Source organism: Streptomyces sp. NPDC104096, assembly GCF_055584385.1.
Genome location: NZ_JBVJMD010000014.1, coordinates 57,275 through 113,114, shown reverse-complemented (window position 1 = coordinate 113,114; position 55,840 = coordinate 57,275). Strand labels below are relative to the sequence as shown.

General features: G+C 72.7%; 49 protein-coding genes (1 of these 49 only partly in view). 27 read left to right on the top strand and 22 right to left on the bottom strand.

Going from position 1 to position 55,840, the window contains the following annotated elements; translation table 11 throughout:
* Positions 1 to 1,165, bottom strand: the 5' portion of a protein-coding gene (locus ACZ60B_RS17500; RefSeq protein WP_469387825.1) for an RNA-guided endonuclease InsQ/TnpB family protein. 59 nt of this gene lie to the left of the window's left edge; the window shows 1,165 of its 1,224 coding nt (coding positions 1-1,165); the start codon lies at positions 1,163 to 1,165; its stop codon lies beyond the left edge, outside the window.
* Positions 1,166 to 1,455: 290 nt separating this feature from the next.
* Here ACZ60B_RS17500 and ACZ60B_RS17495 point away from each other — a divergent pair, with 290 nt between their 5' ends.
* Together ACZ60B_RS17495 and ACZ60B_RS17490 are read left to right on the top strand one after the other, a co-directional pair.
* Positions 1,456 to 2,490, top strand: coding sequence for a phosphotransferase family protein (locus ACZ60B_RS17495; RefSeq protein ID WP_469387823.1), 1,035 nt, complete (start codon positions 1,456 to 1,458; stop codon positions 2,488 to 2,490).
* Between the two features lie 6 nt (positions 2,491 to 2,496).
* A complete protein-coding gene (locus ACZ60B_RS17490; RefSeq protein ID WP_469387821.1) occupies positions 2,497 to 3,711 on the top strand; it encodes an acyl-CoA dehydrogenase in 1,215 nt (404 codons plus the stop codon).
* 76 nt (positions 3,712 to 3,787) lie between these two features.
* Here the strand turns inward: ACZ60B_RS17490 and ACZ60B_RS17485 are convergent, their stop codons facing one another.
* The 3 genes from ACZ60B_RS17485 to ACZ60B_RS17475 form a co-directional block, all read right to left on the bottom strand.
* On the bottom strand, positions 3,788 to 4,381 hold the full coding sequence (locus tag ACZ60B_RS17485) for a TetR/AcrR family transcriptional regulator (protein ID WP_450664289.1): 594 nt from the start codon (positions 4,379 to 4,381) through the stop codon (positions 3,788 to 3,790).
* Positions 4,382 to 4,468: 87 nt separating this feature from the next.
* A complete protein-coding gene (locus ACZ60B_RS17480) occupies positions 4,469 to 6,139 on the bottom strand; it encodes a class I adenylate-forming enzyme family protein (protein ID WP_469387819.1) in 1,671 nt (556 codons plus the stop codon).
* Positions 6,136 to 6,900 (bottom strand): SDR family oxidoreductase, encoded by a 765-nt coding sequence (locus ACZ60B_RS17475; RefSeq protein ID WP_469387817.1) that lies wholly within the window; start codon positions 6,898 to 6,900, stop codon positions 6,136 to 6,138. The genes ACZ60B_RS17480 and ACZ60B_RS17475 overlap by 4 nt, the downstream gene beginning before the upstream one ends.
* Positions 6,901 to 7,094: 194 nt before the next feature.
* On the opposite strand from ACZ60B_RS17475, the gene ACZ60B_RS17470 reads away from it, so the two are divergent.
* Both ACZ60B_RS17470 and ACZ60B_RS17465 read left to right on the top strand, forming a co-directional pair.
* Positions 7,095 to 8,348 (top strand): exo-beta-N-acetylmuramidase NamZ family protein, encoded by a 1,254-nt coding sequence (locus ACZ60B_RS17470; protein WP_469387815.1) that lies wholly within the window; start codon positions 7,095 to 7,097, stop codon positions 8,346 to 8,348.
* Between the two features lie 81 nt (positions 8,349 to 8,429).
* Positions 8,430 to 9,749, top strand: a complete 1,320-nt coding sequence (locus tag ACZ60B_RS17465; protein WP_469387813.1) for a serine-threonine protein kinase — start codon at positions 8,430 to 8,432, stop codon at positions 9,747 to 9,749.
* A 48-nt stretch (positions 9,750 to 9,797) separates the two neighbouring features.
* Here the strand turns inward: ACZ60B_RS17465 and ACZ60B_RS17460 are convergent, their stop codons facing one another.
* Positions 9,798 to 12,584 (bottom strand): penicillin acylase family protein, encoded by a 2,787-nt coding sequence (locus ACZ60B_RS17460; protein WP_469387811.1) that lies wholly within the window; start codon positions 12,582 to 12,584, stop codon positions 9,798 to 9,800.
* A gap of 220 nt (positions 12,585 to 12,804) precedes the next feature.
* Here ACZ60B_RS17460 and ACZ60B_RS17455 point away from each other — a divergent pair, with 220 nt between their 5' ends.
* On the top strand, positions 12,805 to 13,410 hold the full coding sequence (locus tag ACZ60B_RS17455; RefSeq protein ID WP_469387809.1) for a hypothetical protein: 606 nt from the start codon (positions 12,805 to 12,807) through the stop codon (positions 13,408 to 13,410).
* A 60-nt stretch (positions 13,411 to 13,470) separates the two neighbouring features.
* On the opposite strand, the gene soxR is transcribed toward ACZ60B_RS17455, so the two are convergent.
* Positions 13,471 to 13,968 carry a redox-sensitive transcriptional activator SoxR gene (gene soxR, locus ACZ60B_RS17450; protein ID WP_469387807.1) on the bottom strand — a complete coding sequence of 166 codons (498 nt, stop codon included), beginning with the start codon at positions 13,966 to 13,968 and terminating at the stop codon, positions 13,471 to 13,473.
* A 133-nt stretch (positions 13,969 to 14,101) separates the two neighbouring features.
* On the opposite strand from soxR, the gene ACZ60B_RS17445 reads away from it, so the two are divergent.
* Entirely contained in the window at positions 14,102 to 14,563 is a 462-nt protein-coding gene (locus ACZ60B_RS17445) for a MaoC family dehydratase (protein ID WP_469387805.1), read from the top strand.
* On the opposite strand, the gene ACZ60B_RS17440 is transcribed toward ACZ60B_RS17445, so the two are convergent.
* From ACZ60B_RS17440 to ACZ60B_RS17430, 3 genes are all read right to left on the bottom strand, one after another.
* A complete protein-coding gene (locus ACZ60B_RS17440; protein ID WP_469387803.1) occupies positions 14,554 to 15,195 on the bottom strand; it encodes a TetR/AcrR family transcriptional regulator in 642 nt (213 codons plus the stop codon). The genes ACZ60B_RS17445 and ACZ60B_RS17440 overlap by 10 nt on opposite strands.
* Positions 15,196 to 15,291: 96 nt before the next feature.
* The gene (locus ACZ60B_RS17435) at positions 15,292 to 15,537 is read right to left on the bottom strand and encodes a YiaA/YiaB family inner membrane protein (protein ID WP_384721937.1); all 246 of its coding nucleotides are present in this window, start codon (positions 15,535 to 15,537) and stop codon (positions 15,292 to 15,294) included.
* Positions 15,538 to 15,606: 69 nt separating this feature from the next.
* Positions 15,607 to 16,758, bottom strand: coding sequence for an acyl-CoA dehydrogenase family protein (locus ACZ60B_RS17430; RefSeq protein ID WP_469387801.1), 1,152 nt, complete (start codon positions 16,756 to 16,758; stop codon positions 15,607 to 15,609).
* 73 nt (positions 16,759 to 16,831) lie between these two features.
* Here ACZ60B_RS17430 and ACZ60B_RS17425 point away from each other — a divergent pair, with 73 nt between their 5' ends.
* The 3 genes from ACZ60B_RS17425 to ACZ60B_RS17415 all read left to right on the top strand — a co-directional run bounded on the left by ACZ60B_RS17425 (position 16,832) and on the right by ACZ60B_RS17415 (position 19,312).
* On the top strand, positions 16,832 to 17,473 hold the full coding sequence (locus ACZ60B_RS17425; protein ID WP_469387799.1) for a TetR/AcrR family transcriptional regulator: 642 nt from the start codon (positions 16,832 to 16,834) through the stop codon (positions 17,471 to 17,473).
* Positions 17,474 to 17,542: 69 nt separating this feature from the next.
* Complete coding sequence (locus ACZ60B_RS17420; RefSeq protein ID WP_469387797.1) at positions 17,543 to 18,265, top strand: ArsR/SmtB family transcription factor; 723 nt, start codon at positions 17,543 to 17,545, stop codon at positions 18,263 to 18,265.
* Positions 18,266 to 18,340: 75 nt separating this feature from the next.
* A complete protein-coding gene (locus tag ACZ60B_RS17415) occupies positions 18,341 to 19,312 on the top strand; it encodes a DMT family transporter (protein ID WP_469387796.1) in 972 nt (323 codons plus the stop codon).
* A 10-nt stretch (positions 19,313 to 19,322) separates the two neighbouring features.
* Here ACZ60B_RS17415 and ACZ60B_RS17410 read toward each other — a convergent pair whose 3' ends face one another.
* The 5 genes from ACZ60B_RS17410 to ACZ60B_RS17390 form a co-directional block, all read right to left on the bottom strand.
* A complete protein-coding gene (locus ACZ60B_RS17410) occupies positions 19,323 to 20,405 on the bottom strand; it encodes a Zn-dependent alcohol dehydrogenase (RefSeq protein WP_469387794.1) in 1,083 nt (360 codons plus the stop codon).
* Positions 20,406 to 20,419: 14 nt separating this feature from the next.
* Positions 20,420 to 21,808, bottom strand: coding sequence for an aldehyde dehydrogenase family protein (locus ACZ60B_RS17405; protein WP_469387793.1), 1,389 nt, complete (start codon positions 21,806 to 21,808; stop codon positions 20,420 to 20,422).
* 107 nt (positions 21,809 to 21,915) lie between these two features.
* Positions 21,916 to 23,298, bottom strand: coding sequence for an ABC transporter ATP-binding protein (locus tag ACZ60B_RS17400; protein ID WP_469387791.1), 1,383 nt, complete (start codon positions 23,296 to 23,298; stop codon positions 21,916 to 21,918).
* A gap of 278 nt (positions 23,299 to 23,576) precedes the next feature.
* The gene (locus ACZ60B_RS17395) at positions 23,577 to 25,805 is read right to left on the bottom strand and encodes a molybdopterin oxidoreductase family protein (protein ID WP_469387790.1); all 2,229 of its coding nucleotides are present in this window, start codon (positions 25,803 to 25,805) and stop codon (positions 23,577 to 23,579) included.
* A gap of 190 nt (positions 25,806 to 25,995) precedes the next feature.
* Entirely contained in the window at positions 25,996 to 26,613 is a 618-nt protein-coding gene (locus tag ACZ60B_RS17390) for a TetR/AcrR family transcriptional regulator (protein ID WP_469387789.1), read from the bottom strand.
* 359 nt (positions 26,614 to 26,972) lie between these two features.
* On the opposite strand from ACZ60B_RS17390, the gene hmgA reads away from it, so the two are divergent.
* From hmgA to ACZ60B_RS17370, 4 genes are all read left to right on the top strand, one after another.
* Complete coding sequence (gene hmgA, locus ACZ60B_RS17385) at positions 26,973 to 28,289, top strand: homogentisate 1,2-dioxygenase (protein ID WP_469387787.1); 1,317 nt, start codon at positions 26,973 to 26,975, stop codon at positions 28,287 to 28,289.
* A 26-nt stretch (positions 28,290 to 28,315) separates the two neighbouring features.
* Positions 28,316 to 29,065: a GntR family transcriptional regulator gene (locus tag ACZ60B_RS17380; RefSeq protein ID WP_469387785.1), complete on the top strand. Its 750-nt coding sequence runs from the start codon at positions 28,316 to 28,318 to the stop codon at positions 29,063 to 29,065.
* 26 nt (positions 29,066 to 29,091) lie between these two features.
* The gene (locus tag ACZ60B_RS17375) at positions 29,092 to 30,249 is read left to right on the top strand and encodes a type ISP restriction/modification enzyme (protein WP_469387782.1); all 1,158 of its coding nucleotides are present in this window, start codon (positions 29,092 to 29,094) and stop codon (positions 30,247 to 30,249) included.
* Between the two features lie 105 nt (positions 30,250 to 30,354).
* The gene (locus tag ACZ60B_RS17370; protein ID WP_469387777.1) at positions 30,355 to 31,563 is read left to right on the top strand and encodes a CaiB/BaiF CoA transferase family protein; all 1,209 of its coding nucleotides are present in this window, start codon (positions 30,355 to 30,357) and stop codon (positions 31,561 to 31,563) included.
* 9 nt (positions 31,564 to 31,572) lie between these two features.
* On the opposite strand, the gene ACZ60B_RS17365 is transcribed toward ACZ60B_RS17370, so the two are convergent.
* The 3 genes from ACZ60B_RS17365 to ACZ60B_RS17355 all read right to left on the bottom strand — a co-directional run bounded on the left by ACZ60B_RS17365 (position 31,573) and on the right by ACZ60B_RS17355 (position 33,312).
* A complete protein-coding gene (locus ACZ60B_RS17365; RefSeq protein WP_469387776.1) occupies positions 31,573 to 31,842 on the bottom strand; it encodes a hypothetical protein in 270 nt (89 codons plus the stop codon).
* A 115-nt stretch (positions 31,843 to 31,957) separates the two neighbouring features.
* On the bottom strand, positions 31,958 to 32,773 hold the full coding sequence (locus ACZ60B_RS17360; protein ID WP_469387774.1) for an anti-sigma factor: 816 nt from the start codon (positions 32,771 to 32,773) through the stop codon (positions 31,958 to 31,960).
* Positions 32,770 to 33,312, bottom strand: a complete 543-nt coding sequence (locus ACZ60B_RS17355; protein ID WP_469387772.1) for a sigma-70 family RNA polymerase sigma factor — start codon at positions 33,310 to 33,312, stop codon at positions 32,770 to 32,772. Before ACZ60B_RS17355 ends, ACZ60B_RS17360 begins: the two co-directional genes overlap by 4 nt.
* Before the next feature lie 205 nt (positions 33,313 to 33,517).
* Here ACZ60B_RS17355 and ACZ60B_RS17350 point away from each other — a divergent pair, with 205 nt between their 5' ends.
* The 4 genes from ACZ60B_RS17350 (at position 33,518) to ACZ60B_RS17335 (ending at position 40,126) form a co-directional block, all read left to right on the top strand.
* Positions 33,518 to 35,053, top strand: coding sequence for a DUF4331 domain-containing protein (locus tag ACZ60B_RS17350; RefSeq protein ID WP_469387770.1), 1,536 nt, complete (start codon positions 33,518 to 33,520; stop codon positions 35,051 to 35,053).
* Between the two features lie 91 nt (positions 35,054 to 35,144).
* Positions 35,145 to 36,755: a tetratricopeptide repeat protein gene (locus ACZ60B_RS17345; protein WP_469387769.1), complete on the top strand. Its 1,611-nt coding sequence runs from the start codon at positions 35,145 to 35,147 to the stop codon at positions 36,753 to 36,755.
* Complete coding sequence (locus tag ACZ60B_RS17340) at positions 36,752 to 38,476, top strand: urease accessory protein UreH domain-containing protein (protein WP_469387767.1); 1,725 nt, start codon at positions 36,752 to 36,754, stop codon at positions 38,474 to 38,476. Before ACZ60B_RS17345 ends, ACZ60B_RS17340 begins: the two co-directional genes overlap by 4 nt.
* A gap of 45 nt (positions 38,477 to 38,521) precedes the next feature.
* Positions 38,522 to 40,126 carry a serine/threonine-protein kinase gene (locus tag ACZ60B_RS17335; RefSeq protein ID WP_469387765.1) on the top strand — a complete coding sequence of 535 codons (1,605 nt, stop codon included), beginning with the start codon at positions 38,522 to 38,524 and terminating at the stop codon, positions 40,124 to 40,126.
* Between the two features lie 4 nt (positions 40,127 to 40,130).
* Here ACZ60B_RS17335 and ACZ60B_RS17330 read toward each other — a convergent pair whose 3' ends face one another.
* Positions 40,131 to 40,937 (bottom strand): SGNH/GDSL hydrolase family protein, encoded by an 807-nt coding sequence (locus ACZ60B_RS17330; protein WP_469387763.1) that lies wholly within the window; start codon positions 40,935 to 40,937, stop codon positions 40,131 to 40,133.
* A 239-nt stretch (positions 40,938 to 41,176) separates the two neighbouring features.
* On the opposite strand from ACZ60B_RS17330, the gene ACZ60B_RS17325 reads away from it, so the two are divergent.
* The 6 genes from ACZ60B_RS17325 (at position 41,177) to ACZ60B_RS17300 (ending at position 49,524) form a co-directional block, all read left to right on the top strand.
* Positions 41,177 to 41,635 (top strand): hypothetical protein, encoded by a 459-nt coding sequence (locus ACZ60B_RS17325; RefSeq protein WP_469387761.1) that lies wholly within the window; start codon positions 41,177 to 41,179, stop codon positions 41,633 to 41,635.
* Position 41,636: 1 nt separating this feature from the next.
* Positions 41,637 to 42,731 (top strand): GNAT family N-acetyltransferase, encoded by a 1,095-nt coding sequence (locus ACZ60B_RS17320; protein ID WP_469387758.1) that lies wholly within the window; start codon positions 41,637 to 41,639, stop codon positions 42,729 to 42,731.
* A 390-nt stretch (positions 42,732 to 43,121) separates the two neighbouring features.
* A complete protein-coding gene (locus ACZ60B_RS17315) occupies positions 43,122 to 43,943 on the top strand; it encodes a glycosyltransferase family 2 protein (RefSeq protein WP_469387757.1) in 822 nt (273 codons plus the stop codon).
* Positions 43,940 to 45,043, top strand: coding sequence for a glycosyltransferase family 2 protein (locus ACZ60B_RS17310; protein ID WP_469387755.1), 1,104 nt, complete (start codon positions 43,940 to 43,942; stop codon positions 45,041 to 45,043). The genes ACZ60B_RS17315 and ACZ60B_RS17310 overlap by 4 nt, the downstream gene beginning before the upstream one ends.
* On the top strand, positions 45,036 to 45,836 hold the full coding sequence (locus ACZ60B_RS17305) for a polysaccharide deacetylase family protein (protein WP_469387753.1): 801 nt from the start codon (positions 45,036 to 45,038) through the stop codon (positions 45,834 to 45,836). Before ACZ60B_RS17310 ends, ACZ60B_RS17305 begins: the two co-directional genes overlap by 8 nt.
* On the top strand, positions 45,829 to 49,524 hold the full coding sequence (locus tag ACZ60B_RS17300) for a lipopolysaccharide biosynthesis protein (RefSeq protein ID WP_469387751.1): 3,696 nt from the start codon (positions 45,829 to 45,831) through the stop codon (positions 49,522 to 49,524). The genes ACZ60B_RS17305 and ACZ60B_RS17300 overlap by 8 nt, the downstream gene beginning before the upstream one ends.
* A gap of 70 nt (positions 49,525 to 49,594) precedes the next feature.
* On the opposite strand, the gene ACZ60B_RS17295 is transcribed toward ACZ60B_RS17300, so the two are convergent.
* Positions 49,595 to 51,016 (bottom strand): GH39 family glycosyl hydrolase, encoded by a 1,422-nt coding sequence (locus ACZ60B_RS17295; RefSeq protein ID WP_469387749.1) that lies wholly within the window; start codon positions 51,014 to 51,016, stop codon positions 49,595 to 49,597.
* Between the two features lie 250 nt (positions 51,017 to 51,266).
* On the opposite strand from ACZ60B_RS17295, the gene ACZ60B_RS17290 reads away from it, so the two are divergent.
* Positions 51,267 to 52,361, top strand: a complete 1,095-nt coding sequence (locus tag ACZ60B_RS17290; RefSeq protein ID WP_469387747.1) for a DUF5925 domain-containing protein — start codon at positions 51,267 to 51,269, stop codon at positions 52,359 to 52,361.
* A 15-nt stretch (positions 52,362 to 52,376) separates the two neighbouring features.
* Here the strand turns inward: ACZ60B_RS17290 and ACZ60B_RS17285 are convergent, their stop codons facing one another.
* The gene (locus ACZ60B_RS17285) at positions 52,377 to 52,745 is read right to left on the bottom strand and encodes a GntR family transcriptional regulator (protein WP_469387745.1); all 369 of its coding nucleotides are present in this window, start codon (positions 52,743 to 52,745) and stop codon (positions 52,377 to 52,379) included.
* Positions 52,746 to 52,827: 82 nt separating this feature from the next.
* Here ACZ60B_RS17285 and ACZ60B_RS17280 point away from each other — a divergent pair, with 82 nt between their 5' ends.
* Both ACZ60B_RS17280 and ACZ60B_RS17275 read left to right on the top strand, forming a co-directional pair.
* The gene (locus tag ACZ60B_RS17280; protein ID WP_469387743.1) at positions 52,828 to 53,757 is read left to right on the top strand and encodes a GNAT family N-acetyltransferase; all 930 of its coding nucleotides are present in this window, start codon (positions 52,828 to 52,830) and stop codon (positions 53,755 to 53,757) included.
* Entirely contained in the window at positions 53,738 to 54,265 is a 528-nt protein-coding gene (locus tag ACZ60B_RS17275; protein ID WP_469387741.1) for a ribonuclease FAU-1 family protein, read from the top strand. The genes ACZ60B_RS17280 and ACZ60B_RS17275 overlap by 20 nt, the downstream gene beginning before the upstream one ends.
* 28 nt (positions 54,266 to 54,293) lie before the next feature.
* On the opposite strand, the gene ACZ60B_RS17270 is transcribed toward ACZ60B_RS17275, so the two are convergent.
* A complete protein-coding gene (locus tag ACZ60B_RS17270; RefSeq protein ID WP_469387739.1) occupies positions 54,294 to 54,971 on the bottom strand; it encodes a class I SAM-dependent methyltransferase in 678 nt (225 codons plus the stop codon).
* 139 nt (positions 54,972 to 55,110) lie between these two features.
* Here ACZ60B_RS17270 and ACZ60B_RS17265 point away from each other — a divergent pair, with 139 nt between their 5' ends.
* A complete protein-coding gene (locus ACZ60B_RS17265; RefSeq protein ID WP_351608694.1) occupies positions 55,111 to 55,245 on the top strand; it encodes a hypothetical protein in 135 nt (44 codons plus the stop codon).
* A 22-nt stretch (positions 55,246 to 55,267) separates the two neighbouring features.
* On the opposite strand, the gene ACZ60B_RS17260 is transcribed toward ACZ60B_RS17265, so the two are convergent.
* Positions 55,268 to 55,738 (bottom strand): GNAT family N-acetyltransferase, encoded by a 471-nt coding sequence (locus tag ACZ60B_RS17260; RefSeq protein ID WP_469387737.1) that lies wholly within the window; start codon positions 55,736 to 55,738, stop codon positions 55,268 to 55,270.
* Positions 55,739 to 55,840 lie beyond the last annotated feature (102 nt).

Sequence of the window (55,840 nt, the reverse complement as noted above, 5' to 3'; positions counted from 1 at the left end):
GGACGAGTCCTGGTCTTACCGGCGCTCCGCAGGCTGATGCCGCCAGTCCGGCGGCCGTTTTGATGTTGATCGCGGCGTTGTGGTCCCGGTCGTGGACCGTGCCGCAGGCGGTGCAGGTCCACTCCCCGATGTTCAGGGGTTTGGGGCCGTCTTCGACGCCGCAGGTGGAGCAGGTCCGGGAGGTCGGTTCGAACCTGCCGATCTTGACCAGGGTGCGCCCGTACCTGACCGCCTTGTACTCCAGCATGGCCACGAACTGTGCCCAGCCCGCGTCATGCACGCTCTTGCCCAGCCTGGTACGCGCCAGCCCCTTGACCGCCAGGTCCTCCACACCGATCGCTTGGTTCTCGCGGATCAGTCTCGTGGAGAGCCGGTGATGGAACTCGCGGCGCGCATCGGCCACCTTCGCGTGGACGCGGGCGACCTTCGTACGGGCCTTCTCCCGGTTCCTCGATCCCTTCTGCTTGCGCGACAGCTCCCGCTGGGCCTTCTTCAGCTTCTTCTCCGCCCGGCGCAGGAACCGAGGCGAGTCGATCTTCGTACCGTCCGAGAGGACCGCGAAGTGGGTCAGGCCCAGGTCGATGCCGACCGTCTGCTCGGTGTCGGGCATCCGGGCGGCGTCCTCGGCAGAGTCGGTGTCGACGACGAAGGAGGCGAAGTACCGCCCGGCCGCGTCCTTGATCACGGTGACCGAGGAGGGCCGTGCGGGCAGGGCGCGGGACCACTTCACCTTCACCGCGCCGATCTTCGGCAGACTCAGACGGCCGCCACCGGTGATCGACCAGCGGGCATTGGCCGTGAACCGGATCGCCTGACGGCTGTCCTTGCGGGACTTGAACCGGGGCGCACCGGTCTTCGCGCCCCTGCGCTTGCCTTTGAGGGAAGCGAAAAAGTTCCGGTACGCGGATTCCGCGTCGCGCAGGGACTGCTGGAGGACGACCGCGGAGACGTCGCCCAGCCAGGACCGCCCCGGTGTCCGCTTGGCCTCGGTGATCAGTTTCCGGGACAGCTCAGCGGCCGTCGGGAACGGCTCGCCCGCCGCACGGGCGCCCTCGCGGGCGCGCACGGCATCGTTGTACACGACCCGGGCACACCCGAACGCCCGGGCCAGCGCGAGGCATTGGCCCGGCTCCGGGTACAGGCGGAAGGCATACCGGAGCTGCATGCGACGATCGTACGAACGAGCGCCCGTCAGCCGCCAGGCAGAACATACGCACGACCGGTAACCCCTGGGGCCGGGAAGTGAAACGGGCCGAACGGGACAAGCGCTGCCCGACTTCTCCGGATGGGCCCCGGCGGCGGCCGAAAAGCCACCCCCGGCGGCTCCCCGTGGTTCGCCCGGGAAGCCGTCCGGCCTAGGGTGGCCCAGATCACCTTCGGCTCACCCACTGGACGACATACCGACCGGTCGGCATCATAAGTCGGGTCCCGTTCACGCGCCCGTAGGAGCGATGTATGAGCCCCGACCACCCGCCCGGACTCGATCTCGACCGGCTGCGCGACCTGCTCGACCGCGAGCGGCCCGGCCTGGTGCGCGGCCCCCTGACCGGCCGGCTGATCGAGGGCGGTCGGTCGAACCTGACGTACGAGGTCGCGGACGGCGACTCGAAGTGGGTCGTACGGCGTCCCCCGCTCGGCCACGTCCTGGCCACCGCGCACGACATGCGACGCGAGCACCGCGTGATCAGCGCGCTGCACCCGACCGCCGTGCCGGTGCCGCGTCCGGTGCTGCTGTGCGAGGACGAGGACGTGCTCGGGTCGCCCTTCTACGTCATGGAGTTCGTGACGGGCACCCCGTACCGCACCGCCGACCAGCTCGCCCCGCTCGGCGCCGAGCGCACCCGCAACGCCGTGCTGTCGCTGGTCGACACCCTCGTCGAGCTGCACGCGGTCGACCCGGCCGAGGTGGGCCTGGCGGACTTCGGCCGCCCCGAGGGCTTCCTGGACCGGCAGCTGCGGCGCTGGAGCAAGCAGCTCGACGCCTCCCGCAGCCGCGACCTGGCGGGCATCGACGAGCTGCACGCGGCGCTCGGCCGTGAGCTGCCGGTCTCCCCCGCGCCGGCCGTCGTGCACGGCGACTACCGGCTCGACAACGTCCTGATCGGCGAGGACGACACGATCAAGGCGATTCTCGACTGGGAGATGTCGACGCTGGGCGACCCGCTGACCGACCTGGGCCTGCTGGTGATGTACAGCATGCGGCTCGGTCTGCCGCACTCGCCGGTCTCCACCACCGCCGAGGCCGCGGGCCACCCGGCGCCCGCCGAGCTGATCGAGCGGTACGCCGCCCGCTCGGGCCGGGACGTCTCGGCCGTCTCCTGGTACACCGCGTTCGCCTGGTTCAAGCTCGCGGTGATCCTGGAGGGCATCCACTACCGCTACACGCTGGGCCAGACCGTCGGCCGCGGCTTCGACCGCATCGGCGAACTCGTCCCCGTCTTCATCGAGCACGGCCTGACCACGCTGCACGACGGTCTCCAGGAGGGCTGATCCATCATGGACTTCGCGTTCGACGCACGTACCGAGGAACTGCGCGCCAGGCTCCTGGCCTTCATGGACGAGCACGTCTACCCGGCCGAGGCCGTCGCCGAGGAGCAGCGGGCCGAGCTCGCCTCGCCGTGGGACACCCCGGCCGTGGTGGAGGAGCTGAAGGCCGAGGCGCGCAGGCAGGGGCTGTGGAACCTGTTCCTGCCCGACGCCGAGTACGGCGCCGGGCTGACCAACCTCCAGTACGCGCCGCTCGCCGAGATCACCGGCCGCTCCCCGCACCTGGCGCCGACCGCGCTGAACTGCGCCGCGCCGGACACCGGCAACATGGAGGTGCTGGCCCAGTTCGGCGACGAGCGGCAGAAGAAGCAGTGGCTGGAGCCGCTGCTGGCCGGTGAGATCCGCTCGGCGTTCGCGATGACCGAGCCGGAGGTGGCCTCCTCGGACGCCACCAACATCACCACGCACATCGAGCGGGACGGCGACGAGTACGTCGTCACCGGCCGCAAGTGGTACATCTCCGGGGCGATGAACCCGGACTGCAAGATCTTCATCGTGATGGGCAAGACCGACCCGGACGGCGCCGACATCCGCCGCCAGCAGTCCATGGTGCTGGTGCCGCGCGACACCCCGGGCGTCACCGTGAAGCGCGCCATGCAGGTCTTCGGCTACGAGGACCACTCGCACGGCGGCCACGCCGAGGTGGTCTTCGACCACGCGCGGGTGCCGGTGTCGAACCTGGTCGGCGAGGAGGGCGGCGGTTTCGCGATCGCGCAGGCGCGGCTGGGCCCCGGCCGGATCCACCACTGCATGCGGCTGATCGGCATGGCGGAGCGGGCGATCGAGCTGATGTGCCGCCGGGCCGTCGAGCGCACCGCGTTCGGCAAGGCGCTGGCCCAGCAGGGTGTCGTCCAGAACTGGATCGCCGACGCCCGGGTCACCGTGGAGCAGCTGCGGCTGCTGGTGCTGAAGACGGCCTGGCTGATGGACACCGTCGGCAACAAGGGCGCCCACACGGAGATCCAGTCCATCAAGATCGCCACCCCGCGCGCGGTGGTCGGCATCCTGGACCGGGCCATCCAGCTGCACGGCGCGGGCGGTGTGAGCCAGGACTTCCCGCTGGCCGAGCTGTACGCGAGTGCCCGCACCCTGATGCTGGCCGACGGCCCGGACGAGGTGCACCAGCGGTCGCTGGCCCGTCGGGAGCTGAAGAAGTACCTGTGACGGCGCGGGTGGGCGCGGTGACGTGAGGAGGGCCCCGGCGCTGTCGCCGGGGCCCTCCTCGTGGGCGTCACGTCCGTCAGGGGCGCAGTGCCCGCAGCAGCAGGTCGGCCAGGTGGTCGGCGAGCTCCTGGGGGCTCATCGGGCCGTCGGGCCGGTACCAGGTCGACAGGTGGTGGATCGAGCCGAAGTGGTAGTCCACGACCAGGTCGGCCGGGGTCGCCGTGGAGAACACCCCGGCCGCCTGGCCCTCCTCGACGAGCGCGCGGAAGCGTTCGTGGTACCGCCGCCGCTCGGCGCGCACCTGCTTGTTCTTCTCGGGGCTGAGGTGGTGCATCGAGCGGAAGAAGATCGACGCGTCGTCGAGGTTCTCGATCGTCGTGACGACGACGTCCGCCGCGGCGCCCCGCAGCCGCTTCTCGATCGGCTCGTCGGCGTCGGCGAAGGCGTCGAGCCGCTCCTGCTGGACCCGCAGCACGCGCGCGTACACCTCGTGCAGCAGGTCGTCCTTGGAGCCGAAGTAGTGGTACAGCGCCCCCTTGGTGACGCCGGCCGCCTCGACGATCTCCTGCACGGAGGTACGGTCGTACCCCTGCTCGGCGAAGAGCCGGGTGGCGGCGGCGAGCAGCCGCTGCGGTACGGGGGGCCCGTCGCCGTCCGTCGTCCTGGGCACTGCCGCCACCTGCCTTTCTCCATGCCTTGTCGGCCGTGCCTCGTCGGCGGGCCTCACCGGCTGTCGTCCACTGACTGTCGTGCGCGTCTACTGGCTGTCGTGCGCGTCGTGGGAACGAAGTTCCCGACGGAGGATCTTCCCACTCGCCGTCTTGGGCAGCTCGGGCAGGATCTCCACCTGGCGCGGATACTTGTAGGCCGCCAGTCTGTCCTTGCAGTAGGCGGTGAGCGTATCCGCATCCGCGTCGGCACCCGGCCGCAGGCTGATGTAGGCCTTCACCGTCTCCCCGCGGTAGCCGTCCGGCACCCCGACGACGGCCGCCTCGCGCACCGCCGGGTGCGTGTACAGGACGTCCTCGACCTCGCGCGGCCACACCTTGAAGCCGGACGCGTTGATCATGTCCTTCTTGCGGTCGACGACGTACAGCCAGCCCTGTTCGTCCATGAAACCGATGTCGCCGGTGCGCAGTTCGCCGTCGGGGAAGGTCTCGGCGGTGGCCTCGGGGCGCCGCCAGTAGCCGGGCACGACCTGGGGACCGCGCACGACGATCTCGCCCTGCTCGCCGAAGGGCACCTCGGCGCCGGTGTCGTCGAGGATCCGTACGACCGTGTCGGGGCCCGGCACGCCGACGGCCAGCGTCCCGGAGGCCGGGTCTACGGGCGCCTCCAGGCCGGGCGGCACGGACGCGCAGGGCGCGGTGCACTCGGTGAGGCCGTAGCCGTTGCGGATGTACGGTCCGAAGCCGGCCCGGAACTTCTCCACCAGGGCGGGCGGCAGCGGGGCGCCGCCGGAGGAGATGTGCGCGAAGGAGGAGAAGTGGTCCGGGGTGGCGGCCGGGTGGGCGGCCAGCGCCATGAAGGCGGTCGAGGGGCCCACGGTGTAGTGCGGCCGGTGCTCGGCGAACGCGTCCAGGACGACGCCCGACTCGAAGCGGTAGGTGAGCACCAGGGTGCCCGCGCTGTCGAGGCAGGCGCCGAGCTGGCAGACCATCCCGGTGATGTGGAACAGGGGGGCCAGCGCGTAGTAGACGGGCACCCCGGGCAGGTCCAGGCCGGTGCGCTGGCGCTCGGCGTTGTACATGATGTTGCCGTGCGTGTTGGTGGCGCCCTTGGGGGTGCCGCTGGTGCCCGAGGTGTAGCTGATCAGCGCGATGTCGTCGGGGCCGGGGTCGCGGCCTTCGGGGGCCTTGTGGCCCTGCCGGGCGACGGTGGTGAGGTCGTCGGCGTCCGGGGCCTGGGCCGCCCGCTCGAAGGTCAGCACGCGCGTGTCGCCGCGGGTCTGGAAGTCCAGTTCGCAGCCGGTGAGCACGATCCGCACCGGCGAGCCGGCGGCCGTCTCGCGCAGGTACGCCTCCCAGGCGCGGTCGGCACAGATCAGCGCCGTCACCTCGGCGTCCCGCAGGACGTGCGCGACCTCGCCCGACTTGTACATGGGGTTGACGGGGACGACGGTCGCGCCGGCCTTCCACGCGCCGAGCAGCGCGATCACGAACTGCGGGGAGTTCTGGAGCAGGACGGCCACCCGGTCGCCGCGTTCCAGGCCGCGGGCGGCCAGATGGCCGGCGACGGAGTCGCTGAGCTCGTCGGCCTCGCGGTAGGTCAGCCGGCCGTCGAAGTAGGCGAGGAAGTCGCGCTCGGGCGTCTCGTCGACGGCCCGGCGCAGGGCGTGCACCAGGGAGTCGGCCGGGTGGACGGGGGCGCGCTGGGCGTCGTTGAGGAGGGCGACCCAGGGCTTGTCGGCGTAGCGGGAGGCGGTCACTGTCCGGCCTCCCACTTCTGCTGGATGTGGTTCATGGTGGTCAGCCAGCGGTCCGGATCGACGGCCCGGCCCTGGTAGTAGGCGGCGACCTCGGGGTGGGGCAGGATCAGGAAGCGGTCCTCCTCGATGCCCTTGAACAGGGCGTCCGCGACGGCCTGCGGCTCGATCGCGGTCGGCTGGAGGACCAGGTCGCCCGCGCTGCCGGTGGCGGCCAGCATGTCGGTGCGCACCCCCTGGGGGCAGATGGCGTGCACCTTGATCCCGCGGTGGCGGTAGGTGAGCGACAGCCACTCGGCGAAGGCGTACGCGCCGTGCTTGGTGACGCTGTACGGCGCGGCGCCGATCATGGTGAGCAGTCCGGCGGCGGAGACGGTGGAGACGAAGCGTCCGTGGCCGCGCTCCAGCCAGCCGGGGATCAGTGCCTCGGCCGCGCGGACGTGGGCCATCACGTTGACGTCCCAGGCCAGGGCCCACACCGGCTCGCCCGCCGCCTCCGAACCGCCGGAGCCGACCCCGGCGTTGGCGCAGTAGACGTCGACGGAGCCGCCGAGCGCGTCCCGGGCGTCGGCGACGATCGCGGAGGCGTCGCCGGGGATCGCGATGCCGCCGATCTCGTCGGCCACGGCCCGCGCCCTGTCGGCGTCCAGGTCGTTGACGACGACCCGGGCCCCCTCGGCGGCGAAACGGCGGGCCAGTGCGGCCCCGATGCCGCCTCCCGCTCCGGTGACGACCACTCCGGCATCCTGCACGGCTTCCACCATCGGTCTCCTTCGACACGACGAGAATCGGCTCTGCGACGAGATTCGGATCTGCGACACCAGACTAACCGGTCGGTATGTGCGAGAGGAAGGGCCGTTGCCGCACGCTGGGAGCGGCGGGGCCGCCGATGTGCGGCGTCGCCGCCCGCACGATCCGCACCGGACGGCCCGTCACGTCATCCCCACGGAGGATCCGCATGCGCCTCTCCAGACGCACCGTGCTCGCCTCGGCCACGGCGGCCACAATGTCCACGGCAGCCACAGCGTCTTTGACCCCCGCCATTGTCAAGAAGTCGCCCCGAGAACAACTGCGCACCGGCTTCGAGCGGCTCGCCGCGGACGGCTACGCGCGGCTGAAGGGGCGGCGGGTCGGGATCGTCACCAACCCGACCGGCGTCACCCGGGACGCCCGGCACATCGTGGACGTGATGCATGCCGACGAACGGGTGAACCTGCGCGCCGTGTTCGGACCCGAGCACGGCTTCCGCGGCACCGCGCAGGCGGGCGGCTCCGAGGGCCGCTACGACGACCCGGCGACCGGGCTGCCGGTGTACGACACGTACCTCAAGAGCGGCCGGCCGCTGGCCGACGTGTTCACCGCGTCCGGTGTCGACACGGTCGTCTTCGACATCCAGGACGCGGGCGCCCGCTTCTACACGTACATCTGGACCCTGTACGACTGCATGGAGGCCGCGCAGCTCGCGGGCAAGCGGTTCATGGTCCTGGACCGGCCCAATCCGCTGACCGGGCGGGCGGCCCTGGGGCCGGTGCTGCACCGGGAGTTCGCCACGTTCGTCGGCCGGCAGCCGATCGCGCAGGCGCACGGCATGACGGTCGCGGAGCTGGCGCGGCTGTTCAACGCGGAGTTCCTGGCGGCGCCGGTGGCACTGGACACCGTCCTGATGAGCGGCTGGAAGCGGTCGCAGTGGTACGACGCGTCCGGGCTGCCCTGGGTGCCGCCGAGCCCGAACATGCCGACGCCCGACACCGCGCTGGCGTACGCGGGCACCTGTCTGTTCGAGGGGACGAACCTCTCCGAGGGGCGCGGCACCACCCGGCCGTTCGAACTGCTGGGCGCCGAGGGGATCGACGGGCGGTGGGCCGCCGCCGTGAACGCGCTGCGCCTGCCGGGCGTGCGCTTCCGCGAGGCGTACTTCGCGCCCACCTTCTCCAAGTTCCAGGGGAAGACCGTCGGGGGCGTGCAGATCCATGTGCACGACCGGGGGACGTACGACCCGGTGCGCACCGGGATCGCGCTGCTGGTGACCGCCCGGCGGGTCTGGGACGGCTTCGCCTGGCGTTCCGACCACTGGATCGACAAGCTGACGGGCTCCGACCGGGTGCGCACCGCGATCGACGCGGGCGCGGACACCGACGCGGTGGTGGCGGGCTGGCACGAGGAGCTGGCGGTGTTCCGGCGGGTGCGGGAGAAGTATCTGTCCTACGGATGAGCCGTGACGTATGGCCAATGTCCCCCGTTGGCAGGACCATGCGCCCAGAGCGCACCGGCACGGGGGACGAAGGGGTCCGTCATGGCAGATCCGGCGATGAGCGTGACGCCGTACTGGGAGCTGACCTTCGACGCGGACGGCGACGTGTCCGGCCCGGAGCGGGACCGGCTGCTGGCCGAGGCGCCCCTGCGCGGTGTGCGGGACCTGGTGGTGTTCGCGCACGGCTGGAACAACGACCGCTCGGGCGCGACCCGGCTCTACAGCAGCTTCTTCGCCCCGTTCCCGCAGCTCGCGCCGGCGGCCCGGCTCGGGTACGTGGGGGTGGTGTGGCCGTCGATGCGGTTCTCCGACGAGCCGATCCCGGACTTCCCGCGCTCGGTGGCGGCCGAGGCGCCCCGGCGTCCGGCGCTCGACAAGGACACCCGGCACGCGCTGCTGGAGACCTTCCCGGGCCGGGGGGTCGTGGTGGAGCAGCTCGCGCGGCTGCTGGAGCAGCGGCCGCGCGAGGAGGCCGAACTGACCGAGTTCGGGCGGCTGGTGCGGCTGCTGGTCGAGGTGGTGCCGCCCGGACCGCAGGCGCTGTTCGCGGCGGACACGCTGGCGGAGGGGGTGCCGCAGGACGAGCCGGAGATGTTCACCGGGTCCGTGGCCGGGACGTGCGAGGTCTTCGCGCAGGCCCTGGCCGACCTCGAATCCCCGGGCGCTCCGGCGCGGTTCGCGATGCCCGACCCGTGGGAGGGGGCGCACGAGCTGCTGCGGCAGGGCACGTACTACGCGATGAAGCGGCGGGCCGGGACGGTGGGCGAACGCGGGCTCGGCCGGTTCCTCGGCCAACTGGCGGACGCGGCACCGCAGGTGCGGGTGCATCTGGTCGGGCACAGTTTCGGCGGGCGGCTGGTGTCGTTCGCCCTGCGCGGGCTGCCGGAGGGCGTGCGCACGGTGAAGTCCGTGACCCTGCTGCAAGGTGCCTTCTCGCACTACGCGTTCGCCGCCCGGCTGCCCCACGACCCGCGTGCGGGCGGCGTGTTGCAGGGCCAGAACCTCCGGGTCGACGGTCCCCTGGTGTGCTGTCACTCCAGCCACGACACGGCGCTGGGCACGCTGTACCCGCTGGCCTCCCGGATGGCGGGCGACGCGCAGGGCGTGGCCGAGGGGTTCGACCTGGGCCGGCTGCTGGGCGCCAAGTGGGGGGCGATGGGCCACGACGGGGTGCAGGCGGTGCCGGGCACCCGGGCACTGTCGCTCGCCGACGCGCTCGGGGGCCCGCTGCCCCGGTCCGGGTGCGTCAACGTCGACGCGTCGGCGGTGGTCTGCCGCGGCGGCCCGCCGAGCGGCGCGCACAGCGACATCGTGCACCCGGAGCTGGCGCGGGTGGTGCTGGCGGCGGGCCGTATCCGCTAGGGCCTGTCCGTCGGACCGGCCCTGACCGGCCCGCCGCCGCTCAGGGCGTCACCGGTGCGAGGTGAACTCCACCACCTGCTGGTAGGTGGGCCGGTTCTGCCAGCTGATGTTGCCGTGCTTGATACCGCCGAGGGTGCGCTGGACGATCGAGTCGGCGCACCACTGGTTGCCCGCGGCGCACAGGTCGTCGCCGGGGTAGACCTGGGCGGCGGTCAGGGCGGCCGCCTGCTTCAGAGTGCTGATGAGGACGTCCCGGCAGGAGGTCAGGCTGCCGCCGCCGCAGTACTTCTGCCCGAGCGGGCCCGCCACGGTGTCGCCGAGCACCGCCCGGACGTCCTTGTCGACATAGCTCCACCAGCCGTACTGGAAGGAGCTTCCGGCGTGCGCGCCGGTCGGGCCGTGCGCGGCCGACGGGGTCTCGTCGATCGGGAGGTTGGCGGTCAGGGCGGTGTAGAGCGGGGTGCCCAGGCCGGGTTCGAACTCGGCCTTCACCAGCAGTGGCCACCAGGCGTCCAGGATGCGGATCGCGTCGGCGTTGGCGTACGTCCTGGAGCCCGCCGAGGTCTCCGTGCGCCTGGCGCCGGCCGTCAGCCAGGTCTGGAGCTTGGCGACCGCCGCGGCGGCCGTGGTGTCGGTCACCGTGGAGCTGTTGACGACCCGGAGCAGGTCCGGCAGCACGTCCTCGGCCCGCAGGTCCGCGAGCGCCGCGTCCGCCATCGCCTTGACGAGGGCGACCCTGGTCACCCCGCCGGCCGCGACCAGCTTCTTCACCCGGTCGTCCAGCAGGTTGCCGCGGTGCACCGAGCCGTCGCCCCAGGACGCGGTCGTGTAGTCCTTGGCCTGCTTGTTGTTCCAGGAGATGTAGTAGTCCTGGTCCACGGAGTTGGGGTGGGCGGAGGCGGGTGTGTAGGCGGCGGTGTTGGTCGCCGGGTCCCAGTTGCGCCACTCGTAGGCGGCCTGCGCCCACACCGGGAACTCGGCGTCGACGCCGCTCGCGCGCACCGGGTTGTCGCCGCTGTTGTAGTACGCGGTGTGCGTGGAGTCGGCGTAGAACCAGTTGAAGGTGTAGTTGATGTGCTGCGTCGCGGCCTGGAAGGCGGCCGGGCCGTTGACGTAGTCGGGGTCGTTGAGCATCTGGAAGCCGATGATCGAGTCGGCCTCGTGCAGGTAGGAGGAGCGCAGGGTGGTGTAGGCGACCTTCTTGCCGCCGACGGTCGCCCGGTACTCCACGGGACCGTACTTCGTGCGGTGGACCCGCATCGTGTAGGAGCCGGCCGCGGTGCCGTCGGCGGTCGTCGGCTTCCAGGCGTTCTTCTGCTCGACCTTCTCCATCGCCGTACAGGTGCCGTGGTAGAGGTAGTGGTAGTCGTCCTGGCACAGTTCGACGGCGTAGGTGTCGATGATGTCCTGGCCGGACGTCGTGGCGCTCCACGCGTAGTCCTGGCCGCGGCCCAGTTCGACGTACATGCTCAGGCCCGCGAAGGAGGCTCCGCGGGCGCTGATGCCGGGCCCCTGGATCTCCTGGAGCATCAGCAGCTGTGGCGCGAAATAGCCGGTCTGCGGCCCGAACACGGCGATCGGGTGGCCACTGGCGGTGGATCTGCCGCTCACCACGAGGGCGTTGGACATACCGCGCCTGGCGGAGCTGAGGGCGGTGGCCGCCGCGGTGGTGGCGGCGGTCGCCGCCGTGGCGGTCGCCGCGCTGCCCGTACGGTCGTACACCAGCGGCTCCTGGGTCACCGTGCCGGCGTCGGGCAGGGCCTCGCCCTGCGGGTCGTCGGGCCTGGTGGCGTAGGGGAAGCTCTCGCCGTTGTGGACGGTGAGGGCGGCCTCGGCGTCGTTGCGCTCGCGGAAGGACTCCCAGACCGCGGTGCCGGCCGCCACGCCGTACTTGTCCTGGGCCGCGAGCAGGGAGACGGCGTTGTTGACCTCGCCGCCCCCGCCGGAGCCGAACAGCGAGCCGATCACGGAGGCCAGCGCCACCAGATCGGTGATCTTGAAGTGGTCGATGGTGCCGGCGTTGGTGATGGAGTCCTTGTGGCCGGTCAGGACGTACTCGCCCGGGAAGTAGCGGCCGCTGTCGGAGGCGTCGATGTAGGAGTTGATGCCCGCGAGGTAGGCGTTGGCGTCGGCGAGGGCCTGCTGGCCGCGGGTGCCGTTGTTCGCCACGGCGTTGTCGATCTGGGCCTGGAGGTCGGCCTCGGTGTACGGCGCGTTGCGGTAGAACTCCTGCTCGAGGCCCTGGTTGGAGGCCGCGCCGCCCGCGAACGTGGTGAGCTGGCCGCGTCCGACATGACGGAAGACGTCCATCAGCCACAGCCGGTCCTCGGCCGCCGCGTAGCCGGCGCCGAACTCCGTGCCGTACCGGGTGGTGCCCGTGATGTGCGGCACACCCGTCTTCTTGTCGCGCACGATCGTCACGTCGGTGCGGCCCGCGGGGCTCTCGGTGGAGGCGACCTGCCCGGAGGCGACGCCGAACGACGCGTCGTTGAAGAACGTGTTGATCTTGTCGGTGGTGAGCGCCGAGTAGCCCGTGGCCAGGTTGGCGTAGGGGCCGAGCTGGTCCTCGGCGTGCGAAGGCTGGGTGCCGAATGCCTGGTTGAGGAGGATCTGCGCGAGGGTGGCGTTGCCGTTCTCGCCCGGCGGCAGGATGTCGGAGCACTGTCCGCCGCAGTAGTCGGTGGCCGTGGCGGTCTCGGCGGCGACCGCCAGCTGGGAAAGCGGTGACAAAAGTCCGGCAATGAGGACGCATACGGATGCCGTCTTCAGGAACCCGGGAAATCTGCGGGGAGTTCTCAGTCTGTCGAGAGGTGTGCGTGGGGTGCGCCCAGGCATGGCAGCTCCTAGCGACGGGGATTGGCCGGAGGTTACCGCCGGTATCCCCGGGATTGAAGATGAACATGCGTCACTTTTTCGAGTCGTCGCTCCGGCTTATGGGGGCGATCGGAAATCGGATGGAGCCGATTCGGGTGTCGACACGTCTATTCGGCGACGTCCGCACGACGACGCCGAAGTGACCGAAGTACAGGTGCAGATGTGACGGAGGTGCAAGGCGATGGCCGGTTTCCGGAGTCTGGCGAGACAGGTGCGCGATCCGCGCTGCGATCTGGCGCTGCGGCGCTACTCGCTGCGCAAGTGCCTTGAGCGGTTCGCCCCTTACGGGCACAGGGCGACCTGGGACCACCTGTGCTCCCGGTCGGGGTTCGGCCCCGAGGACCGTTCGCCCGATCCTGCGCGGCTCGTGGCCGCGTTGGACGAGCTGGAGGAGGCACGGGCGGTGTGGCTCGACTACGAGGGCGAGTTCGCCGAGCGCCGCAGGAAGGAGAAGCACGACGGGCTGCGCAGGCCGGGCAGCGTGGACGACTGGCATCGGCTGACCTGGGGCGGATTCGGCGTCGCCTGGTGCGACAACCCCCGGCTGCACCCCCGTGCGCCGCTCGGTGAGGTGCTGCGCAGCCTGATCGCCGCGCTGGAGCGCGCGCCGGGCTCGACCTGCCCGGTGTGCGACGGGGAGCGCCTGTTCTGGAAGTACGACCTGGACCACGAACCGTCGTCGGGCCCGGTCTGCGCGGACTGCGGCATACTCGTCCCGCGGCCCGTACTCACGCCCGAGGCCCTGGCGTTCGCCAGGCGGGGGCGGGCGATGCTGATGTCGGCCTGAGTGCACGCCGGGGGTGCGCCGGGGATGCCGCACCCCCCTTATGTCGTCGCGTCGATCCGGTCAGGAGCCGGCGCTCTTCGGCTCCGGGAGGGGCTGCCGGGGCGGGCGTTCCACCATCAGGCGCGAGCCCGTCCGCCGCTCGCCGAACACGTCGTCCGGGTTGGACAGCACACAGGACTCCAGGGAGAGACAGCCGCAGCCGATGCAGTCGGTGAGGTGGTCGCGCAGCCGGTTGAGCTGCCTGATCCGCTCGTCCAGTTCGGCCCGCCAGGTCTCGGAGAGACGGGCCCAGTCCTCGCGGGTGGGCGTGCGCTCCTCGGGGAGCTGGGCGAGGGCCTCGCGGATCGTGGCCAGCGGGATGCCGACCCGCTGGGCGGCCCGGACGAAGGCCACCCGGCGCAGCGCGTCGCGGGTGTAGCGGCGCTGGTTGCCCGCGGTCCGACGGCTGCTGATCAGCCCCTTGGACTCGTAGAAGTGCAGCGCCGAGACGGCGGCGCCGCTGCGGGCGGCGAGCTGGCCGACGGTGAGCTCGTGGATCTTCTCGGGAATCTGGGGCACTCCTCGGAGCCTACCCAAACCCGACACCCCGGTGGTCCGTTGACAGCCGCCCCGGACCCGACCATGCTAAGCAGTTGCTTAGACATAAGCGGGAACACCTCAACGGGACATCCGTGATGCGAGAGGCCGGGACATGGCAGAGCCGAGGATCTTCACGTCAGCCGACGAGCTGAAGGCGGCGGTGGGCGCGCAGCTGGGGTACACCGACTGGCTGGAGGTCGACCAGAAGCGGATCGACCTGTTCGCCGAGGCCACGGGCGACCACCAGTGGATCCACGTCGACCCGGAGAAGGCGGCCGCGGGTCCCTTCGGGACCACCATCGCCCACGGGTACCTGACCCTGTCGCTGCTGCCGCTGTTCGGCCCCCAGCTGATCTCGGTCGAGGGCGTGAAGATGGGCGTCAACTACGGCACCAACAAGGTCCGCTTCCCCGCCCCCGTGCCGGTCGGCTCGCGGCTGCGCGCGACGGCGACCATCACCGGCGTCGACGACGTGCCCGGTGGCGTGCAGGTCGCCGTCGCCTTCATCGTGGAGCGCGAGGGCGGCGACAAGCCGGTGTGCGTGGCGGAGTCGGTGTCCCGGTACTACGTCTGAGCGGGCGGCCGCTTCGCCCCGACCATCCGCAGCACGAGGTCGGCGTACAGTGCGCCGACCTCGTCGGGGGTCTGCGGGCCGTCGACGTTGAACCAGCGGGCGACGTCGATGCAGAGGGAGAGCACGGCGATGGTGGTCCCGTGCACGTCCGGCACGTCGAACTCGCCGCTCGCCACCCCGTCCTCGACGATCCCGCGCACCTCCGCGTCGACCTGGCGGCGCAGCGCGAGGATCTCGGCGCGGGCGTCCGGGCCGAGCGAGTCGAGTTCGTACTGCACGACCCGCGCGGTGGTGCGCCCCCCGGCGTGCCAGCGCACGAAGGAGCTCACGGCCTCGGCGAGCCGCCGGGTCGCGCTGCCCTCGCTGCGGGCCGCGGTACGCAGGATGTCGAGCGCCTTGTCGTGGCCGATCCGGCTGATCCGGTGGAGCAGCTCTTCCTTGGTCTTGTAGTGGATGTAGAGGGCGGCCGGGCTCATCCCCGCGCGGCCCGCGATGTCACGGGTCGTCGTCGCGTGGTAGCCGCGCTCGGCGAAGGCCTCCACGGCGGCCACCAGCAGCCGCCGGGCCGCGTCAGGGGTGACCTCGCCCCACGCCTCGGCCTCGCCGCCGGCCGTGTCCTCCGCCGTACTCATCGCTCGCTCGCCCCTCTCGGCACCGGAGCTACACCATACCGCCGAAGCTGAGCGCTCGCTTAGTGTGCCCGTTCAGAGCTTTTCGAGGGGGCTCGCTCAGAGCTTCTCGAAGGGGCTGTACGGCCGGGCCGAGGCCTCCTGCCGGTCGCGGACGACCTTGGCCAGGGTGAAGGCCGAGGTGACCAGATAGAGGACGGCGGTGCCCAGAAAGGCCCGCACCCAGGGGTCGGCGTGCAGCTTGAAGATGCCGATCGCGGTGGCGGCCATGGCGAGGGAGAAGGAGGCGACGGCCTGACCGTAGAAGGCGGCCGTGTTCTGCTGCTTGCCGGATGCGTCAGTCATGCGACGAGCATCGGCGGACGTGGCCCACACCACATCCGCCGGGGTACTCAGGGACGTACGGACAGGTACTCAGAAGGCCGAGACCCCGGTCAGCGCCCGCCCGATGACCAGCTTCTGGATCTGGCTGGTGCCCTCGTAGAGGGTCATCACCCGGGCGTCGCGCAGCAGTTTGCCGGCCGGGTACTCGTCGATGTAGCCGTAGCCGCCGAAGACCTGGAGGGCGTTGTTCGCGGCGCGCACGGCCGCCTCCGAGGCGAACAGCTTGGCCTTGGAGGACTCGGTGGCGAAGGGCAGACCGCGGTCGATCAGGTCGGCGACGCGCCAGGTCAGCAGCCGGGCGGCGTCCACGTCAACGGCGATGTCGCTGAGCAGCTCCTGGACCAGCTGGTGGTGGGCGATGGTCCTGCCGAACTGCTCGCGCTCACCGGCGTACCTCACCGCGACGTCCAGCGCCGCCTGGGCTATGCCGACACAGCCCGCCGCGACCGACATCCGGCCCTTGGCGAGCGCGGACATGGCGACCGCGAAGCCCTTGCCCTCCGGCCCGAGCATCGCGGACGCGGGGACCCGGACGTCCTCCAGCACCAGTTCGGCGGTGGCCTGGCCGCGCAGACCGAGCTTGCCGTGCACAGCGCGCCGGGTCAGGCCGGGAGTGTCGGCCGGCACCAGGAAGGCGGAGACGCCGTGGTGGCCGGGGGCGTCGGTGGAGCGGGCGAAGAGCAGGACGACGTCGGCCCAGGTGCCGTTGGTGATGAACATCTTGGTGCCGTTGACGACGTAGTCGTCGCCGTCGCGGACCGCGCGCGTGGCGAGGTTCCCGGCGTCGGAGCCGGTGCCGGGCTCGGTCAGCCCGAAGCAGCCCACGTACTCACCGGAGGTCAGCCCCGGCAGCCAGCGCCGCTTCTGCTCCTCGTCGCCCCAGGCGGCGACGGTCTTGGCGACCAGGCCGAGGGAGACCGAGACGATCCCGCGCACCGACGAGTCGCCGCGGCCGAGTTCCTCGGTCACCAGGCAGTACGCGAGGTGGTCGCCGCCCGAGCCGCCGTACTCCTCGTCGATCGTCAGCCCCAGGAAGCCGACCTCGCCGAGCTCCTTCACGATGCCCCGGTCGACCTCCTCGGCCCGGTCCCAGGCGATCACGTGCGGGGCGATCTCGCGCTCCACGAAGTCCCGGGCGAGCCGCCGGACCGCGGTCTGCTCCTCGCTGAGCTCCAGGTTCACGCCGAGTCACTCCCCATCACAGACATTTAAATTAGCACTGCTAGTTTAAGGTTGCAGCCCTACTATGTGCGCCATGGCCCGACCGCGCAAGCCCCTCCTCAGCACCGACCGGATCGTCGGGGCGGCCCGCACGCTCGTGGACGCGGAGGGCCTGGCCGCCGTCTCCACCCGCCGGCTCGCCGCCGAACTGGGGGTGAGCGGGCCCTCCCTCTACAACCACTTCCGCACCAAGGACGAGATCCTGGAGGCGGTCGCCGACTCGGTCAGCGCCCAGGTCGACCTGTCCATGTTCGAGGACGGCCGGGACTGGCGGACCGCGCTGCACGACTGGGCCGTCTCCTACCGGGCCGCACTGCGCGCGCACCCGAACATCGTCCCGGTGCTGGCCCACGGCCCCGGCCGCCGCCCGGCCGGTCTGCGGCTCGCGGACGCGGTCTACGGCGCGATGGTCGCGGCGGGCTGGCCGCCCGCGCAGGCCACCTCGATCGGCGCGCTGATGCGGTACTTCGTCATGGGCTCGGCACTCGGCTCGTTCGCCGGCGGTTTCGTGGACGACGCCAGCGCCTACGACCCGGCCGACTACCCCCACCTCGGACAGGCCCACCTCCTCGCCGACCAGCAGGAGAAGATCGACGAGCGGGCCTTCGAGACCGGCCTGACGGCCCTGCTGGACGGCCTGGCGCAGCAGTACGCACAGGTACGGCAGAGCGCGTAGCGGACACTTCGGCGGGCACGGCAGAGCGCGCGGCGGACACTTCGGCGGGCACCGAAGCGTGCGTGTCCCATGCTGGAACGCATGACCACCACCGACCCGCGGGCCGCGGCCCTGGCCCGGTTCGCCGCGCTGATCGCCGACGAGACCCGGGCGGCCTGTCTGCTCGCGCTGCTCGACGGACGTGCCTGGACCGCCGGGGAACTGGCCCGGCACGCGGGCGTCGCCGCGTCGACGCTGAGCGAGCATCTGAGCCGCATGGTCGCGGGCGGGCTGCTCACCGAGGAACGGCAGGGGCGGCACCGCTACGTCCGGCTCGCCGACGCCCGGATCGCCCACCTGGTGGAGGACCTGGCGGCCCCCCTCGCGCCCCGGGCCGCCCGGCGGCCGCGCAGCCTGCGGGAGTCGAGCGCCGGGTCCGCGATGGCCCGCGGCCGCACCTGCTACGACCATCTCGCCGGGCGCCTGGGCATCGTGGTCACCGACGCGCTGACCGCGCGCGGGCTGCTGCGCCAGGACACCGGGTTCGCCCTCACGGACGCGGGCGTGCGCTGGTTCGCCGCCGCGGGCATCGGCCTGGACCGGCACGGCCGACGGCCGCTGGCCCGCGGCTGCCTCGACTGGACCGAGCGCCGCCCCCACCTCGCGGGGGTCGCGGGCGCGGCGCTGTGCCGGCACGCCCTGGACACGGGCTGGTGCGTGCGCATCGGCACCGAGCGGGCCGTGAAGGTGACGGCGACGGGCGAGCGCGCGCTGTCCGAACTGCTGGGCATCGAGGCGTCGGCACTGCGCTGAGCAGCGCCCGCGCCCTCGGCGCCCCGTCCGGAATCCGCCGGTGGGGCCACCTCTTCCCCACCTACTCTCAGGAGCATGATGAACACCTCACCCCCCGCCCGTACGGGGCTGCTCGCGGCCGGGGCGGCCGCCGTCACCGTCGTGCTGTGGGCCTCCGCCTTCGTCTCGATCCGCAGCGCGGGCGCCGCGTACTCGCCGGGCGCGCTGGCGCTCGGGCGGCTGCTGACGGGCGTACTCGCGCTGGGGGCGCTCTGGGCCGTACGGCGGGAGGGGCTGCCGCCGCGATCGGCCTGGCGCCGGATAGCCGTGTCCGGGGTGCTGTGGTTCGGCTTCTACATGGTGGTGCTCAACTGGGGCGAGCAGCAGGTCGACGCGGGCACGGCGGCGCTGGTCGTGAACATCGGCCCCCTGCTGATCGCCGTGCTCGGCGCGCGACTGCTCGGCGACGCGCTGCCGCCGCGGCTGGTCGCGGGCATGGCGGTGTCGTTCGCGGGCGCGGTGACCGTGGGCCTGTCGATGTCGGGCGGGGGCGGCTCCTCGACCCTCGGGGTGGTGCTGTGCCTGCTGGCCGCGGTCGCCTACGCGGGCGGGGTGGTGACCCAGAAGCCGGCCCTGGAGCGGGCGAGCGCGCTCCAGGTGACGACGTTCGGGTGCCTGGTCGGCGCGGTGGTCTGTCTGCCGTTCGCCGGGCAGTTGGTGCGGGAGGCGGGCGAGGCCCCGCTGTCCGCCACGCTGAACATGGTCTACCTGGGCGTGTTCCCGACCGCGCTCGCCTTCACGACCTGGGCGTACGCCCTGGCCCGTACGACGGCGGGCCGCATGGGCGCGACGACGTACGCGGTGCCCGCGCTGGTCGTGCTGATGTCCTGGCTGGTCCTGGGCGAGGTGCCGGGCGTGCTCACGCTGGCCGGCGGGGCGCTGTGCCTGGCGGGCGTGGCGGTGTCGCGGTCGCGGTCGCGGTCGCGGCGGCCCGCCGTCGTACCGGCCGCGGGACCGGCCGCGGGTCCGGCCGCCGCGCCGCGGCCGGACCAGGAGCAGGTGTCCTGAGAAACGGGTCTCAGAACACCACCAGCGCCCGCCCGCCCTTGCCCGCCAGCATGTTCTCGAACGCCGCCGGGATGCCGTCCAGACCGATCCGTTCGGTGACCAGGGCGCCCAGGTCCAGGCGGCCCGCGCGGACGTGCTCGGCGAGGACGGGCAGGTCGACCGCCGGGTTCGCGTTGCCGTAGACGCAGCCGGAGAGGGTGCGGCCCCAGTGGAAGAGTTCCAGGGCGTTGAAGGTGACCTGCTGGTCCTTGCCGCCGATGCCGACGACCGTGGTGCGGCCGCCGCGGCGGGTGGACTCCCAGGCGGTGCGGATGGTGACGGCCCGGCCCACGCACTCGACGGCGACGTCGACGCCCGCCCGACCGGTCAGGGCGCGGATCTCGCGGGCGGTCGTGTCGGAGGCGACGACGTAGTCGGTGGCGCCCGCCGCGCGCGCCAGTTCCTCCTTCGCCGGGGAGACGTCGACGGCGATGATCCGTGCGGCTCCGGCGATACGGGCCGCCTGGAGCGCGGCGAGGCCCACTCCCCCGGCCCCGAACACCGCCACCGTCTCGCCGCGCCGCACACGTGCCGAGTGGTGGACGGCTCCGTGGCCGGTGAGGACCGCGCAGCCGAGGAGGGCCGCGTCGGTGAGCGGTACGCCCGGCGGGGCCGGCAGCAGGCAGGACTCGGGCACCACCGTCTCCTCGGCGAACGCGGCGACGTTGAGACCGGGATGCAGCGCGACGCCGTCCACGGTACGGGCGTACACGTCCCCGGCGCCGTTGAGGGCGTTGGCGCACAGCCAGACCTCGCCGAGCGAGCAGGCGTGACAACTCCCGCAGGCGGGGGCCCAGTTGAGGACGACCTCGGCACCGACCGCGAAGTCGGTCACCCCCTCGCCGACGGCGACGACCGTGCCCGCGCCCTCGTGGCCGAGGACCGCCGGGACCGGCACCTTCATGGTGCCGTCGGACAGGGACAGGTCGGAGTGGCAGACGCCGGCGGCGGCGAGCCGGACCCGGACCCGGCCGGGGCCGGGCTCGGGCAGCTCGATCTCGGTGATCTCCAGCGCGGAGCCGATGGCGGGCAGGACGGCGGCACGGACAGCCATGACGGGTGACTCCCCTAGAACTGGAAGGACTTGGTCTGGAGGTACTCGGACAGGCCGTGCGTGCCGAGTTCACGGCCGACGCCCGACTGCTTGTAGCCGCCGAAGGGGGCCAGCGGGTTGAACCGCCCGCCGTTGATGTCGACCTGGCCGGTCTCCATCCGCCGGGCGAAGGCCACCGCCTGTTCCTCGTCCCCGGCCCAGACGGCGCCCGCGAGGCCGTAGACCGTGCCGTTGGCGATCCGCAGCGCCTCCTCCTCGTCCTCGTAGCGCAGGATCGACAGGACCGGGCCGAAGATCTCCTCCTGCGCGATCGCCATGTCGGGGGTGACGTCGGCGAAGACCGTGGGGGCGACGAAGTAGCCCTGTTCGCGCGGGGGTTCGCTGCCTCCGGCGACCAGCCGAGCGCCCTCCGCCACGCCCTTGTCGATGTAACCGCGCACCCGCTCCTGCTGCTTGGCGTTGACGAGCGGGCCGATCCGGTCGCCGTACCTGGCGGCGGCCTCGGCGGCGAGCGCGACCGCCTCCTCGTACTGCTCGGTGTGCACCAGCATGCGGGTCCAGGCGCTGCACGTCTGACCGGAGTTGGACATCACGTTGGCGACGCCGACCTTCACCGCCTTGGCGAGGTCGGCGCCGGGCAGGATGACGTTGGCGGACTTGCCGCCGAGTTCCAGGGCCACCCTCTTGACGGCGGCACCGGCCGCGGCGCCGATCCGCCTGCCGACGGCCGTCGATCCGGTGAAGGAGACGAGGTCGACGCCCGGGTGCTCGGCGAGCGCCTGGCCGGCCACCGGTCCGAGGCCGGTGACGAGGTTGAAGACGCCCGCCGGCACCCCGGCCTCGTGCACCGCCTCGGCGAAGAGCTGGGCGGTCAGGGGGGTGTCCTCGGCGGGCTTCAGGACGACCGTGCAGCCCGCCGCGAGCGCCGGGGCGACCTTGGCGACGATCTGGTGGAGGGGGTAGTTCCAGGGGGTGATCGCGCCGACCACGCCGACCGGCTCGTGGTGGACGGTGGAGTTGCCGACCTTCTCCTCGAAGGCGTACGTCGCCGCGAGGTCGGCGTACGAGCCCGCGACCGCGACGGGGACGCCCGCGTGGACGGTCCGCGAGAACTCCGGGGGCGAGCCGAGTTCCGCGGTGACGGTCGCGGCGATCTCGTCCGCGCGGGTCACCAGGACGTCCCGCAGGGCGCCCAGCCGGGCGGCCCGCTCGGCGGGCGCGGTGGCGGCCCAGCCCGGCAGGGCGGCGCGGGCGGCCCGTACGGCGGTGTCGACGTCCAGGGCGGTACCCGCGGGGACCGTGCCGAGGACCTGCTCGTCGGCCGGGTTCACGACCTCGATCACGTCCTGGCCGGCGGCGGGGCGCCAGGCGCCGTCGATGTACATGCCGTCGTGTGCCTTCATCGTGCTTCCTCCCGGGCGGGGCCGTGACGCTGCGTCTTCCGGCACACAAACTAGCGGTGATAGTTTTTGTGCGCCAGACGCCGCTCGCCCAGGATGCCGCAGCGGCCTCATTCCTCCAGGTCCGGCAGGCGGTCCGGGGCCGGGCAGATCCGGTCGCCGTACTGGTCGAACACGAACAGATGGGCCAGGTCGACCAGGAGCGGGACGTGCATACCGTGCCGGAGGTCGAAGTCCGGGGTGGTGCGCACGACGAGATCGCCGGGCAGGCGCCCGTCCGGCGGGGTCACCGCGGCACCCTGCGGCACGGAGTCGGGGGAGAAGAAGCCGCGGGAGACGGAGCCGTGCGGCTCGGGGTCGTCCGCGGCGAGGACGGGTCCGGCCCGCAGGGATCCCGCCCGCCCGCGCAGGCGGTCCAGGACCGTTCCCTCACGGCGTCTGCGGCGGGTCGGCCGGACGGCGGGGCGCGGAGCCTCCAGATCGGGTACGACGGCGGGCCGCGACCCGGTGTCGAAGTGGACCAGCACCTCGTGCCCCTGGAACTCGACGTGCTCCACCAGTCCGGTGATCGCCACCTCGCCGGGCCGGGCGTCGGCGCGCGTGGCGATCCGTACCGCCTCCGAGCGCAGCCCGACGATCACCTCGCGGCCCTGCTGCACCCGCAGCAACTGGTGGTCCAGGCAAAGGGGTTCGGGCAGCCGGAGGAACTGCTTGCCGAGACTGACGGTCATCGCCCCGTCGAGCGGCGCGCGGACCAGGCCGCGCAGCAGATTGATGCGGGGGGTGCCGATGAAGGCGGCCACGAAGACGTTGCGGGGCAGCGCGTAGACCGAGCGCGGGGTGTCGACCTGCTGGAGCACCCCGCCGCGCAGCACGGCGACCCGGTCGCCGAGCGACATGGCCTCGGCCTGGTCGTGGGTGACGTAGACCGTGGTGACGCCCAACTCCCGGGTGAGCTTGGAGATCTCCGCCCGCAGGTGGTTGCGGAGCTTCGCGTCGAGGTTGGACAGCGGCTCGTCCATCAGGAACACCGCCGGGTGCCGGGCGATGGCCCGGCCCATGGCGACCCGCTGGCGCTCCCCGCCGGAGAGCTGGCCGGGGAACCGGTCGAGGAGGTCCTCTATGCCCAGCATGCGGGCGGTGGCGTCCACCCGCGGACGGGGGTCCGCGCCGGGCGCCTCGATGCGCAACGGGAAGCCGATGTTGTCCCGGCCGGTCATGCTCGGATAGAGGGCGAAGTTCTGGAAGACCATGGCGATGTCCCGCCCGGACGGCGGCAGGTCGTTGCCGTGCTCGCCGTCCAGGAGCAGCACGCCCTCGTCGATGTCCTCCAGGCCGGCGATCATTCTGAGCACCGTGGACTTGCCGCAGCCGGAGGGGCCGAGCAGGACCAGGAACTCACCCGGCGCGATGTCCAGCGAGAGCCGGTCCACCACCCGGACGCCTCGCGTGTAGGCCTTGCTCACGTCGTGCAGGGAGATGGCGCGTGTCATGAAGGTGTCCCTGGGGGCTCACTGGGGCGCTGGTGCTCCGCGGTCGATTGTCCCGTGCGGGTCGTACGGGGCTGTGAGTCACGGAAGTTAACGGACCGTGCCCGGCAGGGGGAAGAGACCTGACGCGATCGGGGTGATCCGTCCACAGGGTGAGAAAGCGGACGATCGCGTTCAGCAGGGAGTCGCAAGACGTTCGGCGGGGAGCCGCAGGTCCGGGACGGAAAGCGGCCCGCCCCCACCGACCGGGCGGGGGCGGGCAGATCGCCGGTCGGCCGCCGTCAGACCGGGGCGACCTCGACCGGGAAGCCGTTGAGGACCGCGTTGCCCGAGAGCGGGTCGAGCAGGGTGCCGTCGAGGAGCTGGTTGACGTTGACGCCGGGGTCGGTGGCGGCGTGGGCGAGGCGGGTACCGGGCCGGTCGTGGCCCCAGCCGTGCGGCAGGCTCACCACCCCGGTGCGCACGCCGTCCGTGATCTCCGCCCGGGCGGTCACCTCGCCTCCGGCGCCCTTGACGCGCAACGGCTCCCCGTCCCGTACGCCCAGCCGTTCGGCGTCCTCGGGGTGGATGTGCAGGGTGCAGCGGTTGGTGCCGCCGGTGAGGGCGGGGACGTTGTGCATCCAGCTGTTGTTGGAGCGCAGATGGCGGCGGCCGACCAGGACCAGTCCGTCGGCCCGCTCGCCGAGGGCCCGCCGCAGCCGCGGCAGGTCGACGGCGACGGGTTCCGGCAGCAGCTCGATCCGCCCGCTCCTGGTCTTCAGCGGCTGCGGCAGCCGGGGGCGCAGCGGTCCGAGGTCGATGCCGTGCGGGTGGTCCAGCAGCCGCTTCAGGCCCAGTCCTTCGGGCCGGGCGCCGAAGCCGTCGCCGTAGGGGCCCAGGCGCAGCATCATGTCCAGCCGTCGTTCGGGCCCGGTGTCGCCGGTGAGCGCGGCGGCCAGCTCGCGCGGGTCGCGGCCGTGCACCGGGGAGCCGGGGTCCTTGACCGCCTTGGCCAGGGTCTGGTCGACGACGAGCGCGTCGACGGCGGCGGGGTCCGCGCCGTGCATGCCGGTCACGGCGAGGGTGAGCCGGGCCAGGATCTCGGTCTCGGCCATCCGGCCGGGTTCGAGGGGGACCGCGGGGCGGGTGTAGCGGACCTGGTTGCGTACCGCGAGGGTGTTGAAGGCGAAGTCGTGGTGCGGGCTCTGCGAGGGCGGGGGCGGCGGCAGTACGACGTCGGCGTGGCGGGAGGTCTCGTTGAGGTAGGGGTCGACGCTGACCATGAAGTCCAGCGAGTCCAGGGCCTTGTCGAGCCGGTCGCCGTCGGGCGCGGAGAGCACGGGGTTGGCGGCGACGGCGATCAGCGCCCGGACGGGCTCGCCCTCGGCGGTGGCGGTGTCGATCTCCTCGGCGAGCGCGGAGAGCGGCAACTCCCCCTTCGCCTCGGGGTGCCGGCTGACCCGGGAGTGCCAGCGCCCGAGCGCGAAGCCGTGTCCGGGGCCGGCCGGGCGGGGCGTGCGGTCGGTGGCGGCCTGCGGGAAGAGGGCGCCGCCGGGGCGGTCGAGGTTGCCGGTGAGGATGTTGAGGACGTCGACGAGCCAGCTGGCCAGGGTGCCGTGCGGGACCGTGCAGCTGCCGATGCGGCCGTACACGGCGGCGGTGGGGGCGGCGGCGAGCTCCCGGGCGAGCGCGCGGATGACGGCGGCCTCGACGTCACAGGACCCCGCGACCGCCTCGGGGGTGAAGTCCTGTATAGCCGTGCGGAGTTCCGGGACGCCCTGGACGTGGGGCGCGAGCCGCCCGAGGTCGACGAGGTCCTCCTCGAAGAGGACGTGCGCCATCGCCGCGAGCAGCAGGGCGTCGGTGCCCGGCCGGATCGCGAGGTGCCGGTCGGCGAGCTTGGCGGTGCGGGTGCGGCGCGGGTCGACGACGGTGAGGGTGCCGCCGCGGGCCTTGAGCGCCTTGAGCCTGCCGGGGAAGTCGGGGGCGGTGCACAGGCTCCCGTTGGACTCCAGCGGGTTGGCGCCCAGGAGCAGCAGGTGGTCGGTGTGGTCCAGGTCGGGTACGGGGATGGCGTTGGCGTCGCCGTACAGCAGTCCGCTGGAGACGTGCTTGGGCATCTGGTCGACCGTGGAGGCGGTGAACAGGCTGCGGGTGCCGAGGCCGGCGATCAGGACGGGCGGGTAGAGGGCGCCGGCCATGGTGTGGACGTTGGGGTTGCCGAGGACGACGCCGACGGCGTGCGGGCCGTACCGCTCCACGACGGGCCGGATCCCGGCCGCGACCGCGTCGAACGCCTCCTCCCAGGTGGCCTCGCGCAGCTCGCCGTCCCGGCGGACGAGCGGGGTGCGCAGCCGGTCGGGGTCGCCGTCGACGGCCCCGAAGGAGGCCCCCTTGGGGCAGATGAACCCGCGGCTGAACACGTCGTCGCGATCGCCGCGGGCCCCGGTCACCCGGGTGCCCTCGATGGTCAGGGTCAGGCCGCAGGTGGCCTCGCACAGGGGGCAGATGCGCAGAGCGGTGCGGGACACGGGTCCTCCCGGAGGGTGGCGGCGACGGTGACGCACGCGGGTGCCGCCGAGCATACCGACCGGTATGCATGAGCGGGAGGGCCTTGAGCCGTCGGTCCAGGACCGCGGACGGTCCGCCGGGCTGCCGGTCCGGCGACCTCACCAGCTCCTCGGGCCGTCGGTCCAGCACCCCCGGCAGACCCTCGGGCCGTCAGTCCAGCACCCGTCCCAGATAGGCCCGCAGCAGTTCCCGCGCCTCCGCGATGATCTTCTCGTCGCCCTCCGGGTCCATCCGGAAGGCGAGGTGGACCAGGGTGTCGGCGGTCTCCACCGCGATCAGGAAGGTGCGGCGCAGGTCGTCGTCCGGGGTGCGGCCCAGATAGTCCGAGAGCAGGTCGGTGAGCCGGTCGGCCACCCGGTGGTTGGGTTCGGCGTCGCGGGCGCCGACCGGGATCTGGTTGCCGAAGTCGACGAGCGTGAAGCCGGGCGCGGTGTGCTTCATGGCCAGGTACTCGTCCAGTACGGCGTCCACGGCCGCGCGCCAGTCGCCCCGCTCCGCCCCCGTCAGCCGCCGGGTGACGCGCTCGGAGTAGCGTTCGAGGTTGCGCTGGGCCAGGGCGTCGGCCATCTGGCGCTTGTTGCCGAAGAAGCGGTAGACGGAACCGATGGGGACACCCGCGCGCTGGGCGACGGCACGGGTGCTCAGGTCGTCGTAGCCGACCTCGTCGAGGAGATCGGCGCAGGCGTCGAGGATCCTGGTCAGCCGTTCGGCGCTGCGGCGCTGCACGGGCGCACGGCGCAGCGAGGTCGCGTGGGGCACGGGTTTCATGATGCCTCTCCGCCGGGGTCCGGTGAACGTCGCCCCCCTGTACGCAGATTGGTGCCCTGTGCACTCATCCCGGCCGGGCCGCCGTCGGGCCGACGGCACCCGGCAAAGCCGCCCCGGCCGACGGCACCGGTGTCCACGGCGGTCCGCGCGAAGGCGCCGGGCACGCCGAGAAGGTCGCATCCGTCCGACATGCCCCGGAGCGTAGAGCACCGCCCCGCGGCACGGATCCCCCGGCGTCGCCCCGTACGCGACCCGGCGTCCGCCGCCCCCGGGAGGGAAGTGGGTCCCGGGTCCCCCTTGCGCGCGGGAAACCGCAATCCTACGGTGTCCCATAGGATTGAGGTTGCAAGGGAGCGATCATGAGCGGGGACGCACGGAAGACCGCCGAAGGGCTGACCTATCTCTCCGGTTTCGGCAACGAGCACAGCTCCGAGGCCGAGCCGGGAGCACTGCCCGAGGGCCGCAACTCGCCGCAGCGCGCCCCTCTGGGCCTGTACGCGGAACAGCTCAGCGGTACGGCGTTCACCGAGCCCAGAGCCCACAACCGCCGCTCCTGGCTGTACCGGATCCACCCCTCGGCGGCCCACCCGGCGTTCGTCCGCACCGACAACGGCGCGCTGCGGACCGGCCCGTTCACCGAGACCCCGCCCGACCCCAACCGGCTGCGCTGGAACCCGCTGCCGGCTCCCGCGGAGGGCACCGACTTCCTGGCGGGCCTGTGGACCCTCGGCGGCAACGGCGACGCGACCCAGCGCGCCGGCATGGCCGTGCACCTCTACCACGCCGACTCCTCCATGGACCGCGTCTTCGGCGACGCCGACGGCGAACTGCTGATCGTCCCGGAGCGCGGCGGGCTGCTGCTGCACACGGAGTTCGGCAGGCTGCACGCCGAGCCCGGACACATGGCGCTGATCCCGCGCGGTGTCCGCTTCCGGGTGGAGCTCCTGGACGCCACCGCCCGCGGTTACGTCTGCGAGAACTACGGCGCCCCCTTCCGCCTGCCCGACCTCGGCCCGATCGGCGCCAACGGGCTCGCCAACGCCCGTGACTTCCGGGCGCCGACCGCCGCGTACGAGGACGTCGAGGGGCCGGTGGAGGTGGTGAACAAGTTCTGCGGCAACCTCTGGACGGCCGTCTACGACCACTCGCCGCTCGACGTGGTGGCCTGGCACGGCAACTACGTGCCGTACGTGTACGACCTGCGCCGCTTCAACGTGATCGGCTCGATCTCCTACGACCACCCGGACCCGTCGATCTTCACGGTGCTGACCTCGCCGTCGGACACCCCGGGCCTGGCGGGCGTCGACTTCGTGGTGTTCGCGCCGCGCTGGCTGGTGGGCGAGGACACCTTCCGGCCGCCGTACTTCCACCGCAACGTGATGAGCGAGTACATGGGGCTCGTCGAGGGCGCGTACGACGCCAAGGCGGAGGGTTTCGTGCCGGGCGGCGGCTCGCTGCACAACATGATGTCGGCCCACGGTCCGGACCGGGAGACGTTCGACCGGGCGAGCGCCGCCGAACTGCGTCCGCAGAAGATCGACGACGGACTGGCCTTCATGTTCGAGACCCGCTGGCCGCTCACCCTCACCCCGCAGGCGGCGCGGGCGGAACACCTCCAGCAGCGCTACGACGACGTCTGGCAGGGCCTCGAACGTCACTTCCGCCCGTTGCACTGACCGGTCCCGACAGGTACGGATAGCCCGTGACCTCCTTCGCCCCGGACTCGATCGTCCTGAACCGCAAGCTGCCGCTGTGGTACCAGGTGTCGCAGTCGCTCCGCGCCTCCATACTCGGCCGTTCGCCCCACGACCCGCTACGGCTGCCCACCGAGGAGCAGTTGGCGGGGCACTACGGCGTGAGCGTGCTGACCATGCGGCAGGCGCTGAAGGAGCTGGAGGACGAGGGGCTCATCTCCCGGCACCGCAGGCGGGGGACGTTCATCGAGCCGGACGCGCTGCGCAGCACGCCGGTGCGGCTGCTGGGCTCGGTGGACGCGATCGTGGCCCAGCAGTCCGGCATGACGACCGAACTGCTGGAGCACGGACCGGCGCCGGTGCCGGCCGAACTCGCCGAGTTCTTCCCCGGACTGGCGCGGGTGGCGGGCTACCACCGGCTGCGCAGCGACGAGAAGACCGGCGAGCCGACCAACCACGCCCGCAACTGGGTCCGTCCGGATCTGGCCGAACGCATCGATCCGGCGGACCTGGTGCGCTGGCCGATGACGAAGGTGCTGCGGGACGTGGTGGGCGCGGACATCAGCCGCATCACGGACACCGTGGAGGCGCGGCTCGCGGACCCGGAGACGGCGCGGCTGCTCCAGGTCCCGCTGCTCAGCCCGATCCTGCACTACACGGGCATCACCTACGACCCGGCCGGGCGGCCGCTGGACGTGGCGGTCATCCACTACCGGGGCGACCGCTTCTCCTTCACGGTGACGCTCGACGCCACCTGACCCGCGCCGCCCCGGCCCGTCGTACGATGCCCAGCGTGACGCCCGACGACGCTCCGCCGCTGGCGGACCTCATGCCGTGGTCCGTCGCACCGCCGCGGCTCGGCCGGAGGTGGCCGACGGCCCCCGACCCGGCGTCCCTGAAGGCACGCTGGGACACGCTGATGAAGGCCGAGGGGGCCGACCGGGAGGCGCTGTTCGAGCCGACGCGCTCGCGCACCCTGCACTCGGCGGTGGGCGGACTGCCCGGCCAGACCAGCGGCACCCAGCGGCTGGCCCGCGCCTCGGGCCCGTGCCCGGAGCCGGTGCGCGTCCTGCACGCGCCCTTCGACGAGCAGTGGCTGATCCCCGACCACCGCCTGCTCGACGCGGCCCGGCCCGAGTTGTGGCGGGTGAGCGACGAGCGGCAGATCCTCCTCGTGGAGGGCGTCGAGGGCCCCGGTCCGCGCCTGCTCGCCACCTCCCTGGTGCCCCTGCTGCGCCCCGGCCGGGTCCGGCCCCTCTACCGCCGGCCCGGCGGCACGGAACCGAACCTGGCCCCCGGCCTGCTGGAGCATCTGGCCGGCCGGCTCGGCCATCTCCCCACCCCCGAGGACTTCCTGTCCTGGACCCTGGCGGCGGTCCGCGCCGACCTCACCGTGCCGCTCACCGGGGACGCCGGGCTCTGGTCCCGGGGCGTCGAACTGGGCCGCCGCGCGCTGTGGCTGATGCGCCGCGACGGCGACCGCCCCAAACTCCCCGGCGGTCGCCGCCCCTACGTCCGCGCCCCGCTCCCCACCCGGCCCCTGGACGTCCGCTACGACCGGGACGAGGAGACCCTGCACCTCGACGAGGGCCGGATCTCCCCGGTGCCGCCGCAGGCGTGGGACTTCGAGGCGGCCGGGGTCAGGGTGCTGGAACAGTGGATCGCGACCAGGACGGCCGAGGGCGAACCGGGCTCCCTGGCGGCGATCCGTCCGGCGGCCTGGCTCCAGACGTGGACGTCGGAACTGCTGGAACTGATCACGGTCCTCGCCCTGTCGGCGGAACTGGAGCCGCGGCGGGCGGAACTGGAGCCGCTGCGCCCGGTCCCGGCCGCCGAACTGCGCGCGGCGGGGGTCCTGCCGGTACCGGAGGCGGCCCGCCGTCCGGCGACGGTCCTGGACCACCACGAGGAGGGCCCCGAGGGGCAGTTCGCCCTCGTCTGAGCCGGTTGCCCGCTTCCCCCACCGGCCATCGGGCGGCAGCCGCGTCCGACCGGAGGTGAGCCGGTACACGTGCCTGCGGGCATGACAACAGGGCGGGCGCAGGACATGATCCAGCGCATGAGGCCACTTCCCCCGCCCCTGGAGGGCATCACCGTCGTCGCCGTCGAGCAGGCCGTCGCGGCCCCCTTCGCCACCCGGCAGCTCGCCGATCTCGGCGCCCGGGTCATCAAGGTGGAGCGGATCGACGGCGGCGACTTCGCCCGGGGCTACGACACCGCCGCCGGCGGCCTCGCCTCGCACTTCGTGTGGTGCAACCGCGGCAAGGAGTCGATCGCCCTGGACCTCAAGGACGAGCGGGGCCTGGACGTCGTACGGCGGCTGGTCGCGGACGCGGACGTGTTCGTGCAGAACCTGGCGCAGGGGGCCGCCGCCCGGCTCGGCCTGGACGCGGCCACCCTGTGCGCGGCCCATCCGCGGCTGATCGCCGTCGACATCTCGGGCTACGGGGCGTCCGGTCCGTACGCGGACAAGCGGGCGTACGACATGCTGGTGCAGTGCGAGGCCGGGCTGGTGTCGGTGACGGGGACGCCGGAGCAGCCGGTGAAGGCGGGGATCCCGGCGGCCGACATCGCGGCGGCCATGTACGCGTTCTCCGGGGTGCTGGCGGCGCTGGTGCGGCGGGGCGCCACGGGGCGCGGCGGGCCGGTGGAGGTGTCGATGCTGGAGGCGCTCGCGGAGTGGATGGGGCATCCGCTGCACCACGCGATGCACGGGGGCACTCCCCCGGCGCGCACCGGGCTCGCACACGCCGTCATCGCACCCTACGACTCCTACCCGACGGCGGACGGCGGACGGGTGCTGCTGTCGGTGCAGAACGACCGGGAGTGGCGACGGCTGGCCGAACAGGTGCTCGGGCAGCCGGAGTTGGGGGCGGATCCGGCGTATGCCACGAACGCCGCCCGGGTCGCGAACCGGGGCGGCACGGACGCGCACGTGGCGAAGGCGCTGGGCACGCTGGACGCCGACGAGGCCGTCGCGCGGCTGGAGGCGGCGGGCATCGCGTGCGCGCGACTGAGGAACCTGCACGAGGTGGCGGAGCATCCGCAGCTGGCTGCTCGGGAGCGGTGGCGGGAGGTGGGGACGCCGGTCGGGCCGCTGCGGACACTGCTGCCACCGATCACACTGCCGGGCGGGACGGAGGCGGACCTGGGGGACGTGCCCGCGCTCGGGGAGCACACCGAGGCACTGCTGCGCGCCGTGGGGATGACGGACGAGCTGATCGCAGCGCTGCGCCGGGACGGTGTGGCCGCCTGAGCGCGGGCCTCAGTTCCCGCCGAACAGGGAACGGCTCAGCCGACGCAGCGGCGCGAAGAGCGAGACACGACGGACGCGGGCAACCCTGCTGGCCTTGTCGGGCTGAGTGCTGCGTGCCGTCAGTTCGAGCATGAGCGAAGTCGCCTCGACCGTCTCCCGCTGCGGTATGGCGGGCCCCGCCAGCACCGACAGATGACGGTCGAGGCGCGAACTTGTCGCGCTGCTCCCGCAGGTGATCGCAGGGACCCTCGCCCTGCTGCGCACTGTTATCTGTTCCATGTCACTCCCCACCCGTACGAGTCCACCCAGCTCGGGCAGAGTAACCCTATCGCCCCCATGGGGCACTCGTGTATCGCAGGCACAGGATTCACCTGTTTCGCAAGGGGGTTGACGGTTACTCTCCGAATCCGAGCGATTTCAGGGCGAGTTGGACAACCGGCTGGGTAGTGGGTTGCGCGGAGCCCCCGTCGGGCTCGACGGTGACAGCGAGTGACGTGGCGGATTTGTCGAGACCGGATGTGACCAGGGGCGTGTCGCCGTCGAAGAGGCCGAGGGAGCGCGGCTGCCCGGCGGGGCTCATGGCCCAGAGCTGGTGCACGTGCCCGCTCGTCAGACCGTCGTATCCGCTCAGGGTGACGATCGCCCGTCCCTGCGAGACGGAGGCGATCACGCCGATACTGCGCCCCTGGGCGTCCCGGTCGGTGGTCGCGCGGGTGTCCGGGGCGGCGAGCACCCGTGCGATCTCTCGCGACTGGGCCCGCTCGGCGTCCAACCGGTCCTGGGCCTGGCCGGCCTGGACGGCGAAGAGCGAGGCGACGACGAGGGCCGCGGCGGCCGTCGCCGTGGCGAACGGCACGAACAGCGGGCGTGGCCGGGACGCCCGGACGCGGGCGGGCGGCGGCCGGGTCCCCCAGACGTGCGGCGGCAGTTGGGCCGTCACCCGCTCCGGCTCCGGAGCGGACATCTGCGGAGTCGTCCGTACGGCGGCCAGGACCCGGTCGCGCATCGCGGCCGGCGGCGGGGCTGCGGTGGACCAGGCCAGCCGGACGGCGTCCTCGGACAGGGCGCGGACCTCGGCGGCGCACATCTCGCAGCCGTCGAGGTGCCGTTCGAAGCGCAGTCGCTCGGCGGGCTCCAGGGCGTCGAGGGCGTAGGGGGCGGCGAGCGAGTGCAGGTCCTCGCGTCGCAGCAGTCGGTCGAGGACGCTCATGCGACGCCTCCCAGGCATTTGCGCAGGCTGGTGAGTCCGTCGCGCATACGGGTCTTGACCGTGCCCAGCGGGAGCGCGAGCCGCTCGGCCACTTCACGGTAGGTGTATCCGTCGTAATAGGCGAGAGTGACGGACTGGCGTTGCAGGGCGGTCAGCCGGTCCAGGCAGCGGCGCACCCACTCGCGCTCCAGGCCCGCCTCGACCTCCTCGGTGACCTGGTCGAAGGCGGGGTGGTGGGCGCGTCGCGCCTCACGCTGCTCGCGTTCGCCGGCTGCCCGGACGCTGCGCACCCGGTCGACGGCGCGGCGGTGGGCGAGGGTGAGTATCCAGGACAGCGCGCTGCCCCGGCCGGGGTCGAAGCGGGCGGCGGAGCGCCACAGTTCGAGCAGCACCTCCTGGGACACCTCCTCCGACTGCGCGGGATCGCGCACCACGCGCCGCACGAGCCCGAACACCGGCCCGGACACCAGTGCGTACAGATCCTCGAATGCCTTCTGGTCGCCACCCGCCACGAGCACCAGCAACTCGTCCGCCTCCACGCGGTTCCCCTCTCCCCGGCCACAGCCGGCCCGTCCCGTCACACCAGGCATTCGCAACGAACACACCTCCGGATGGGGTTACGGATCAGGGTGCCCGAAACGCGGGTGGAGCAGGGAGAAAAGAAATTTCCCGATCGACCAATCCGATCGGTGCCCCCGCGCCGTATACCCGTCCGTCAAGCAAGTTGGACTGAGGACGGACGGCATGACACCTATCTCCAGGACCGGTACGGGACGCCGAGGCGTCGCGGCCCTCATATGCGCTGCGCTGGCCGCCGGGGGGCTCACAGCCGCCGGTGTGGCCCTGCTGGAGCCCGGGGCGGCCTCCGCCTCCAGCCACCGCGAGGCACCGTTGATCTCCGGGACCCCCCAGTACGACAACACGGACGTGTACGCCTTCGTGAGCCCGGACAAGCCGGACACGACGACGATCATCGCGAACTGGATCCCCTTCGAGGAGCCGGCCGGCGGACCGAACTTCTACACGTTCGCGGACGACGCCCAGTACGACCTCCACATCGACAACGACGGTGACGCGCAGGGCGACCTGCTCTTCCGCTACACCTTCAAGACGCATGTGAAGAACAAGAAGACGTTCCTCTACAACACGGGCGCCGTCGAGAGCCTCGACGACCCCGACCTCAACATCACGCAGTCCTACGACATCGACCTGATCCGGCTGAAGAAGCAGCACCAGGTGTCGAAGACGAGGATCGCGCACGATGTCCCGGTCGCGCCGTCGAACGTGGGCAAGGCGTCGATGCCGGACTACGGCAAGCTGCGCTACCAGGCGATCCACAAGCTCTCCAGCGGCGCGCAGACGTTCGCCGGGCAGGCCGACGACCCGTTCTTCCTGGACCTGCGGGTCTTCGACCTCCTCTACGGCGGGAACCTGTCCGAGGTCGGCCGGGACACCCTCAAGGGCTACAACGTCAACTCGATCGCCCTCCAGATCCCGAACAAGATGATCACGGAGTCGGCCCACCAGCCGATCGTGGGCGTCTGGTCGACGACCCAGCGCAGGACCGCGGGCGGCTACTACACGCAGGTGTCGCGCCTGGGCAACCCGCTGGTCAACGAGGTCGTCAACCCGCAGAAGGACAAGGACAAGTTCAACGCGTCCTCGCCCTGGCAGGACGCGCAGTTCCTGAAGAACGTCACCAACCCCGAGCTGCCGAAGCTCATCGAGGGGATCTACAAGATCAAGGCGCCGGCCGAGCCGCGCAACGACCTGGTCGACGTCTTCCTGAAGGGCGTCAAGGGCCTCAACCAGCCGCCGTACGTGAAGCCGGCCGAGGAACTGCGCCTGAACACCTCGATCAAGCCGACCGCGTCCCCCAAGCGGCTGGGCGTGCTGGACGGCGACAACGCGGGCTTCCCGAACGGCCGTCGGCTCACCGACGACGTGATCGACGCCGCCCTCCAGGTCGTCGAGGGCGAACTGGTCGGTTCCAAGAACGACCTGGGCGACGCGGTCGACGCCAACGACAAGAAGTTCGGGCACTCCTTCCCCTACCTGGCCAACCCGACCGAGGGCTCGCGCGGCGCGCTCGCCAAGGGCACGACCAGCGGCACGGACGTGCGCAGCCAGCTCGGTGACGCGCTCCAGCCGGCCGGCACCTCGGGCAGCGGCACCGACACCACCCTGATCGCCGCCTCCGCGGCCTCGGGCGCGGCCGGTGTCCTGCTGATCGGCACGGGTCTGGCCTGGTGGCGCCGCCGCTCGCAGCGGCCCTACTAGACCGCACCCCCACAGACCGGCGCGGCCCGCACCTCTCCACACCCCCCACGGTGCGGGCCGCGTCGCCCCACGCGACGACCGAGGAGAGGGCATGTCCCCGCGCACGAACGACAACGCACCGCAGAGGGAGTCCGTCCCGCCCTCCGCCTCGCCGGAGCCGGACGGGACCGGGACCGTCGCCGCTCCCGCCGAGGACGCCTCTCCCACGGACACTTCGCCCAGGGACACTTCGCCCGCAGACGCTTCCCATCCAGGCGCCTCTCCCGCAGACGCCTCTCCCGCAGACGCATCGCCCACGGACGCTCCGCCCACGGACGCATCGCCCACGGACGTCCGCGTCGCCGCTCTGCGGCGCGTCGCCGATGCCGGGCGGCGCTGGCGCGTCGGCCAACTCGCCGCCTGTGCATCTCTGTTGGCGGTGGCGCTGACCGCCGGGTCCATCGCGGTGAGCGCGGTGCGGGACAGCCGACCGGTCGCCGTCGCCGCGCCCGCGGCGGTGTCTCCCGCCCTGCTGGGCAGCGGCGACCTGAACGCGGGCATCACCGCACTCCAGGCCCATCTTCGCGCCCAGCCACGGGACTTCGGCAGCTGGGCGACGCTCGGGCTGGCCTATGTCGAGCAGGCGCGCACCCAGGGCGATCCCTCCCGCTACCCGCAGGCCGAGCAGGCGTTCACCCGCTCGCTCGCCCTGGCACCGGACAACGACCCGGCCCTCGCCGGCCGCGCCGCCCTCGCCGCCGCCCGCCACGACTTCAAGAACGCCCTGGCCTACGCCGACCGGGCGCTGAAGCAGAACCCCTACAGCGAACGCGCCCTGTGCTCCCGCATCGACGCGCTCGTCGAACTCGGCCGGTACGAAGAGGCGCAGCAGGCGGCCGACCTCGCCGACGCCCGGCACCCCGGCGTCCCCGTCTTCACCCGGTACGCGTACGTCCACGAACTGCGCGGTGACGTGGCCACGGCCCGCCGGGTCCTGCGGCAGGCGCTGGACACCGCGACCTCCCCGGGCGACGTGGCGTACGTCTCCAGTCAGCTCGGCCAACTCGCCTGGAACCAGGGCGACGACAAGTCGGCACTCGACTACTACGCCCGCGCGCTCGGCGCCGACGAGAACTACCTCCCCGCCCTGGAGGGCCGGGCCCGCGCCCAGGCCGCGAGCGGCGACCGGGCGGACGCGATCACCGGAATGGAGAACGTCGTCTCCCGGTACCCGCTGCCCGGCCCGCTCGTCGAACTCGGCGAACTGTACGAGGCCCGTGGCGCCGACGGCGACCGGGCGAAGGCCGGCGACCAGTACGCCCTGGTGGACGCCTGGATCGCGCTCGCCCGCGCCAACGGTGTCGACGCCGACCTCGACACCGCGCTCGCCGCGGCCGAGCACGGCGACGCCAAGGCCGCGCTGCGCGCCGCCCGCGCCGAGTGGGCCCGTCGGCACACCGTGCACACCGCGGACGCACTCGCCTGGGCCCTGCACGTCAACGGGCGGGACGCCGAGGCCCTCACGCACGCCCGCGAGGCCACCGCGACCGGCTACCGCAACGCCTCCTTCCTCTACCACCGCGGGATGATCGAGCTGGCCACCGGACATCCGGAGGACGCCCGCACCCACCTGACCGCCGCGCTGAAGCTGAACCCCGGCTTCTCCCCGCTCGGAGCCCGCGCGGCCCGCGAGGCGCTGAAGTCCCTGGAGGCGGCCCGGTGAGGCTCCGTCGCCCGTTCGCCTCCGTCACGGCCGTCCTCATGGCCGCCTGCGCACTCGCGCTCGTCCCCGCCGCGTCCGCCGGCGCCCACCCGCTCGGCAACTTCACCGTCAACCGTTACGACGGCCTGGTCGCCGCCCCCGGTCGGCTCCGCGTGGACCACGTCGAGGACCTGGCCGAGATCCCGGCCACCCAGGCCGGTCCGGCCCTGCGACGGCTGGGCACCGCCGAGTGGGCCCGGCAGCGCTGTGCGAAGGCCGCCGAGGAAAGCCGGGTCACCGTCGACGGGCACGCCGTCGCCCTCACGGTCGGCAGCAGCCAGGCGCGGCTCCGGCCCGGCCAGGCGGGACTGCACACCCTGCGGGTCGAATGCCGCCTGACGGCCGCGCTGCCCGAGGGCCGGCCGGTCACGCTCGGCTTCCACAGCGCGGGCGCCTCCACCGGCCCCGGCTGGCGGGAGATCACCGCCCGCGGCGACCGGACCACGCTCACCGCGACGGACGTGCCGAAGAGCTCGGTCTCGCACGAACTGACCAGCTACCCGAAGGAGTTGCTCTCCTCCCCCGCCGACACCGCCACCGCCTCTCTGCGGGTGCGGCCCGGCGGTCCGGCACTGGCCGACGACACGGGACGCGACGCGCCCGCCGCCTCCGTGCTGCCGCGCGGTGCCGACCGCTGGACCCAGGCCCTGGACAACCTGGTCGCGCGTCAGCACCTCACCCTCGGCTTCGCGGCGCTGGCCCTGCTCGTCGCGGTCGTCCTGGGCGCGATGCACGCGCTCGCCCCCGGTCACGGGAAGACCATCATGGCCGCGACGGCCGCGGCCCGTGGCGGCCGGGCCCGCCTCAAGGACGTCCTGCCGCTGGCCGCGTCGGTGACCGTCACCCACACCCTGGGCGTGGTCGCCCTGGGCCTCCTGGTCACGGCCGGCTCGGCCGCGGCGCCCTCGGTGATCGCCTGGCTGGGCCTGGCGAGCGGCGCGCTGGTACTGCTCGCGGGCGTGAGCCTCGTACGCCGGGCCTGGCACAACCGGAACCACGGGCACGGACACGGGCACGGGCACGATCACGGGCACGATCACGGGCATGGCCACGAAGGGGGGCACACGCACACCCACACGCACGAACCGGAGCCCGACAAGACGCCGGAGCGTCCGCTCGCCCTCATCGGCGCCCGTACCGCGACCGTGACCGCGCCTCGCCGGACGCCCCCGCGCCCCGCCGCGCACGGCCATGAGCACGAGCACGACCACGACCACGACCACGACCACGCACACGGGCATCCTCACGACCACGACCACACCCCTGAGCACGACCACGCCCACGCCCACGGTCTCGAACACACCCACAACGGCTTCACCCACACCCACCCCACGGCCCCCACCCTCCGCGGCACGATCCTGCTCGGTTTCGCCGGCGGGCTCGTGCCCAGCCCCTCGGCCGTCGTCGTGCTCGTGGGCGCCGCCGCGCTGGGCCAGGCCTGGTTCGGGCTGCTGCTGGTCGTCGCGTACGGCGTCGGACTCGCGCTCACCCTGACCGCGGCCGGGTTCGCCGTCGTACGGCTGGGTAGCCGTATGACCCGGGTACTGGACGAGGGCCCCCGCTGGACGACCCACCCGGTCGTCGCCGCGCTACGCCGCACCACCCCTCTGTGGTCGGCCCTGGTGGTCGTGCTCCTCGGGGCCGGACTGGTGCTCAAGGGGGCGGCATCCGTTATCGGTTGAGCTATTTTGGGGAGGATGTCCGCCAGGCTGCGGAGGGGGATGCCGGTGTCCGGAGAACAGGGCGCTGATCGTCTGGTCGCGGGCCGCTACCGCCTGCTGTCCCCGCTCGGCGAGGGCGGCATGGGGACCGTGTGGCGGGCCCGCGACGAGCTGCTGAACCGCGAGGTCGCCGTCAAGGAGGTGCGGGCGCCGGCCGGATTGCCGACGTCCGACGTGGAGCGGATGTACGCCCGGCTGGAACGCGAGGCCTGGGCGGCCGCCCGGATCTCGCACCGCAACGTGGTGACGGTGTACGACGTGGCCACCGAGGACGGCCGCCCCTGGATCGTCATGGAGCTGGTCCGCGGCATCTCGCTGGCCGAACTCCTGGAGACCGAGGGCGCGCTCACCCCGCAGCGCTCCGCGCAGATCGGCGCCGAGGTGCTGGCCGCGCTGCGGGCCGCGCACGAGGCGGGGGTGCTGCACCGGGACGTGAAGCCGGCCAATGTCCTGCTGTCGAACGACGGCCGGGTGGTGCTCACCGACTTCGGCATCGCCAGGGTCGAGGGCAGCTCGGCGCTGACCATGACCGGCGAGGTCATCGGCTCGCCCGAGTACCTGCCCCCCGAGCGGGCGCTGGGCCGCACCCCGGGACCGGAGTCGGACCTGTGGTCGCTGGGCGTGCTGCTGTACGCGGCGGTCGAGGGCAACTCCCCCTTCCGCCAGGCCACTCCGCTGAGCACACTGCGCGCGATCGTGGAGGACGAGCTCCCGCCGCCCCACCGGGCCGGACCGCTCGCGCCCGTCATCGCGGGACTGCTGCGCAAGGACCCGGCCGAGCGGCTGACCGCCGAGCAGGCCGAGCGGGACCTGCGGGTCGTCGGGGCCGGGGGCGCGCCGAGCGCGGAGACCGTGCGGGCGGTGCCGTATCCGGCCCCGACCCGCCCGCTGCCGTCCCGGCAGGAACCGCCGACGCCGCCGTGGCCCGGGCCCGCGGCCACCGCGCGCACCACGCCCGTCGCGCCGCCGGAGGAACCCCGGCAGGGCCGCGACAGCCGTGCCGCCGTGGTGCTGACCGCGGGGGTGATCGCCCTCGCGCTGGCCGTCGGGGGGCTGACGTACGCGCTGCTGAACAACGACAAGGGCGGGGGCGACGGCGGCCGGAACACCGCCACCGGGAGCGGCGGCGGGCTCACGCCCGGCACGAGCGCGCCGACCACCTCGGCCGAACAGCCGACTCCCTCGGCGACCCCCAGCAGCAGTGCGCCCACGTCCGCCACCCCGCCGCAGACCGTCGACATCACCCTCACGGGCAGGCACACGGACTACACGGGCAGTTGCCCCCCGTCGGACGCCGACGCTCCGACGTTCACGGCGACGTTCACGGTGGGCCGGCTGCCGGCGGAGGTCGTCTACCGGTGGGTGTCGAAGAACGGCAAGATCTCGGACTCGGGGTGGAAGACGCTGTCGTTCCCCGAGGGCGGCGCGCGGTCGCGGCAGGACCGGGTGATCCTGACGACGTACTCGGAGAGCGGCACGTTCTCGAACGAGATCAGCGTGGAGGTGCGCGACCCGGTGCACCGGACGTCCGAGCCGGTGCCGTTCTCGGTGACGTGCGTGAAGGAGACCCCGTCGGACGAGGTCTCCTCCTCGCCTGCCGTCACTCCGTGAGGGTTCAGGCGGCGTTCGTGAGCACCGGGAGGTAGCCGCCCGACTGCCCGGCGGCGGTCGGGTGGTAGGACACGCCGATGTCGAGCCAGTTGAGGCTGTGCAGCCAGGCGCTGCCGGAGCAGAGCTCGTGGCCGGTGAACGTGGAGCGTACGTCGCCGAAGGTGAAGCCGTGGGCGGCGGCCCGCGCGGCGACGGCGGTGTCGAGGTAGTCGGCCGCGCCGTTGATCGCGGCGCGCTTGGTGTCGGAGAGGCCGAGGCAGGTGGCGCCGAGCTTGTAGAAGCGGGGGTAACCGATGACGACGACGCGGGCGTTGGGGGCGTTGGCGCTGATCGCCGTGTAGACGGCGTCGAGTTTGCCGGGCAGCGTCGAGTCGACGTACGCCTTGGCGGTGTTGATGCGGGAGATGCAGCCGCTGTCGGACGACAGGACGCAGGTCGTCATCACGTCGGCGAACCCGGCGTCGTTGCCGCCGATGGTGATGGAGACCAGGCCGGTGGAGGAGTTGAGCCCGCCGAGCTGGCTGGCCAGAACATCATCCGTTCGGGCGCCCGAGCAGGCGGCGAAGGTGAACGAGGACGGTGCGTGGGCGGCGTTCCAGAGGTAGGGGTACGCCTTGGTGCTGCGGTCGCAGGAGCCGCTGGAGCTGATGTAGCTGCCGGAGCCCACTCCGGAGGAGTAGGAGTCACCGAGGGCCACGTAGCCGGTGGCCGCGGCCGTCGACGAGGCCTGCGCCACACCGCTCCCGGTGAGGGCGATGCCGCCGGCGAGGAGGAGTGAACTGACGAAAGCCGCGATTCGGGAACGTCTCATGGAACCTCCCTTTAGCAGGATCTCTGCCTCGACTTACGTAGCAACTACGCGTGTTGACAGGAAGTGTCCATGCCAAGATTGTTGCCCTCCTCCACAACTCGCGCCCGGAGCGCACCAGGAGCGCACCCGCCGTTCAGCGACGGACAGGACCCACGACGAACTTCCGCGTCTTGACGGCCGCCTTCGGGCTGCGCGACATTGAAGCCCGGCATCCGGCACTTCGGGGGGCAAAGTCGCCCATGCGGAACATCCAGAACATGCAGAACATCCAGCACATAGGCAACCGGACTTCAGCGGTGCCCGAGGAGGGCGCCGAGCGCGCTCGACCGGGACCGGACAAGGACCTGTCGCCGCTGCTCGCGGGAGCCGCCACGGCGGTCGGGGCGATCGGCGCGCTGCTCGCGCTCACCGACTCCGACTCGCCCCTGCGCGGCCCGTTCGTGCTCTTCTTCCTGCTCGCGGCCCCGGCGGCCGCCGTCGCCGCCGCGCTGCGCGGCCTGGATCCGTTCGCCCGTCTGCTCGCCTCGGTCGCGGGCGCGGTCGCCCTCGACATGCTGGTGGCCCAGGCCATGCTGGCCGTGCACCGCTGGTCGGTGCCCGGCGGGGTCACGGCGGTGACCGTGCTCAGCACTCTCGCTCTGCTGCTGGTCATGATGCGCCGACGCCTCGACCGCGCGGCGGGAAGACAGGGTTCCTGACATGGACATCAGCGTGTACCGTCCCGGCGAGCTGACCGCGGCCGACCGGGCGGCATGGACGGCGATGCAGTCCAAGGCCCATCTGCACGACGCGCCCGGCCTCGCGAACCCCTTCCTGTCACCGGAGTTCACGCTCGCGATGGGCCGGGTCAGACGGGGCGTGCGGATCGCGGTCGTCCGCCAGGACGGGGAGCCGGCCGCGTACTTCCCGTTCCAGAGATCCGCCGCCGGTGTCGGCAGGGCCGTCGGCCTCGGCGTCTCCGACGCCCAGGGGCTGGTGCACCGGCCCGGGTTCACCTGGGACGCCCGCGCGCTGTTACGGGCCTGCGGGCTCTCCCTGTGGGAGTTCGACCATCTGGTGCAGGGCCAGGAGCCGTTCGAGGCGGGGGCCTCCGGCACCTTCCCGTCCCCGGTCATGGACCTCGACCGGGGCTACGAGAGCTATCTGGGCGAACTGCGCGCCCGGTCGCCCAAGTTCACCCGGACCACGCTCGCCAAGGAGCGCAGGCTCGGCAGGGACGCACGGGACGTGCGCTACGTCCACGACGAACGCGACCCGGCCGCCCTCCAGACGCTGATGGGGTGGAAGTCCGCGCAGTACCGGCGCACCGGCCGCAGCGACCGCTTCGCGCACGCGTGGATCACCGGGCTGGTGCAACAGCTCTTCCACACCCGTCACGAGCCGGCCGGGGGGATCCTGTCGGTGCTGTACGCGGACGACCGTCCGATCGCCGCGCACTTCGGACTGCGTAGCGAACGCGTGCTCGCCTGCTGGTTCCCGGCGTACGACCCGGCGTACGCGAAGTACTCCCCGGGCCTGATCATGCATCTGCGGATGGCCGAGGCGGCCGCCACCGACGGCATCGCGTACCTCGATCTGGGCCGGGGCCACAAGGAGTACAAGGACTCCCTGAAGACACGCGAACTCAGCGTGTCCGAGGGGTGGGTGACCAGGCGTCATCCGGTGGCGATCGGGCACCGGGCGCACCGTGCCCCGGTCCGGGCGCTGCGCAACGCGGTACTGGCCCGTCCGCAGCTCTTCGAACCGGCCGACCGGCTGCTCAAGCGCCTGGGGCAAGCACGTTCGAAACGGTGAGTAATACCGCACAGAGTGTGTAACGGCCAAACCAACAAAAAGGTGAGCCCTCGTTCCAGGTCTTGCCATACGGGTTCATTCGTCAATACCGTCGTACAACTCACCCGCATCGGTCCGTCGGCACACGGCTCCAAGGGGAGGGACCAAGGGCCACGGCGTACCGGGGCGGGGCGCGGTAGGGGGGTGCCGTGCTCGGTGAGCGCAGTCGTCGCCGAGCCGTGCCGCGCAACCGGCCGTCGTACCACGGCGGACCGGTCAGCTTTGCCTGCTCATCCACGTGCACGGAGAGTAGTCGTGCCGTGCCGTGGGGGAGAAACCCCCCTTTCGAACCGGACACACAGCCGGGCCGCCCAGGGGCGGGCGGTCCACCGGACGAGAGGGACCAGACCCATGAGCTCAGTTCTGCGCCCGCACGCATCGGGCCAGGATCCGACGACGGCCGGCCATTACCGGCCGGTCTCCTCCCACCTGGCCATCGCGCCACCGGTGAGCGTGGTCATACCCGCCATGAACGAGGCGGAGAACCTGCCGTACGTCTTCAAGACCCTGCCGGACTGGATCCACGAAGTGGTCCTGGTGGACGGCAACTCCACCGACGGCACCGTCGAGGTCGCCCGCGACTTATGGCCCGGCGTCCGGGTCGTCGCGCAGGACGGCAAGGGCAAGGGGGATGCCCTGATCACCGGCTTCGAGGCGTGCACCGGCGACATCATCGTGATGGTCGACGCGGACGGCTCGGCCGACGGCAACGAGATCGTGTCGTACGTCTCCGCCCTCGTCTCGGGCGCGGACTTCGCCAAGGGCTCCCGCTTCGCCAACGGCGGCGGCACCGACGACATGACCTTCGTCCGCAAGCTCGGCAACTGGGCGCTGTGCACGGTCGTCAACCGCAAGTTCGGCGCCCGCTACACCGACCTGTGCTACGGCTACAACGCGTTCTGGCGGCACTGCCTCGACAAGATCGACCTGGACTGCACGGGCTTCGAGGTCGAGACCCTGATGAACATCCGGGTGGTCAAGGCGGGACTGAAGGTGCAGGAGATCCCGAGCCACGAGTACCTCCGCATCCACGGCACGAGCAATCTGCGCGCCGTCCGGGACGGACTCCGGGTGCTCAGGGTGATCCTCGGCGAGCGCTCCAACCGGCGTGAGCTGCGCCGCCGGAGCCACCGCTCCCCGATGCTCGGCCCGGTCCGGGGAGAGGCGTCTTGAGCGATCCCGACATCTCCGTCGTGATCTGCGTCTACACGGAGGACCGCTGGGAGGACATCCTCGCGGCGGTCGCCTCCGTGCGCGCGCAGTCCCGTCCGGCCCGGGAGACGCTGCTGGTCGTCGACCACAACGCGGCGCTCCTGGACCGCCTGACCGAGGAGTACGAGGAGACCGGCGGGGTGCGCGTCCTCGCCAACGCCGGCCCCCGCGGACTGTCCGCGGGCCGCAACACCGGCATCGCCGCCTCGCACGGCGAGGTCGTCGCCTTCCTCGACGACGACGCCGTGGCCGAGCGGGACTGGCTGCGCCGCTTCGCCGAGGGGTACGCCGACCCGCGCGTGCTGGCGGTCGGCGGCCGTACGGTGCCGATCTGGGCGTCGGGGCGCCGGCCCGCCTGGTTCCCGGAGGAGTTCGACTGGGTGGTGGGCTGCACCTACCGGGGCCTGCCGCCGGGCCGGGTCCGGGTGCGCAACGTGCTCGGGGGCAACGCCTCCTTCCGCCGTACCGCGTTCGACGCGGCGGGCGGCTTCGCCACCGGCATCGGCCGGGACGGCGACCGGCGGCCGCTGGGCTGCGAGGAGACGGAGCTGTGCATCCGGCTCACCCGGGTCAGGCCGGACGCGATTCTGCTGATCGACGACCGCGCGGTGATCCACCACCGGGTGCCCGAGGCGCGCGAGCGCTTCGGGTACTTCCGCACCCGCGCCTACGCGGAGGGCCTGTCCAAGGCCCTGGTGTCCCGCAGCGTCGGCGCCGGCAAGGGCCTGGAGTCCGAATGCCGTTACGTCACCAGGGCGTTGCCGGCCGGGGTGGCGCGCGGCCTGCGGGACGCGCTGCTGGCGCGGCCGGGCGGCGCGGGCCGGGCCGGCGCGATCGTCGCCGGGGTGCTCACGGCGGCGGGCGGGTACGTCGTGGGCCGGGTCCGGACCCGTGGGGGCGGGGCCGCCGTCTTCTCGGTGCCGCGGATCGGGACGACCGCCCGGCAGAACGGGACGGTCCACGGGAACGGGACGGCCCACCAGCCTCGGGCGGTCCGGAAGAACGGGACGGCCCGGCGGAACGGGACGGTCCAGGGGAACACGGAGGACGCACATGGCTGAGCCGCCCGTGCCCATCCTGATGTACCACGCGGTCGCGGCCGACCCCAACGACGCCACCCGCACCCTGTCGGTCGCCCCGGAGGCGTTCGCCGAGCAGATGGCGCTCGTCGGCGATCTGGGCCTGACCCCGCTCCGCACGGCCGAGCTGGCCGCCCGCTGGCGCTCCGGCCGGCCGCTGCCCGCGCGGCCCTTGCTGATCACCTTCGACGACGGCTACGAGGGCGTGCACCGGCACGCCCTGCCGGTCCTGGCCGAGCACGGCTTCGCGGCCACCTTGTTCGTGTCCACCGGCTGGCTGCGGGGCGCGTACGACACCGGCGGCGGCCTGGACCGGATGCTGGACTGGAACCAGGTGCGCGAGCTGGCCGGCGCGGACGTCGAGATCGGCGGCCACAGCCACAGCCATCCGCAGCTCGACCAGCTCGACCAGGACGCGCTGCGGGACGAGCTGATCCGCTGCCGGGACGTCGTCGCCGACGAACTGGGCGCCCCGCCGGTGTCGTTCGCCTATCCGTACGGCTACTCCAGCCGCCGGGTGCGGCAGGCGGTGCGCGCCCACGGCTTCGCCCAGGCGCTCGCCGTCGGCAACGGTCTCGCCCGCCGCCGCCAGGGGCCCTACGCCCTGCAACGCGTCACGGTGCGCCGCGACACCGGCATCGAGGAGTTCGAGCGGCTCGTCGAGGGCCGCGCGATCGCCCGCGCCTTCGCCGCGGACCGTGTCCTCACCAAGGGGTACGCGATGGTCCGCAGAGCCCGCCGGATCCGCCGGAAGGCCGACCGCTCCCGTGTCTGACACCACCACGGCCCAGGAGGCGTCGACCCCGACCGAGCCGCCCGAGCGGGCACCCCGTCGGCTGCGCCTGCCCGGCCTGGGCAGGTCCCCGGGCGGCAGCCAACTGTTCCGCAACGCCTATGCGCTGATGCTCAACACCGGCATCAGCGCGGTGCTCGGGCTCGGCTTCTGGCTGGCCGCCGCCCGCTACTACTCCGAGTCCGCGGTCGGTCAGGGGTCCGCCGCGATCGCCGCGATGAAACTCCTCGCGGGCCTGACCGCGGTGACCCTGACGGGCGCGCTGGCCCGCTTCGTCCCGATCGCCGGACGGGCCACGCGTCGTCTCATCTCCGCCGTCTACACGGGAAGTTCGGCGGTCGCGGCGCTGGCCGCGGGCGTCTTCCTGCTGACTCTCGACGTGTGGGGGCCGTCGTACCGCTTCCTGCACGGGCCGCTCAACGGGCTCGGTTTCGTGGTGGCCGTCGTCGCCTGGAACCTGCTCACCCTCCAGGACGGGGTGCTGACCGGACTGCGCAGCGCCCTGTGGGTGCCGGTCGGCAACACCGCGTTCTCGGCCGTCAAGCTGGGGCTGCTGGTCGCGTTCGCGACGGCGCTCCCGACCACGGGCGTCTTCGTGTCCTGGGTCGCCGCCATCGCCACCTCCGTGCTGCCGCTGGGCTGGCTGGTGTTCCGCCGGCTGGTGCCCCGGCACGTCCGGGCGACCGCGCGGCGGGCGAACCCGCCCACCCCGAGGGAGATCGGACGGTTCCTCTCCGGCGACTACACCGGTTCGCTGTTCTCGCTCGCGGTGGTCTATCTCGTCCCGGTGATCATCGCCTCGCAGGTCAGCTCCGAGGACAACGCGTACTTCTACATCACCACGACCATAGGCGGCACGGTCAACCTGCTCGCCATCAACATGGGCGCCTCGCTGACCGTCGAGGGCTCGCACGACCCGGCCCGGCTCGCCGCCGACACCCGGGCCGCGCTGCGGCGGATGACGCGGATCATGCTGCCGGTCTGCGGTGCGCTGTTCGTCGGCGCGCCCTGGATCCTGGGCGTGTTCGGCGCGGGCTACGCGGACGCGGCCACCGGGCTGCTGCGCTGGTTCGCCGTCGGCGCGGTGCTGCGAGTAGTGACGGAGACGTACTTCGCGGTGCTGCGCGCCCAGAGCCGCACCGGTGGACTCGCGTGGCTCCAGGGCCTGTTGTGCTTCCTGGTACTCGGCCTGACACTGTTGCTGCTGCCGCGCATGGGACTGGTCGGCGCCGGTGTCGCCGAGATCTCCAGCCTCGCGGTGATCGTGGCGCTGACCGCGCCACGCCTGTACCGGACGGTCAGGGCGACGCCCGTCGCGTCGCCCGCGACCGCCGCTCCCGACGGGGACCTCGCCGACCTGGGGGCGTGCGAGGTCCCCGCCGCGGGGGCACCGCGGCGGCGCGGGCCCGCCCGGGCGCCGGACCCCGACACGCTCGCGCTCGGCGTCCACGTCGACTTCGACCACCAGGAGCGCCGGCCCGACGTCCGCCCGGGACCGGGCACCCCGCCCACCGGTACGCCCGTCCTCGGCGCCGGGTCCGGCGGTGCTGGGTCCGGCGGTGCCGTCGGGGCCGGACCGGTACGGGAGGATCCCGCCGCCCCGGACGGGCAGCACCCCGGCGGACCCGCAACGCGGTGGTCCTGGCGCGAGCGGCTGCCGCCCACCCGCCCGGGGGTGCTCCTGGGCTGTCTGCTGACCGCCGCGCTGCTGCTCTACTGGGCGCCCGTGCTGCGGCTCTCCGACGCCGACCTGGACGGGATGGGCGGGCTCGGGCTGATCTCGGTCCTGCCGCCGGCGACGCTGATCGGCGCGGCGCTGCTGGTCGTGGTCTTCGCGGCACTGCTCGGGCGCGGCCGCGAGCACCGGGGGCTGCTGCTGGTCACGCTGCTCGCCACCGTCGTCTCGCTGCACGCGCTGCCCGCCGTGATCGAGACCGAGCCCCGGTTCGCGACCGCCTGGCAGCACCTCGGCTTCCTCGACCACATCGACCGGACCGGCACGGCCGTGCCCGACCTGGACGCCCGCTGGAGCTGGCCGGGCTTCTTCGCGGCGGCCGCGTTCGTGCTGAAGGCGTGCGGGGTCGACGACCGCACCGAGCTGATCCGCTGGTGGCCGACGGCCGTCCAACTCCTCTACCTGGCACCGATGTTCCTGCTGGTCCGCTCGATGCGGGCGAGCTGGCGGGCCAAGTGGACCGGCGTCTGGGTCTTCGTGCTCGGCGGCTGGGTCGGCCAGGACTACTTCTCCCCGCAGGGCTTCACCTTCCTGCTGTACCTCGCCTTCGTGGCGATCCTGCTGGTCTGGTTCCGTCCCCCGCACGTGCCCTGGACCGAGCGGCGGCCGGGCGAGGCGGAGGTCGAGCCGGCCGACCGCCGTCAGCGGGCGGTGCTGCTCGCGGTGCTCATCGGCCTGTTCGCGGCGAGCGTGCCGGCCCACCAGCTGACCCCGTTCGTGATGCTGGGCGTGCTGACCTTCCTCGTCCTGCTCGGCCGCTGCGAACTGCGCGGTCTGCCGCTGCTGTTCACCGTGATCGTGGCGGCCTGGGTGGGCTTCATGGCCGAGCCGTACTGGTCCGGCCACTTCGACGAGCTGTTCGGCGGCGTCGGCGGGGTCGGCAGCAATGTGTCGACGTCCGTCTCCGGCCGTATCCAGGGCGGCAGCTCCACCCACAAGCTGGTGCTGTACGCGCGGGTGCTGCTGGCCGGCGGGGTCATGGCGTTCGCCTGCTGGGGCTGGTGGCGGCGGCGTGAGCACAAGTACCGCGAGCGGTCGCTGCTCGTGCTCACCTTCGTCCCGTTCCTCGGCTTCGGCATGCAGTCGTACGGCGGGGAGATGGCGCTGCGCGTCTTCATGTTCGCCCTGCCGGGCGCGGCCCTGCTGGCCGGGCTCGCGCTGTTCCCGCGCACCGGGATCAGCGTCGAGGAACGCGACCGGGACCGGGCGGGTCTCGCCCCGGCGGCGGCGCTGCTGGCGGGGCTGGTCCTCATGGGCGGCTTCCTGGTGGCCCGTTGGGGCAACGAGTCGTTCGAGCGGATCCGGCCGGGCGAGGTCGCCGCGATGGACTACGTCTACGCCCACGACGATCCGACCGTGCGGCTGCTGTGGCTGAGCAACGACACCGAGAACAACGTGACCCCGGCGATGCCGTGGGGCAGCGAGGACATGGAGAAGGTCCAGTACGTGCCGACCCTGGCGCCCGCCGACCCGGTCCTGGTGTCGGGCCTGGTCGAGGCGCTCGAGGACGCGGGCCCGAACTCGTACCTCATGGTCAACCGCAGCCAGGTCGTCTACCTCGAACTGGACGTGGGCTACTCGACGTCCTGGGAGCCTCGCCTGCTGGCGAACCTGGACGGGCGGCGGGAGCTGAGGAAGGTCCTGGTCAACGACGACGTGACCATGTACGCGCTGCGCGACCGGCCGGCGGGCGAGGTGTCCCGGGCGGATCCGGGCCCGATCGGACCGCGGATCACCTGGACGCCCTGGTCGGTGGTCGGGGCGCTGGCGGCCGTCGGGCTGATCCCGCTGCTGACGGCGCGCGAGGTGCTCCGGGTCGCCGGCCGGCCGGGCGTACGGCGGCTGCGCCGGCTCCGGAGCGGCTTCTGGTTCGCGCTGCCGCTGCTGGCGGTCCTGTGCGCGGCGCTGGTGCAGCGGTTCCTCACGATGAAGTGAGCGCGACGGCTCACCGGGTGCCGGGGAGACCGACGGCTCACCGGGTGCTCACCGGGTACTCCCCCGGTGCTCACCCGGTGAGCCACTTCACCTCGTACGCCCGCATCTCGAACCGCCGTCCGTCGACCTGCGCGCTGATCGGCCGGTCGCGGATGTTCACCACCAGGACGGCCTTGTCGGTGGCCAGGACCCGGACGTCGGGCACGTCGTCCGCGGCGACGGACACGGTGTCGTACCGCGTGCCCGGCGGGAACTCCTCGCCGAACCGGGAGACCAGGCCGTACATGGGCAGCCGTGCGCCGCCGTCCGCGCGGTCGGTCGGCGTCCACAGGCAGCCGGGGCAGCCGGGGCCCTTCTCGTCCTCCGGGTTCCAGTAGAAGCCCGAGGAGGCACCGCCCTTGACCATGGCGATCATCGCGGCGGCCTGCACGGCGACCCGGCGGTTCTCCGGCCAGCCCTTGCGGTCGTCGTCGCCGTCGGCGGGTTCGACGTAGTACTCCGCCCACCACAGGGGCAGGCCGCCGGTCTGCCGTCGTACCCAGGCGCCGACGGCGGTGAGCTTGTCGGTGGCGCCGAACTCGTCGGGCCGCAGTTCGTCGTCCTTGGTGTAGCTGGAGCCGTCGACGACGACGAAGTCCGCGCCGGCCTTGTGCCGGTTCCAGTAGGCGAAGGCGTCGAGGACCCGCCGGTCCAGCGCGCCCCAGGGGCCCGCCAGGGCCGTCGAGGCGTCTTCGGCACCCGGGTCCACACTGTCCATGACCAGGTACGGACCGCCGACCATGATGTCCTTGTCGACCTTCTTCAGGGCCTGGTGGACGAGGTTGTAGAGCCGGGTGTACCCCTCGTAGTCCCAGCGGCCCTCGGCGTCGTTCCAGAAGCCCTTGAACTCGTTCCAGACGATGAAGTGGCGTACGTCGGGGTAGCGCCGGGCGACGGTCGCGGCGAGCGCGGCGAAGTCCGCGTAGTGCTCGGGCCGGGGGGCGGTCTCCAGCGCGGACCGGCTCCAGTCGGTGCCGCCCGCGGCCGCCCTGCCGCCCTTCATCCAGTCCGGCGCGCAGCACAGGGTGACGACCGGGGTGCCGCCGGAGGCGCGCACGAAGTCGATCCGGCGGTCCAGCGCGGCGAAGTCGTAACGCCCCTTCACCGGCTCGGGGTTGTCGGCGCCCCAGCCCATGACGGCCTGGTTCTGCGGCAGGCCGCCGCTCTTCGACAGCAGGCCCTCGACCCGCCGGGTGGCGGGATCGCTGCCCTCGTCGGCGCTGAACTGGGTGTGCGTGAAGCCCCAGCCGACCTCGGGCCCGGCCGGCCGCGCCGGGGTGGCCGGGGTGCCGTGCACCCCGGCGCCGTCGGACGTGGTGCCCGCGGTGTGGCCGCCGCCCCCCGGCAGTGTGTTGACCAAGGTCACGACCAGAGCGAGTGCGGCCACGGCCGCGCCGAGCAGCGCGGTGAGCCGCCACCGCCGAGCCCCCGAATTCCACTCATGACGTCCCATCAAGGACAACACTAACGGCGTGAACGGCGCTACGGGCAGGTGCAGTCGACGCTCGGTCCGGTGACAGGACGGGTGCGTCGCGCTCCGAGCGCGACGCACCCCCGGGCGGGGACACCACGGGACATGACGGGACTCCACCGGACGTGACGGGAGGCAGCGGACTACCCCGGACGTGGGGAACATGCCCGACACTTCACGCGCACCGCGGAAACCGGGTGCACTCGGCGCCCATGTGCCGGATCATGGCGGCATGTCAGCGAACCCGCACGACGCGCTGCCGATCCGGCTCAACGTCGACGACTCCGACTCGCCGTCCGACGTCGTCGACGCACTGTTCCTCGGCCGCTTCGCGACGGGCGAGCAGCCGTTCTCCCACGCGTCGAACATCGAACGGGTGCGGTCCGGCGCGTCACTGCTGCCGCCGGACGCCCGGGTGCTGCGCATCGCCCGCGACGACGACCGCAGCGCCACCCTGGCCGAGGGCGACGGCTGGACGCTGCTCGTCTCCCGCTGGAACCGGGGGGCCGACGTCACGGTCACGGCGACCAGCGCCGAGCTCGCCCAGAAGGTCCTGGACCAGGCGACCGACGGCGCGACGGACGAACCGGAGCCGAAGCCGGAGAACGTCACGATGGGCTTCTGGTACGTGTCCCCGAGACGGGGCCCGCACCGCACCACCCGGCAGATCTCGGCGGGCACCTGGGATGACGTGCGGGCCAACTACACCGCGCCGGTGGCCGGCGCGATGGACCGCCTGATGAGCACGACCCCCGAGGACATCGCCGGCCGGCTGCTCCTGCTGCACGGCCCGCCCGGCACCGGCAAGACCTCGGCGCTGCGCACGCTGGCCCGGTCCTGGCGGGAGTGGTGCCAGGTGGACTGTGTGCTGGACCCGGAGCGGCTCTTCAGCGACGTCGGCTATCTGATGGACATCGCGATCGGCGAGGACGACTCCACGGGCAAGGGCCGCTGGCGGCTGCTGCTCCTGGAGGACTGCGACGAACTGATCCGCGGCGAGGCCAAGCACACGGCCGGTCAGGCCCTGTCCAGGCTGCTGAACCTGACCGACGGCCTGCTCGGCCAGGGCCGCAACGTCCTGGTCGGGGTCACCACCAACGAGGACCTGGAACGCCTGCACCCGGCCGTCGTGCGCCCCGGCCGCTGTCTGGCCCGGATCGAGGTCGGCCGGCTGACCCGCGCGGAGGCGGTGGACTGGCTGGGCACCGAGGAGGGCGTCGGCCGGGACGGAGCGACCCTGGCGGAGCTGTACGCGCTGCGGCGCGGGACGACCCCGGCATCGGTCCCGGAGCCGCGGGACGGGGTGGACGCGGGGCTCTACCTGTAGAACCCCGCGTCGCCGTCAGCCGCCGTACGCCGCCCGCAGGGCGTCCCGTACGGCGGCCAGCGCGTCCGCCTCGCCGAGCCCGAGCCGTCGGGCCCGCTCCACGTACGCCTGCGCGGCCGACGCCAGTTCCCGCTCCGCGGCCGCCCCGGCCGCCGCGATATACGTCCCGTGCCGCCCGCGCGTCTCGATCACGCCGTCCGCCTCCAGCGCCCGGTAGGCCTTGGCCACCGTGTTCGCCGCGAGGCCCAGCGACTCGGCCAGTCCGCGCACGGTCGGCAGCCGGTACCCCACCGGCAGCACCCCCGACCGCGCCTGCTCGGAGATCTGCGTCCGTACCTGCTCGTACGGCGGGGCGCCGTCATCGATGTCGATCTTCAAGGTCACGGGGTGATTGTCCCGCACCCGTCGGTGCCGCGCCCGAAAATCGGAGGCGTCCCGGCCGGTCCCCCACGTAGCGTGCGCCTCCATGACGATGATCGTGCGTGATGTGCGAGCCGGGGTCCGGGCGGACGCCGAGGGTTTCGCCCGGGTCCGGCGGCTGGCGCTGCCCTTCATGGTGTCCACCCCGAAGTCACTGGTGCACGACCTCACCCGCACCCACCCCGCCGCGCGTTACCGGCCGTTGGTCGCGGAGGAGGACGGCGAGATCGTCGGCACGGCCCAGGTGGGTCTGGCGCACGAGAGCCCGGAACCGGGGCAGGGTTACCTCAACGTGTACGTGCACCCCGGGCGGCTGGGGCGCGGTGCCGGTTCGCTGCTGACGCGGGCCGCCGAGAAGCACCTCACGGCCGAGGGCGCGACCAGGGTGTTCAGCTGGGTCCTGGACGAGCCGGACAACCGCGCCTTCGCCGAGCGGCGCGGCTACCGGGCGAGCCGTTCCGCGCACTTCCTGCGTCTCGACCTCGCCCACGGCACGCTGCCGCCGCTGCCGGACCTGCCGCCGGGCGTCGAGCTGCGCACGGCCGCCGACTTCGCGGCCGATCCGCGCCCGCTGTTCGAGCTGGACGCGCAGGGGGCGTCGGACGAACCGAGCGACATCGCCCTTGAGTTCACCGACTACGCGGCCTGGCTGGACGAGACCTGGAACCACCCACTGCTCAGTCGTGAGCTGACCTCGGTGGTACTGGTCGACGGGCGCCCCGCCGCCCTCAGCGCGGCCCACACCGACGGCGCGAGCCGGTACTCCAGCGCCATGACCAGCACCGCCCGCCCCTTCCGCGGCCGGGGCCTGGCCAAACTCGCCAAGACCGCCTCCCTGCACCGCGCCCGCGCGGCCGGCTGCACGGAGGCGTTCACGGGCAACGACGCCGGCAACGACCCGATGCTCGCGATCAACGCATGGTTCGGATACGAGATCTGCGCAACGGAGGTGCGGTATGTCCGCGAACTCGGCTGATTCGGCCCGCATGGTGGATGTCGTCCTGGTCAAGGGCGGCCGGACGAAGATCCGTTACCCCGCGGAGCTGCTCCAGGACGACGGCACCCGGATCGTCGTACGCGCGCCGTTCGCGAGCGGGGCCGTCCGCGACTTCGGCTTCGTGCGCTTCGAGCCGGGGGACGTCTTCACGGAGTACTACTGGCGGGACCGCTGGTACTCGGTGAAGGAGCTGCGTGACCCGGTGGGCGCGCTCAAGGGGTGGTACTGCGACATCGCCCGGCCCGCGGCCCTCTCCGGCGCCGAACTCGTCGTGGAGGACCTCGACCTCGACCTCTGGCGCTCCGCCGACGGCCACGACGTACGGCGCCTGGACGAGGACGAGTTCGAGGAGAGCGGCCTCACCGAGCGGGACCCGGTGGCCGCGGCCGCCGCCGTGGCCGCCCTCGACGAGCTGGAGCGCCTGGCCCACGAGGGCGGCTTCGACGAACTCCTGGTCCAGAGCCGCCCCGCGCGCCCATCGATTTGACCGAAGCGACGGAGGACTGTCGCCGGACTCACCGGAGCGTCGCCACCACCGCGTACCGCTCGTCGGTCACCTCCCTGCCCCACAGCGGCACGTCGTCCGACAGCCGCTCCAGGCGCACCTCGTCGGCCCACGGCGCCACGAGGGACAGGAGCCGCTCGGCGGGTATGCCGACCGGGTCGAGGGTGCCCCACACGCCCTCGACCAGCACGAGCCGGCCTCCCCCGGCGCGCAGCAGGCCCCGCCAGTGCCGCAGGGCACGGCCGGGGTCGGGCAGGGCCCACAGCAGATGCCGTACGAGGACGGTGTCGAAGCGCCGCTCGCCCACCGGCGGGGCCGCCGCGTCGCCGACGAGGAACGCGGCGTCCCGCCCGGTGAGCTTGTGGCGCGCGAGGTCCACCATGGCCGGGGACCGGTCGACTCCGGTGACCCGGTGTCCCTGCTCGGCCGCGAGGAGCGACAGGCTGCCGGTGCCGCAGCCGAGGTCGAGCACGTGCCCGGCCCGTGCGGGCAGCCAGTCGCGCAGCCGCCGCGCCCAGGCGTCCCGCACCCGGGGGTCCCGCAGCCCGTGGTCCGGCTCGTCGTCGAACGTGGCGGCCTGCGCGTCCCAGTCCACGTCCGTCGAGGTCACGGCGGTGCGGGCCGTGCTCCCTGCCGTGCCGTCCCCGGTGTTCCGGCCCCTGGTGTCGTCTGTGATCCCGTCCGTCATGCGGCAAGCGTGACACCCACCACTGACAATCGAATCGTGACTCCCGCCACTGACAGGAGGCCGCCGATGAGGAACTCTCCCCGAAAGCGTCTGCTCCCGTGAGAACACGGGTCACGGCAGGCACTCGAAGGAGGCAGCCATGCGCCGCATCACCGTGCAGAAGCCCCTGAGGAAGACGGACAGCCGCCGGGTCCGCGAGGACGCCGAGGCGCGCCCCGACCGGCGGCCCGAGGTCCGCAAGGACATCGCCCGGACCTGGTGGCCGGACGGCTGACCGGACCGGTCCCACGCGCCGGTCAGCGCGGTCGGCGCAGCCGCTTGCGGTAGTGGACGCGGTCGTAGGGCCCGTCGACGCGCTGTTCCACGACCTCGTACCCGTACTTCGGGTAGATCCTCCGGTTCTCCCACATCAGGGCGTTCGTGTAGAGCCTGACCTCGGGCAGGCCCAGCTCACGCGCGCGTGCGTCCACGAACTCCAGCAGTCGCCGCCCCACCCCGCCGCCCTGTGCGTCGGGGTGGACGGCGATGCTGTCGAGGAACAGATGGTCCTCGTGCGCCTCCAGCACGACGAGGCCGGTCACCTCGGCGGTCCCGGGTCCGCCCGTGACGAACACCCGGCCCGCGGCCACGTCCGCCGCGTGGTCCGCCTCCATCGGCTGCGGCACCACACCGATCCGCTCGATGTAGTGGCGGTAGGCCGCGTCGGTCACGGCCCGCACGGCCGGTACGTCGGCGGCCACGGCAGGCCTGATCCCCTCGTGCGTCATGCCGTGCACGGTACCTACCTGATCCCAGCCTGAGCACTCCCTTAAGACGATCCTAAGGATCACCCTCGACCGCCTCCGACAGGCGATTTCGCGGTTTCCTGG

Coding starts and splice junctions, on each gene's coding strand:
- ACZ60B_RS17495 (WP_469387823.1), top strand. CDS start 1,456: ATGAGCCCCGACCACCCGCCCGGACTCGATCTCGACCGGCTGCGCGAC.
- ACZ60B_RS17490 (WP_469387821.1), top strand. CDS start 2,497: ATGGACTTCGCGTTCGACGCACGTACCGAGGAACTGCGCGCCAGGCTC.
- ACZ60B_RS17475 (WP_469387817.1), bottom strand. CDS start 6,900: ATGGTGGAAGCCGTGCAGGATGCCGGAGTGGTCGTCACCGGAGCGGGA.
- ACZ60B_RS17470 (WP_469387815.1), top strand. CDS start 7,095: ATGCGCCTCTCCAGACGCACCGTGCTCGCCTCGGCCACGGCGGCCACA.
- ACZ60B_RS17465 (WP_469387813.1), top strand. CDS start 8,430: ATGGCAGATCCGGCGATGAGCGTGACGCCGTACTGGGAGCTGACCTTC.
- ACZ60B_RS17460 (WP_469387811.1), bottom strand. CDS start 12,584: ATGCCTGGGCGCACCCCACGCACACCTCTCGACAGACTGAGAACTCCC.
- ACZ60B_RS17455 (WP_469387809.1), top strand. CDS start 12,805: ATGGCCGGTTTCCGGAGTCTGGCGAGACAGGTGCGCGATCCGCGCTGC.
- ACZ60B_RS17445 (WP_469387805.1), top strand. CDS start 14,102: ATGGCAGAGCCGAGGATCTTCACGTCAGCCGACGAGCTGAAGGCGGCG.
- ACZ60B_RS17440 (WP_469387803.1), bottom strand. CDS start 15,195: ATGAGTACGGCGGAGGACACGGCCGGCGGCGAGGCCGAGGCGTGGGGC.
- ACZ60B_RS17435 (WP_384721937.1), bottom strand. CDS start 15,537: ATGACTGACGCATCCGGCAAGCAGCAGAACACGGCCGCCTTCTACGGT.
- ACZ60B_RS17425 (WP_469387799.1), top strand. CDS start 16,832: ATGGCCCGACCGCGCAAGCCCCTCCTCAGCACCGACCGGATCGTCGGG.
- ACZ60B_RS17420 (WP_469387797.1), top strand. CDS start 17,543: ATGCTGGAACGCATGACCACCACCGACCCGCGGGCCGCGGCCCTGGCC.
- ACZ60B_RS17415 (WP_469387796.1), top strand. CDS start 18,341: ATGATGAACACCTCACCCCCCGCCCGTACGGGGCTGCTCGCGGCCGGG.
- ACZ60B_RS17410 (WP_469387794.1), bottom strand. CDS start 20,405: ATGGCTGTCCGTGCCGCCGTCCTGCCCGCCATCGGCTCCGCGCTGGAG.
- ACZ60B_RS17405 (WP_469387793.1), bottom strand. CDS start 21,808: ATGAAGGCACACGACGGCATGTACATCGACGGCGCCTGGCGCCCCGCC.
- ACZ60B_RS17400 (WP_469387791.1), bottom strand. CDS start 23,298: ATGACACGCGCCATCTCCCTGCACGACGTGAGCAAGGCCTACACGCGA.
- ACZ60B_RS17390 (WP_469387789.1), bottom strand. CDS start 26,613: ATGAAACCCGTGCCCCACGCGACCTCGCTGCGCCGTGCGCCCGTGCAG.
- hmgA (WP_469387787.1), top strand. CDS start 26,973: ATGAGCGGGGACGCACGGAAGACCGCCGAAGGGCTGACCTATCTCTCC.
- ACZ60B_RS17375 (WP_469387782.1), top strand. CDS start 29,092: ATGCCCAGCGTGACGCCCGACGACGCTCCGCCGCTGGCGGACCTCATG.
- ACZ60B_RS17370 (WP_469387777.1), top strand. CDS start 30,355: ATGATCCAGCGCATGAGGCCACTTCCCCCGCCCCTGGAGGGCATCACC.
- ACZ60B_RS17365 (WP_469387776.1), bottom strand. CDS start 31,842: ATGGAACAGATAACAGTGCGCAGCAGGGCGAGGGTCCCTGCGATCACC.
- ACZ60B_RS17360 (WP_469387774.1), bottom strand. CDS start 32,773: ATGAGCGTCCTCGACCGACTGCTGCGACGCGAGGACCTGCACTCGCTC.
- ACZ60B_RS17350 (WP_469387770.1), top strand. CDS start 33,518: ATGACACCTATCTCCAGGACCGGTACGGGACGCCGAGGCGTCGCGGCC.
- ACZ60B_RS17345 (WP_469387769.1), top strand. CDS start 35,145: ATGTCCCCGCGCACGAACGACAACGCACCGCAGAGGGAGTCCGTCCCG.
- ACZ60B_RS17330 (WP_469387763.1), bottom strand. CDS start 40,937: ATGAGACGTTCCCGAATCGCGGCTTTCGTCAGTTCACTCCTCCTCGCC.
- ACZ60B_RS17325 (WP_469387761.1), top strand. CDS start 41,177: ATGCGGAACATCCAGAACATGCAGAACATCCAGCACATAGGCAACCGG.
- ACZ60B_RS17320 (WP_469387758.1), top strand. CDS start 41,637: ATGGACATCAGCGTGTACCGTCCCGGCGAGCTGACCGCGGCCGACCGG.
- ACZ60B_RS17315 (WP_469387757.1), top strand. CDS start 43,122: ATGAGCTCAGTTCTGCGCCCGCACGCATCGGGCCAGGATCCGACGACG.
- ACZ60B_RS17305 (WP_469387753.1), top strand. CDS start 45,036: ATGGCTGAGCCGCCCGTGCCCATCCTGATGTACCACGCGGTCGCGGCC.
- ACZ60B_RS17295 (WP_469387749.1), bottom strand. CDS start 51,016: ATGGGACGTCATGAGTGGAATTCGGGGGCTCGGCGGTGGCGGCTCACC.
- ACZ60B_RS17290 (WP_469387747.1), top strand. CDS start 51,267: ATGTCAGCGAACCCGCACGACGCGCTGCCGATCCGGCTCAACGTCGAC.
- ACZ60B_RS17280 (WP_469387743.1), top strand. CDS start 52,828: ATGACGATGATCGTGCGTGATGTGCGAGCCGGGGTCCGGGCGGACGCC.
- ACZ60B_RS17275 (WP_469387741.1), top strand. CDS start 53,738: ATGTCCGCGAACTCGGCTGATTCGGCCCGCATGGTGGATGTCGTCCTG.
- ACZ60B_RS17270 (WP_469387739.1), bottom strand. CDS start 54,971: ATGACGGACGGGATCACAGACGACACCAGGGGCCGGAACACCGGGGAC.
- ACZ60B_RS17265 (WP_351608694.1), top strand. CDS start 55,111: ATGCGCCGCATCACCGTGCAGAAGCCCCTGAGGAAGACGGACAGCCGC.
- ACZ60B_RS17260 (WP_469387737.1), bottom strand. CDS start 55,738: ATGACGCACGAGGGGATCAGGCCTGCCGTGGCCGCCGACGTACCGGCC.